At 37.7% G+C, this 56,128-nt stretch carries 67 protein-coding genes, 1 tRNA gene and 3 pseudogenes (1 of these 71 only partly in view); 9 read left to right on the forward strand and 62 right to left on the reverse strand.

What is annotated here, in order from left to right; genetic code table 11:
- From pepF to FOL01_RS06810, 7 genes are all read right to left on the reverse strand, one after another.
- Nucleotides 1–123, reverse strand: partial view of an oligoendopeptidase F gene (pepF, locus tag FOL01_RS06780; protein ID WP_075269923.1) — the 5' end (the start) only. 1,692 nt of this gene lie to the left of the window's left edge; only the first 123 of its 1,815 coding nucleotides appear in the window; it begins with the start codon at nt 121–123; its stop codon lies beyond the left edge, outside the window.
- A 102-nt stretch (nt 124–225) separates the two neighbouring features.
- Nucleotides 226–1,245: a competence protein CoiA gene (locus FOL01_RS06785; protein WP_075269924.1), complete on the reverse strand. Its 1,020-nt coding sequence runs from the start codon at nt 1,243–1,245 to the stop codon at nt 226–228.
- Between the two features lie 88 nt (nt 1,246–1,333).
- Complete coding sequence (locus FOL01_RS06790; RefSeq protein WP_075269925.1) at nt 1,334–2,104, reverse strand: adaptor protein MecA; 771 nt, start codon at nt 2,102–2,104, stop codon at nt 1,334–1,336.
- Nucleotides 2,105–2,262: 158 nt separating this feature from the next.
- The gene (spx, locus tag FOL01_RS06795) at nt 2,263–2,661 is read right to left on the reverse strand and encodes a transcriptional regulator Spx (RefSeq protein ID WP_075269926.1); all 399 of its coding nucleotides are present in this window, start codon (nt 2,659–2,661) and stop codon (nt 2,263–2,265) included.
- 147 nt (nt 2,662–2,808) lie between these two features.
- Nucleotides 2,809–3,918 carry a toxic anion resistance protein gene (locus FOL01_RS06800; protein ID WP_075269927.1) on the reverse strand — a complete coding sequence of 370 codons (1,110 nt, stop codon included), beginning with the start codon at nt 3,916–3,918 and terminating at the stop codon, nt 2,809–2,811.
- Nucleotides 3,911–4,687 (reverse strand): 5-bromo-4-chloroindolyl phosphate hydrolysis family protein, encoded by a 777-nt coding sequence (locus FOL01_RS06805; protein WP_083603455.1) that lies wholly within the window; start codon nt 4,685–4,687, stop codon nt 3,911–3,913. The genes FOL01_RS06800 and FOL01_RS06805 overlap by 8 nt, the downstream gene beginning before the upstream one ends.
- Before the next feature lie 81 nt (nt 4,688–4,768).
- Complete coding sequence (locus FOL01_RS06810) at nt 4,769–5,239, reverse strand: phosphate-starvation-inducible PsiE family protein (protein WP_075269929.1); 471 nt, start codon at nt 5,237–5,239, stop codon at nt 4,769–4,771.
- Between the two features lie 844 nt (nt 5,240–6,083).
- Between FOL01_RS06810 and FOL01_RS06815 the strand changes: the two genes are divergently transcribed.
- Nucleotides 6,084–7,880: a putative glycosyltransferase family protein gene (locus FOL01_RS06815; protein ID WP_075269930.1), complete on the forward strand. Its 1,797-nt coding sequence runs from the start codon at nt 6,084–6,086 to the stop codon at nt 7,878–7,880.
- 140 nt (nt 7,881–8,020) lie between these two features.
- Here FOL01_RS06815 and FOL01_RS11365 read toward each other — a convergent pair whose 3' ends face one another.
- The 13 genes and pseudogenes from FOL01_RS11365 to FOL01_RS06880 form a co-directional block, all read right to left on the reverse strand.
- A complete protein-coding gene (locus FOL01_RS11365; RefSeq protein ID WP_075269931.1) occupies nt 8,021–9,130 on the reverse strand; it encodes a GH25 family lysozyme in 1,110 nt (369 codons plus the stop codon).
- 58 nt (nt 9,131–9,188) lie between these two features.
- Nucleotides 9,189–9,437: pseudogene (locus FOL01_RS06825) on the reverse strand (phage holin); the annotation flags it as partial.
- Nucleotides 9,438–9,453: 16 nt separating this feature from the next.
- Nucleotides 9,454–9,687: a hypothetical protein gene (locus FOL01_RS06830; protein WP_140837506.1), complete on the reverse strand. Its 234-nt coding sequence runs from the start codon at nt 9,685–9,687 to the stop codon at nt 9,454–9,456.
- 12 nt (nt 9,688–9,699) lie between these two features.
- The gene (locus FOL01_RS06835) at nt 9,700–9,999 is read right to left on the reverse strand and encodes a hypothetical protein (RefSeq protein ID WP_075269932.1); all 300 of its coding nucleotides are present in this window, start codon (nt 9,997–9,999) and stop codon (nt 9,700–9,702) included.
- 11 nt (nt 10,000–10,010) lie between these two features.
- A complete protein-coding gene (locus FOL01_RS11495; RefSeq protein ID WP_083603457.1) occupies nt 10,011–11,570 on the reverse strand; it encodes a collagen-like protein in 1,560 nt (519 codons plus the stop codon).
- 12 nt (nt 11,571–11,582) lie between these two features.
- Nucleotides 11,583–13,367, reverse strand: coding sequence for a glycerophosphodiester phosphodiesterase family protein (locus tag FOL01_RS06845; RefSeq protein ID WP_075269933.1), 1,785 nt, complete (start codon nt 13,365–13,367; stop codon nt 11,583–11,585).
- A 1-nt stretch (nt 13,368) separates the two neighbouring features.
- On the reverse strand, nt 13,369–13,752 hold the full coding sequence (locus FOL01_RS06850; protein ID WP_075269934.1) for a hypothetical protein: 384 nt from the start codon (nt 13,750–13,752) through the stop codon (nt 13,369–13,371).
- 3 nt (nt 13,753–13,755) lie between these two features.
- Nucleotides 13,756–14,598: a GH25 family lysozyme gene (locus FOL01_RS06855; RefSeq protein WP_075269935.1), complete on the reverse strand. Its 843-nt coding sequence runs from the start codon at nt 14,596–14,598 to the stop codon at nt 13,756–13,758.
- Nucleotides 14,595–15,722, reverse strand: coding sequence for a phage tail protein (locus FOL01_RS06860; RefSeq protein WP_075269936.1), 1,128 nt, complete (start codon nt 15,720–15,722; stop codon nt 14,595–14,597). The genes FOL01_RS06855 and FOL01_RS06860 overlap by 4 nt, the downstream gene beginning before the upstream one ends.
- On the reverse strand, nt 15,722–16,558 hold the full coding sequence (locus FOL01_RS06865; protein WP_075269937.1) for a phage tail domain-containing protein: 837 nt from the start codon (nt 16,556–16,558) through the stop codon (nt 15,722–15,724). The genes FOL01_RS06860 and FOL01_RS06865 overlap by 1 nt, the downstream gene beginning before the upstream one ends.
- Nucleotides 16,548–21,131, reverse strand: coding sequence for an aggregation-promoting factor C-terminal-like domain-containing protein (locus FOL01_RS06870; RefSeq protein ID WP_075269938.1), 4,584 nt, complete (start codon nt 21,129–21,131; stop codon nt 16,548–16,550). The genes FOL01_RS06865 and FOL01_RS06870 overlap by 11 nt, the downstream gene beginning before the upstream one ends.
- Before the next feature lie 23 nt (nt 21,132–21,154).
- Nucleotides 21,155–21,778, reverse strand: coding sequence for a Gp15 family bacteriophage protein (locus tag FOL01_RS06875; RefSeq protein WP_075269939.1), 624 nt, complete (start codon nt 21,776–21,778; stop codon nt 21,155–21,157).
- Entirely contained in the window at nt 21,778–21,975 is a 198-nt protein-coding gene (locus tag FOL01_RS06880) for a hypothetical protein (protein ID WP_075269940.1), read from the reverse strand. The genes FOL01_RS06875 and FOL01_RS06880 overlap by 1 nt, the downstream gene beginning before the upstream one ends.
- Before the next feature lie 95 nt (nt 21,976–22,070).
- On the opposite strand from FOL01_RS06880, the gene FOL01_RS06890 reads away from it, so the two are divergent.
- Nucleotides 22,071–23,140 (forward strand): IS3-like element IS1163 family transposase gene (locus FOL01_RS06890; protein ID WP_100078221.1). Its coding sequence is split into 2 segments (ribosomal slippage): nt 22,071–22,299 and nt 22,299–23,140, totalling 1,071 coding nucleotides; the frame shifts between segments, so codons are not numbered across the junction.
- On the opposite strand, the gene FOL01_RS06895 is transcribed toward FOL01_RS06890, so the two are convergent.
- The 26 genes and pseudogenes from FOL01_RS06895 to FOL01_RS07015 form a co-directional block, all read right to left on the reverse strand.
- Nucleotides 23,124–23,963, reverse strand: coding sequence for a N4-gp56 family major capsid protein (locus FOL01_RS06895; RefSeq protein ID WP_075269941.1), 840 nt, complete (start codon nt 23,961–23,963; stop codon nt 23,124–23,126). The two genes, FOL01_RS06890 and FOL01_RS06895, sit on opposite strands and share 17 nt — an antisense overlap.
- On the reverse strand, nt 23,963–24,583 hold the full coding sequence (locus FOL01_RS06900; RefSeq protein WP_075269942.1) for a phage scaffolding protein: 621 nt from the start codon (nt 24,581–24,583) through the stop codon (nt 23,963–23,965). The genes FOL01_RS06895 and FOL01_RS06900 overlap by 1 nt, the downstream gene beginning before the upstream one ends.
- A 161-nt stretch (nt 24,584–24,744) precedes the next feature.
- Nucleotides 24,745–25,947, reverse strand: a complete 1,203-nt coding sequence (locus FOL01_RS06905; protein ID WP_075269943.1) for a phage minor capsid protein — start codon at nt 25,945–25,947, stop codon at nt 24,745–24,747.
- Nucleotides 25,947–27,455 (reverse strand): annotated as a pseudogene (locus FOL01_RS11375) (phage portal protein). The gene FOL01_RS06905 and the pseudogene FOL01_RS11375 overlap by 1 nt, the downstream one beginning before the upstream one ends.
- A 10-nt stretch (nt 27,456–27,465) precedes the next feature.
- Entirely contained in the window at nt 27,466–28,770 is a 1,305-nt protein-coding gene (locus tag FOL01_RS06915) for a PBSX family phage terminase large subunit (protein ID WP_286010508.1), read from the reverse strand.
- A complete protein-coding gene (locus tag FOL01_RS06920; RefSeq protein ID WP_075269945.1) occupies nt 28,760–29,272 on the reverse strand; it encodes a terminase small subunit in 513 nt (170 codons plus the stop codon). Before FOL01_RS06920 ends, FOL01_RS06915 begins: the two co-directional genes overlap by 11 nt.
- Before the next feature lie 495 nt (nt 29,273–29,767).
- Nucleotides 29,768–30,010, reverse strand: a complete 243-nt coding sequence (locus tag FOL01_RS06925) for a GlsB/YeaQ/YmgE family stress response membrane protein (RefSeq protein WP_286010489.1) — start codon at nt 30,008–30,010, stop codon at nt 29,768–29,770.
- A gap of 660 nt (nt 30,011–30,670) precedes the next feature.
- Nucleotides 30,671–31,120 (reverse strand): DUF722 domain-containing protein, encoded by a 450-nt coding sequence (locus FOL01_RS06930; protein WP_075269947.1) that lies wholly within the window; start codon nt 31,118–31,120, stop codon nt 30,671–30,673.
- A gap of 280 nt (nt 31,121–31,400) precedes the next feature.
- The gene (locus FOL01_RS06935) at nt 31,401–31,955 is read right to left on the reverse strand and encodes a hypothetical protein (protein ID WP_075269948.1); all 555 of its coding nucleotides are present in this window, start codon (nt 31,953–31,955) and stop codon (nt 31,401–31,403) included.
- Nucleotides 31,956–32,040: 85 nt separating this feature from the next.
- Nucleotides 32,041–32,394: a hypothetical protein gene (locus tag FOL01_RS06940; RefSeq protein WP_075269949.1), complete on the reverse strand. Its 354-nt coding sequence runs from the start codon at nt 32,392–32,394 to the stop codon at nt 32,041–32,043.
- A 100-nt stretch (nt 32,395–32,494) separates the two neighbouring features.
- Nucleotides 32,495–32,704 carry a DUF3310 domain-containing protein gene (locus FOL01_RS06945; RefSeq protein ID WP_083603458.1) on the reverse strand — a complete coding sequence of 70 codons (210 nt, stop codon included), beginning with the start codon at nt 32,702–32,704 and terminating at the stop codon, nt 32,495–32,497.
- A gap of 90 nt (nt 32,705–32,794) precedes the next feature.
- Nucleotides 32,795–33,157: a YopX family phage-derived protein gene (locus tag FOL01_RS06950; protein ID WP_075269951.1), complete on the reverse strand. Its 363-nt coding sequence runs from the start codon at nt 33,155–33,157 to the stop codon at nt 32,795–32,797.
- Nucleotides 33,157–33,819, reverse strand: a complete 663-nt coding sequence (locus FOL01_RS06955; RefSeq protein WP_075269952.1) for a hypothetical protein — start codon at nt 33,817–33,819, stop codon at nt 33,157–33,159. Before FOL01_RS06955 ends, FOL01_RS06950 begins: the two co-directional genes overlap by 1 nt.
- A 12-nt stretch (nt 33,820–33,831) precedes the next feature.
- Nucleotides 33,832–34,176, reverse strand: coding sequence for a hypothetical protein (locus FOL01_RS06960; protein WP_156835003.1), 345 nt, complete (start codon nt 34,174–34,176; stop codon nt 33,832–33,834).
- A gap of 15 nt (nt 34,177–34,191) precedes the next feature.
- Nucleotides 34,192–34,491 carry a hypothetical protein gene (locus FOL01_RS06965; RefSeq protein WP_075269954.1) on the reverse strand — a complete coding sequence of 100 codons (300 nt, stop codon included), beginning with the start codon at nt 34,489–34,491 and terminating at the stop codon, nt 34,192–34,194.
- A complete protein-coding gene (locus FOL01_RS06970) occupies nt 34,484–34,930 on the reverse strand; it encodes a hypothetical protein (protein ID WP_083603459.1) in 447 nt (148 codons plus the stop codon). Before FOL01_RS06970 ends, FOL01_RS06965 begins: the two co-directional genes overlap by 8 nt.
- Nucleotides 34,930–35,091 (reverse strand): hypothetical protein, encoded by a 162-nt coding sequence (locus tag FOL01_RS11110; protein ID WP_156835004.1) that lies wholly within the window; start codon nt 35,089–35,091, stop codon nt 34,930–34,932. Before FOL01_RS11110 ends, FOL01_RS06970 begins: the two co-directional genes overlap by 1 nt.
- Nucleotides 35,091–35,816 (reverse strand): ATP-binding protein, encoded by a 726-nt coding sequence (locus FOL01_RS06975; protein WP_075269955.1) that lies wholly within the window; start codon nt 35,814–35,816, stop codon nt 35,091–35,093. The genes FOL01_RS11110 and FOL01_RS06975 overlap by 1 nt, the downstream gene beginning before the upstream one ends.
- Complete coding sequence (locus FOL01_RS06980; RefSeq protein ID WP_075269956.1) at nt 35,803–36,675, reverse strand: putative phage replisome organizer; 873 nt, start codon at nt 36,673–36,675, stop codon at nt 35,803–35,805. The genes FOL01_RS06975 and FOL01_RS06980 overlap by 14 nt, the downstream gene beginning before the upstream one ends.
- 10 nt (nt 36,676–36,685) lie before the next feature.
- Nucleotides 36,686–37,213: a single-stranded DNA-binding protein gene (ssb, locus tag FOL01_RS06985; protein ID WP_075269957.1), complete on the reverse strand. Its 528-nt coding sequence runs from the start codon at nt 37,211–37,213 to the stop codon at nt 36,686–36,688.
- The gene (locus FOL01_RS06990) at nt 37,176–37,886 is read right to left on the reverse strand and encodes a putative HNHc nuclease (RefSeq protein ID WP_075269958.1); all 711 of its coding nucleotides are present in this window, start codon (nt 37,884–37,886) and stop codon (nt 37,176–37,178) included. Before FOL01_RS06990 ends, ssb begins: the two co-directional genes overlap by 38 nt.
- Nucleotides 37,886–38,527, reverse strand: coding sequence for an ERF family protein (locus FOL01_RS06995; RefSeq protein WP_002828463.1), 642 nt, complete (start codon nt 38,525–38,527; stop codon nt 37,886–37,888). Before FOL01_RS06995 ends, FOL01_RS06990 begins: the two co-directional genes overlap by 1 nt.
- The gene (locus FOL01_RS07000; RefSeq protein ID WP_075269959.1) at nt 38,524–38,712 is read right to left on the reverse strand and encodes a hypothetical protein; all 189 of its coding nucleotides are present in this window, start codon (nt 38,710–38,712) and stop codon (nt 38,524–38,526) included. The genes FOL01_RS06995 and FOL01_RS07000 overlap by 4 nt, the downstream gene beginning before the upstream one ends.
- Nucleotides 38,713–38,761: 49 nt before the next feature.
- Entirely contained in the window at nt 38,762–38,998 is a 237-nt protein-coding gene (locus FOL01_RS07005; protein ID WP_075269960.1) for a hypothetical protein, read from the reverse strand.
- Nucleotides 38,988–39,221, reverse strand: coding sequence for a hypothetical protein (locus FOL01_RS07010; protein ID WP_075269961.1), 234 nt, complete (start codon nt 39,219–39,221; stop codon nt 38,988–38,990). The genes FOL01_RS07005 and FOL01_RS07010 overlap by 11 nt, the downstream gene beginning before the upstream one ends.
- A gap of 1 nt (nt 39,222) precedes the next feature.
- Nucleotides 39,223–39,417: a hypothetical protein gene (locus FOL01_RS07015; protein ID WP_002828472.1), complete on the reverse strand. Its 195-nt coding sequence runs from the start codon at nt 39,415–39,417 to the stop codon at nt 39,223–39,225.
- A 230-nt stretch (nt 39,418–39,647) separates the two neighbouring features.
- Here FOL01_RS07015 and FOL01_RS07020 point away from each other — a divergent pair, with 230 nt between their 5' ends.
- The gene (locus FOL01_RS07020; RefSeq protein ID WP_075269962.1) at nt 39,648–39,860 is read left to right on the forward strand and encodes a hypothetical protein; all 213 of its coding nucleotides are present in this window, start codon (nt 39,648–39,650) and stop codon (nt 39,858–39,860) included.
- On the opposite strand, the gene FOL01_RS11115 is transcribed toward FOL01_RS07020, so the two are convergent.
- The 3 genes and pseudogenes from FOL01_RS11115 to FOL01_RS07030 form a co-directional block, all read right to left on the reverse strand.
- Nucleotides 39,861–40,013, reverse strand: coding sequence for a hypothetical protein (locus FOL01_RS11115; protein WP_156835006.1), 153 nt, complete (start codon nt 40,011–40,013; stop codon nt 39,861–39,863). It abuts the gene before it with no gap.
- 2 nt (nt 40,014–40,015) lie between these two features.
- A pseudogene (locus tag FOL01_RS07025) lies at nt 40,016–40,813 on the reverse strand (phage antirepressor).
- Nucleotides 40,814–40,825: 12 nt separating this feature from the next.
- Complete coding sequence (locus FOL01_RS07030; protein ID WP_075269963.1) at nt 40,826–41,044, reverse strand: MarR family transcriptional regulator; 219 nt, start codon at nt 41,042–41,044, stop codon at nt 40,826–40,828.
- 279 nt (nt 41,045–41,323) lie between these two features.
- On the opposite strand from FOL01_RS07030, the gene FOL01_RS07035 reads away from it, so the two are divergent.
- From FOL01_RS07035 to FOL01_RS07050, 4 genes are all read left to right on the forward strand, one after another.
- Nucleotides 41,324–41,674, forward strand: coding sequence for a helix-turn-helix domain-containing protein (locus FOL01_RS07035; RefSeq protein ID WP_075269964.1), 351 nt, complete (start codon nt 41,324–41,326; stop codon nt 41,672–41,674).
- A 73-nt stretch (nt 41,675–41,747) separates the two neighbouring features.
- Nucleotides 41,748–42,239 carry a DUF2798 domain-containing protein gene (locus tag FOL01_RS11380; RefSeq protein WP_075269965.1) on the forward strand — a complete coding sequence of 164 codons (492 nt, stop codon included), beginning with the start codon at nt 41,748–41,750 and terminating at the stop codon, nt 42,237–42,239.
- A 77-nt stretch (nt 42,240–42,316) separates the two neighbouring features.
- Nucleotides 42,317–42,973, forward strand: a complete 657-nt coding sequence (locus FOL01_RS07045; RefSeq protein ID WP_075269966.1) for an Ltp family lipoprotein — start codon at nt 42,317–42,319, stop codon at nt 42,971–42,973.
- A 169-nt stretch (nt 42,974–43,142) separates the two neighbouring features.
- Nucleotides 43,143–44,219, forward strand: a complete 1,077-nt coding sequence (locus tag FOL01_RS07050; RefSeq protein WP_075269967.1) for a site-specific integrase — start codon at nt 43,143–43,145, stop codon at nt 44,217–44,219.
- Between the two features lie 152 nt (nt 44,220–44,371).
- Here FOL01_RS07050 and FOL01_RS07055 read toward each other — a convergent pair.
- The 5 genes from FOL01_RS07055 to FOL01_RS07075 form a co-directional block, all read right to left on the reverse strand.
- A tRNA-Leu gene (locus tag FOL01_RS07055) sits at nt 44,372–44,455 on the reverse strand.
- A 58-nt stretch (nt 44,456–44,513) separates the two neighbouring features.
- Nucleotides 44,514–45,020: an antibiotic biosynthesis monooxygenase family protein gene (locus FOL01_RS07060; protein WP_075269968.1), complete on the reverse strand. Its 507-nt coding sequence runs from the start codon at nt 45,018–45,020 to the stop codon at nt 44,514–44,516.
- Between the two features lie 92 nt (nt 45,021–45,112).
- Entirely contained in the window at nt 45,113–45,841 is a 729-nt protein-coding gene (locus tag FOL01_RS07065; protein WP_083603461.1) for a CPBP family intramembrane glutamic endopeptidase, read from the reverse strand.
- Complete coding sequence (locus FOL01_RS07070) at nt 45,828–46,034, reverse strand: hypothetical protein (RefSeq protein WP_075269970.1); 207 nt, start codon at nt 46,032–46,034, stop codon at nt 45,828–45,830. The genes FOL01_RS07065 and FOL01_RS07070 overlap by 14 nt, the downstream gene beginning before the upstream one ends.
- Before the next feature lies 1 nt (nt 46,035).
- Nucleotides 46,036–46,875 carry a Cof-type HAD-IIB family hydrolase gene (locus FOL01_RS07075; protein WP_075269971.1) on the reverse strand — a complete coding sequence of 280 codons (840 nt, stop codon included), beginning with the start codon at nt 46,873–46,875 and terminating at the stop codon, nt 46,036–46,038.
- A 179-nt stretch (nt 46,876–47,054) separates the two neighbouring features.
- Between FOL01_RS07075 and mscL the strand changes: the two genes are divergently transcribed.
- Together mscL and FOL01_RS07085 are read left to right on the forward strand one after the other, a co-directional pair.
- On the forward strand, nt 47,055–47,435 hold the full coding sequence (gene mscL, locus FOL01_RS07080) for a large conductance mechanosensitive channel protein MscL (RefSeq protein ID WP_075269972.1): 381 nt from the start codon (nt 47,055–47,057) through the stop codon (nt 47,433–47,435).
- A gap of 192 nt (nt 47,436–47,627) precedes the next feature.
- A complete protein-coding gene (locus tag FOL01_RS07085) occupies nt 47,628–48,266 on the forward strand; it encodes a deoxynucleoside kinase (protein ID WP_075269973.1) in 639 nt (212 codons plus the stop codon).
- A gap of 104 nt (nt 48,267–48,370) precedes the next feature.
- Here FOL01_RS07085 and FOL01_RS07090 read toward each other — a convergent pair whose 3' ends face one another.
- From FOL01_RS07090 to rimM, 8 genes are all read right to left on the reverse strand, one after another.
- Complete coding sequence (locus FOL01_RS07090; protein WP_075269974.1) at nt 48,371–49,819, reverse strand: C40 family peptidase; 1,449 nt, start codon at nt 49,817–49,819, stop codon at nt 48,371–48,373.
- A gap of 227 nt (nt 49,820–50,046) precedes the next feature.
- A complete protein-coding gene (glpK, locus tag FOL01_RS07095) occupies nt 50,047–51,552 on the reverse strand; it encodes a glycerol kinase GlpK (protein ID WP_075269975.1) in 1,506 nt (501 codons plus the stop codon).
- A 110-nt stretch (nt 51,553–51,662) separates the two neighbouring features.
- The gene (locus FOL01_RS07100) at nt 51,663–51,848 is read right to left on the reverse strand and encodes a 2-hydroxymuconate tautomerase (RefSeq protein ID WP_075269976.1); all 186 of its coding nucleotides are present in this window, start codon (nt 51,846–51,848) and stop codon (nt 51,663–51,665) included.
- Nucleotides 51,848–52,825, reverse strand: coding sequence for a YitT family protein (locus FOL01_RS07105; RefSeq protein WP_075270631.1), 978 nt, complete (start codon nt 52,823–52,825; stop codon nt 51,848–51,850). The genes FOL01_RS07100 and FOL01_RS07105 overlap by 1 nt, the downstream gene beginning before the upstream one ends.
- Before the next feature lie 166 nt (nt 52,826–52,991).
- Nucleotides 52,992–54,281, reverse strand: coding sequence for a dicarboxylate/amino acid:cation symporter (locus tag FOL01_RS07110; protein WP_075269977.1), 1,290 nt, complete (start codon nt 54,279–54,281; stop codon nt 52,992–52,994).
- 84 nt (nt 54,282–54,365) lie between these two features.
- On the reverse strand, nt 54,366–54,722 hold the full coding sequence (gene rplS, locus FOL01_RS07115) for a 50S ribosomal protein L19 (RefSeq protein ID WP_075269978.1): 357 nt from the start codon (nt 54,720–54,722) through the stop codon (nt 54,366–54,368).
- Between the two features lie 120 nt (nt 54,723–54,842).
- The gene (trmD, locus tag FOL01_RS07120) at nt 54,843–55,580 is read right to left on the reverse strand and encodes a tRNA (guanosine(37)-N1)-methyltransferase TrmD (protein ID WP_075269979.1); all 738 of its coding nucleotides are present in this window, start codon (nt 55,578–55,580) and stop codon (nt 54,843–54,845) included.
- Nucleotide 55,581: 1 nt separating this feature from the next.
- Nucleotides 55,582–56,088 carry a ribosome maturation factor RimM gene (gene rimM, locus FOL01_RS07125; RefSeq protein ID WP_075269980.1) on the reverse strand — a complete coding sequence of 169 codons (507 nt, stop codon included), beginning with the start codon at nt 56,086–56,088 and terminating at the stop codon, nt 55,582–55,584.
- Nucleotides 56,089–56,128 lie beyond the last annotated feature (40 nt).

Here is a 56,128-nt window from a genome sequence, read left to right on the forward strand (position 1 = left end):
ATCAAGACGCTCCGCTACTTCATTATAAGTATCTTGCCAGTCTTCATCGCTTTGGAAAATCGTACTCAGATCCCATGTCGCAGACTCTGGTAAATCTTCACGTAAAGGTAATTCTTTAGCCATTGTTTTCCCTCATTTCAGTCTAATATAACCTTCATTCTACCATAGTTTACCTATCTCTTCAGGGTGAGTTCTAACGTTCAATATACTTTTCTCTTCAATTTTTTATCTATTTTCCTGAAATGCCTTTAATTTATCATGGTAATTATCAAACCAACTGACGGGACCTGCCAACTGAAATCGATCATTTATAAATTTAATTTTTTTCAACTTAATGGCATCGTTTAAGAAGCAATCAAGCCATAGCTTTTGTACATCTGCCAATTTTAAACAACCGAATTCGTGCCACTCTTGTGCAAATAATTGTTGATACATCTCATCTATGGCAATTGGTTTATGCTCTAATAACATAATGATTCGTACAGTTACCTGCCATTGCGGTATCTTAAGCCCCCCTGGTAATGAATAAGCTGGATGGCAAATCCAAGGTATACCGACAACGTTCCTATTCCGTGCATAGAGTTGTTTTTGTATTGTGCAAACTTGTGGTCTGGCCTGTATGATTGCTTGTTGTATTTTAAACAGTTGCTGTACTTGATTATCAACTTTTTTATGCTGGTTAACAGGTTTTCTATGATCAATTTGCCACCATGCCTTGTAATAAATCCCCTCCTGAGCATGCCAGAAAAATATTTTTAATTCTTTACAATGTAAAGTGGCAAATTTCGCCATTGTTGATGACTGTATTCGCTTTTTCTGATAAGGTTCTCCCAAAATCCAAATAACTTGCATCTGTAACTGCCGATAGCCAGCCATACGCTCCCGAATACGTTCAATTGTAATTGGCGCACATTGAAACTCAATGACGGTCCAAGTAGTCCCTTTTCTTACCATTAGGTCAGGGCGTTGTCTGATTTCACTGAGCCACGGCTCCAATTTAACCTCATCGTATTTATCATTAAAATATTGAAACAAGGCCAATTTCCCCTGAAGATGCGTAGCCGATTCACCTTCAGTACTCACACGACATTTCCCAAATTGCTGATGAGCGTAATGAGCTATTTTTATGTTTCCTTTTTTTAAACGTACCGGTTCACCACAACCTGGACATTCGTATTTATCTATTACATTGGCTGAATTAGCATCAATGTATGCCATTGTAGTTGTGTTCTTTGCAATAAACATTCACCAACCTCCTTAATAATAGACGCGCCTTGGTGTCTGCTTTACAAAAAAACTGAGACAGATTACTCTGTCCCAGTGCATTTATTTTTTAATTAAAGTAAGTTAGCACCTGCTCAAGTGCATCATTTGCAAAAATAACTTGACCATGTTCAATCAAAACTTCTGCCGATATTTCTGCTACCTTAGCAAATTCACGAGCAACAGCTGTTAAGTCTTTCATATCATAATTATCTTGCAGGGCTTGGCCATCGATTCCCAAGATATAATAAAACTTGCCATGGTACTTAATCAACTCTGTACTAAAAGCAAAATCCTGTTTCTGCATAATCAACGAAAACTGAATAATGTTTTCAAAGTCATCAAATTGCAGTACTAGTTCTTGGTCAGCCACATTATCTGAATCCAACAACTTGTCGACTAAATGGTTCTGCTTATCTGACGTCGTCACATCTTTTACCTCGGGTTGTTTAATAACGGGTTGTTCCGGCTTATTCTGAGTATCGGTACTATCACTATCTAGTAATTTGTCTAATAGATCATCAGAAACGTCATCATTAGCCTCACCAGCATCCCGCTTACCTAATACAGAATTTAGCATTCCCTCCATCATTGACTTATCATCGATATTCTTAGAAATAAATAGTTCTAACCCATTTCGATTTGGTAATACTTGGAAGGTGACTGCTTCATTATCTTCGAAATCGCCATCGACATCGACCTCTTCTAGAATATTATAGAAGAACTCTTCAATTTCATCTTGGTTGCCCAGCAAATCAACAATTGAAATACTACGCTCCGCTAAATCGTCATTTGTGACAACAACGCGAATGGTATCATCATTTATTCGTTCCATTTCCATAATGGGCACCCCTTTCTTCTCACTCAATCATGAGAAATCGTTTCAATAATACATTATAACAAATTCTTAGTTTGTTAGTCGAATACATTATACAAAAAAGTTGATGTCACAACAGAACATCAACTTCATAATAAACTATTTTCATAAAAAGACAGCTACTATAGGTCAACCATAGTAGTAACCCGTGCTAACTCTGCCTGACGCATTTCATGAGGCAAGAATCGACGAATTTCATCTTCATTATAACCGACCTGCATACGTTTCTCGTCCATTATTAATGGACGCTTCAACAATGCTGGCTGACTATGTAGTAAATCAATCAATGAACTTAATGACATATCATCTAATTTAATGTCTAGTTCTGTAAACAATTTTGACCTTGTTGAGATGATTTCTTCAGTACCATCCTCAGTCATACGCAAAATGTTCTTAATCTCTTCTCGAGTCAATGGTTCTTTAAATATATTTCGTTCTTGATAAGAAATCTCATTCTCCTCGAGCCATGCACGCGCTTTTCGGCATGAGGTACAACTTGGTGATGTATATAACGTTACCATAATGGGCCTCCTCTCGGCACTACAATGATACGACTATTCATACTACTGTTCCTTATAGTGTCCATTATAACGGTATCGTCCCAAACATGTAACCCTTTTTTGTCAAATAATTGTAATAAATTAAAAAAATCTCATTTAGCCGGATGACTATTGTTTATTATTTTCTTCTGTTGCCATTGAAAGTAATTTCTTTTTAAGTTCTACTTCCATTTCCTTCATTTGTTGTTCGGCTACTATGCGTTTCTCCCGACCTTCCTCTTGAATGGTCATGGTTTCTTCAATTGTTTTAATCAATTGGTCTTGTGTATGTTGCAACGTTTCAATATCAACAACACCACGTTCGTTTTCCTTAGCCGTCTCAATCGTATTTTGCTGCAACATATCTGAATTTGACTTAAGTAATTCATTCGTTGTATCAGCTACGGCACGTTGCGCTGTCACAGCCTTCTTTTGTTTTAATAATGTTAACGCAATAGTAACCTGATTTTTCCAAAGCGGAATAGACGTATTGATCGACGTTTGGATTTTTTCCGCCAACACCTGGTTAGTCGTTTGAATCAATCTAATTTGAGGTGCCTGCTGCAGAGTCATTTGTCGTGTTAATTTTAAATCATGCACACGTTTTTCAAGTCGTTGTTGAAATTGCACTAAATCTTGCACTTTTTGCGCCAATAATTGATTATCTGATTCCTGGGCACGTTTTTGTGCGGTTGGTAATTCTCTTTTTTCAATATCCGTTAATTTCATCTCTGCACCAACAATATGGACATTGAGTTGCTGGAAAAAAGCCATGTTTTCACTATACAAATCATCTAACATACGATTATCAGACATTAACTCTGCTTGATCATGTTGTAACTGTCCAGCCACCTGATCAACTTGAGCACCAATTTTTTGATATTTTGCTGTTAATTCATAGATGGATTTTTGCATATTTTTAAATAGTCGTGCAAAAAAACCCTGCTTGACAGGTGCTAATTCAGATGGATTGGCTTGCGACAAATTGCTCATTAATTCTGAGAGTGTATCACCAATTGGTCCAACATCCTGTGATTGCACCTTGTCTAACACCCCCTGAGAAAAATCAGTTAAATTTTGTTGTGTATCAGCACCATACGAAATAATTGAATCCATATGTTCCACATCAAGCTGTTGTGCTAGCTTCAAGGCCTCTGACCTTTCCTGTGCCGTTAAATCACCGACACTATCATGTTCATCAGTTGCTACATCATTTTTTGATTGTTGTTCTTCAATCATGATTGCCTCCCAGAGTATCTTTCGTTGTGCTCATCCGATCATTTAAATTATTCACATCTTTACGAATCACCAAGCGATAATCGTCATGGACAGCAGTTGCTAATTGTTTAATCAATTGTCGTGCTTCTTTTAATTGCTTCTTATCATTATCACTAATAACCGCATGGTGTGCAATTTCTACATAACTTACCAACAATTGTTCTAAGTTAGGTAATCGTCGGTATGCAAAGTCATCCACTACCGTAAGTTGGGTAGGATTCGCTGCCAGTTCCGCTAGCGTCGCATTAATATATGTGATGACTTTTGTTTCTACGTTAATGCGCCTTAGTCCAACTGTTTCCGCCAACAAAACTTCAATATGCGCCGCCGATATTCGCAATCGTTTAAACGTTTCCTTAAAAAAACGCACATCCCGCCGTGTTAAATCATTCGTATTGATTTTTAATCGTGACTGATGTTTTATTCGTTTATTATTTGCATGTGGAATAACTAATAATTCACGTAATCCGATGACAGTTAACACCAATATTCCTTGCGTCATCAATCCTAATTGTGGCGTACCGATAATTAACAAAACAAAAACAATTGGTAAAACCCAGCGAAAAATTTGTTTGATTGATACACCTAATACAGTAATCCCACCAATAAAAAGCCAGGTTGCTGCATTTGTATAGTTACTAAATAACATACCAAGTATAAATAGCCCCCAGAAAAAGCCCCATCTTATTTTGTACCAATATTGTTTTGGTATATTGTTTAGATCAAACATTTCTGTGCCCCCAACCTATTTTTCACTTTAGTTAACATGCAACCGTCAAGTACGTCATCATACCATACTTTGTCACGTTGACTATTTTTTATTCTCTAGTTGTTGTTTATGATGTTCTTCAGCAAATATCGCTTCTTTCCTAGCCTCTTCTTGTTCTAAATCCGCTAAGTAACGTCGTGACCAGCGATAAATAACTAGAACAAGTATCATAATGGCAATTGAGGCCGATTGAATCAGTATCCCCATCGTATCATCGTGATAAACCAATAAATTACGTAACATTGCCGTTACACCAATATACATGAAATTTTGCAATGAAATATGGTTTTGTAAAAAGTACTCTTGCGTTAATACGACAAACTCAAAGAATAGAAAGGTTTCCAAAATTAACTGTGCAATACTATAGAAATTTTTTTGCAGATCAACTTGCCAAATCATTTGCAATAAGACCCACAAATCTTTCACAAAGAAACCAAACATAATGATTCCTAAGATAAGCATGCCTACGCCTAAAAAAATATTATATCCTTTTTCAAGGTGCTTATATCCCATGTGATGTCCTCCGTTTATTTACTATCTCCATATTACCAAACCAAGATATGAAGCGATAGTTTTTTAAATATATGTGCTTACAAGAGTAAATAAATCTATGAATCAAATAAAAAAATTCATGAGTGCTACAAAAGTGCTACAAGTGCAAAAGAAAAGCTCCAAGAAACCTATAAATAAAGGTTTCTTAGAGCCATTTATATGCCTCGACAGCATTCACTTTCCTATTATATAGGTGTTTACGAGGTGTGTGTAGCAAACTTGTAGCAAATATGCTGTTTCAAATAATGCAAAAAGCCCCACCAGATAGAGTGACCGCTCTACCCAGTGAGGCTTTTTAAAATGTTCTATCCTAGTTACAAAAAACTAATAAGATGAGATAAAACAAAATGAAAACTGTAGTAAGTAAACAAAATCTAGAAGAATCTAATCAAGATAGTTAGTAGTCAATGTTGCCTACCAAATATCTATACAAATATTTTAACACGATGCTTTAAATAACTCATAAAAAAGCCACCAGTCGCATAAACTGGTGGCTTAAAACCGTGGCAAAGAGCAAGCATACAATGGTAAGATATCACGGTTTTAATAGTTACGCGACTCGATCAACACATAACTAATGTAGAGCAGCTGGAGAATAGCTTCGATAGATATCACGCTCTACAAGGTGATTATAACACATAATATTGTTTGATAGCGTAACATAAATTATTAAACATGTCGTTACATAAAAAAATTGTCAACTCAATGATTGAAAAATCAATAAGGCAATAAACATATTTTTCCCCATAATACTACGATACATATGGTATATTATAATATATATCCATTATTATCGAGGTTTATCATGAAAAAAAATATTCAACCAATTATCATATTTTTTATTATTGCAATATTTATTTCTAGTCCTATTATTCTTAATAAAACACCTGTATTAGGTGTTGATGGTTACTTCCATTATGGCAGAATATACGAAGCTGCAATGCAAATTAAGCATGCAAATTTTTCGATTTTAAATCTATATTCATTTCAACAATCTGGACGTGTTGTAAATGCACTGTATAGCCCATTTTTAACTTATTTACTTGGAATATTACTATTGATTTCTGGTTCTTGGCTTAGATTTCAGGTAGTCTTAAATATTTTAGTACTTTTTATTGCTGGTATCTCTACTTACTATGTCTCTAAAAGGGTTCATTTAAGCGAGAAAGTTAGCATCGCTTTAGGAATTATTTATTTAACTTCTAACGCCGTTGCTTCTTTTCTAATCGTTACTGGTTGGCGTTCAATAGGGTTAGCTTTCTTGCCACTAATGATATTACCTATATTCGACATGCTGCAAGGCAATTTAAAATTAAAAAATTCACTTATATTAGCATTAGCCGTAAGTTTACAAGTTCAGGGTCACTTACTAAGCGCTGCATTTGCAATTCCTGTCCTGATTGCTCCATTTATTATCGGGTTCATTCAAACACATAATAAATGGTTAATGGTCAGATACCTGATTATGGCTATTATAACTTCAGTTATATTATGTTTAAATTCCATTTTGCCATATCTACAGTTATCAAAACATAACATTTTAGTACCACCTACTAAAATTGATGTTACTAATGCTATCTTCAATCCATTTAATGTGTTCACAAATAACGATATTCCTTTTTTTGGTAATCGTGTTTCTTTTACAGATAATATTTTGGCTATACTAGTTATTCTAGGTATTACAATTGTCATCTTATACTGGAAAAATGTATCTAACCTCAGCAAAGTGCTTACTCTCTCTGGGTTTACCTATTTTTTTCTAGGTAGCAACTTGATGCCATGGCCTACTATTCAACATCACGTTCCAGTTATCTTGAATTTCTTACAGTTCTCCTTCAGATTCACTGTACTGGGAGATGCTTTTGTATTGATTGGTGCTCCATTAGCAGTAAATGAATTGATTAAAAATCTTCCTGATACATTCAAAAGAACAACAGAATTGCTTCTTGTAATGTTATCCATTACTAGCGTTATAAATCTAGCAGTAAGTGTATCAGATAATGTTATTTCAAATTACAGAAAAACTACTACTGTCGCACAAAGTGCCGCAATCAATCCAAAAGATTTGAGGCTTAATCCAATGGATGGTCATCCAGTGAATACAACAACTGATCTAAGAGCAGCTTGGAGTAATCGAGACTTAAGTCAACTTATAAATACAGTAGATCGGACAACGCCAGATTACTTGCCTATTACCAAAATTAATAATAACGAAGACTACTATGGACTATATACCGAACATGTTTTAGAAAAACATAGTTCATTTAATAAAGATGTACGATCACATGGAATTTTACATATTTCTTGGATTCAAAATAAAACTCACCGAATTGAGGTACCTGACTTTATATATAAAAATACAAGCGCCTACCTTAATGGAAAAAAATTAAATGCTACGCATATTTCTAAGACACCAATTGGAACAATAAATCTTAACGGTATTAAAGGTAAGAATTCACTTACACTACAGTATAAAGCTAGTAATATATTTAACCTTATGATAATAGTGTCTGATTTGAGCTGGTTAATTTTAATTTGTTATTTTATATTTATGAATATGTTAGTAAGATCTGATAAAAAATTATCTCAATCAATATCATAGTAAACAAAAAAGCCCACCAGTCGCAATGACCAGTGGGCTTTTAACTTGATAACTGTTTGTTCAATGAAACTAATTATCGCTTTTTAATTTCAGGAGATAAGCTATCAAGTTAATTAAATTATAGTTTATTAATAGTCGCTTTACAAATATTTATTTAATAGCGAATTGGCATTGTACCAAATCATGCCATATCGTCCTTCAACAATACCAGCACCATTTGAGGCGTTATCGTATCGGTCAATCGTGCCATGATTGTAACCAGCCTTGAATTTCACCATGTCCCCAACACGAGTAGCACGGTAATTACCACGAGTCACATTATCCAGCACGGCAAGTGGAATACCATTGGCAGTCCATGAGGCGTCCTTACCACCAGCAAGGTCGTAATTGATTGCTTGCCACATGCCGTTGACGTAAGCAATCTTGTCAACACGGAATGACTTGTAAGCCGTGAAACGATTACCAGCGTTCTTGAATTGTCTGGTTGCTGATGTATCTGGCTTGTTTACCACTGGCTTTGATGGGGTCACATTCGGCACCACAGCGCTCTTATCAGTACCAGCAGTAAAGAAATTGTCGTACAAAATTGAAGCGTCAAAACGTCCGTATGAGCTGGCAAATGTTTGGTTTGACGTCCATTGCCAAGCATGTTCAGTGCTGTAATGCTTCATGGCTGATGTGGGCACGTATGGATATTGCGCCAACCATGCCTTCTCCCCAGCAGGACTGACACTTGATGAGTAACCACCAGTGTAAGTCGTTGAGCGGTAACCATACGCCCGCACACGGTTTTCAAACGCTGTCGCCACTGGTTGCATACGTGAGCCCATTGACAATTGGTATGAGTTCTCAATATCCACAGCCAACACAGCACCAACAGGTAAGCCATCGGCCCTTGCCATTCGAACCGCATAATCAGCTTCAGCAATTGCCCCAGCTACTGTTGTTGATGACAAGAAATGATACCCATTGATGTACAAGCCAGCTCGCTTTGCAGAAGCAATGTTGCCTGGTGCCGTGTAATCGTGAAAGCCTGTGCCTTCTGAAATCTTGGTGGTAATTGCCTTCACACCGTAATTATTACGCATGTACACGAACTCAGGTGCGGTCATTTGTCCGTTGTGGTTAGATACGTCAACCATATCCACACGAGGTGTATCGGCATGGGCAGTATCAGATGATACATAGCCAACACCTGCGAATGCTAAAAAAGCACCTGCCAGAACAAGTGCTTGCTTTAATTTATTCATAACATCTCCCTTATTTTAATTGTTCAGTCGTATCGGGTACTTGAGTGACTTTGACTGGATCTTCTAACTTAACAGTTGTTGGTGCTTCAACCACACCACCACCAGACAGCACACCTAATGCTCCCAAGATGGTCAGCACGGTATTAACTACCGCAATAATAGCAGTCCAGTCACCAGTAAATTTGATACCAAACACTGCAAATACTTGTTGAACAAGTACAATTAACAAAGAAACCAGACCTGCAATTACTTTTCCTGAGTAACTACCGTCTGGGTTTTTAAGTGCGTTATTTATTTTTTGTAACATGTGTCAACCTTTCTGATTAATCACCAAACTTGTTATGTTTCCACACTTCAAGTCTAAGTAAACGTTCGCCATGGTCTTGAGCCACTTTATTAGCGTCCTTCAATTGCTCTTTAATTTCTTGTAAATCTTCACGCAATTCGTTAATTGACGCAACAATTGTGTTCTTTAACACCCACCAAAGCCCACCCAACAGTGTCGCTCCCGCTCCAATTACTCCGAATGATATTTCCAATACTTTAAAGACGTCCATTAAAGTACCTCGTTAATTTGCAGGTGCTTCTGATTGAGCAGGTTCGTCATCTTGTACAGGTTCTGGTTCTGGATCTGGAACAACAACTTGTGATTCAGCAATCAATTTCTTTGCCTTAGTAATTGCCAAAGTTGCTAAGTCTTCAGTGGTCGTTTGAAATGAGATACCGTCCTCTTCTGCAGTTAATCGAATTTGTCCACCAAAATAATTATCTGGTTCGACAAAATTAACCACCAAGTCAATAAAGTCGATGACCAGCCCTTTGTCTGAGTTTTTAAGACTGGTATTTGTGATTGATGTTGTTATGTTCATTGCGTCCTCCTTTAATCAATTGGGTAAGAAACTTCAAATGAGGCCTTTGTGCCTGAGTCAGTACCTGGTGTGGTTGATGACGCACGCGATACCTCACCATTGTCAACAATTAAAAAGTTTCCTGATTTATTAGCTGAAAAATATGACTCCCAAATCCAGTGTGGAGGCCTGTAACCAGCCGGCAACGTTGCGAACACTTTACCAACATCGGCAATAACATCCAGCACTTGAATGTAAACAACACCATTCAGTAAGCGGTAACGAGCAACAGTTGCTTTCACACCACTGGCAAGAGACATATTTTTCCAACCAGAATCGGTCATCAAGGTACCACCAATCGTGGTATTACCAGAAAACGTCTTGTTACCCGCAACGGTTTCATTACCTGTATTGTGAACAACAGATGAGTCTTGTGCCAGTACTCCAGATGTATTAGGGATTACGTTAATCCATTTACTTGAAGAGACATCATATCTATCCCAATAACCATTGCCATTTAATCGCCAGATATTATCATAACTGATACCAGATTGTTGGTTAGTCATAAAGTAAATTCCACCATCAGAGGCAGCAATTAAGTGCTCTGAATTCATGGTTGTGAAAGGTAGAGCAGTAGAATCAGATGTTCCATTTTGTATTGCTATAAATAGATTATTAATAGACTCACCACCACCAATACCTGTCAAACCATTTCCAGTAATCGTAACACCAGAACCGTCTGATTTCCCCGTAAAGTAAGTTCCTAATGAATGAGGTTTATTATCACCATAGCTGTCATCAATTACCTCTAGAAAATTAGCATAACTATTATTAGTTGCTACATGCTTGTGTAACCAGTCTGCCTTCAAAATATGGCTGACATTTACATCAGTAAAACTTTTTGTTCCTGTTGCCGATTGGTCTCCTGTGGTATTAACGGTCATATTGTAGTCCACAACCCCATCTTTACCAGCAGGACCAGTAGGACCAGTATCCCCTTTATCACCCTTAGGGCCTGTTGCCCCCGTGGTACCTTTTGGACCCTGTGGGCCAGTTGCTCCAGTGTCCCCTTTATCACCTTTTGGTCCTTGGATACCTTGTTTTCCCTGTATTCCTTGCGGACCTTGTGGACCAGTATCACCCTTATCATCTTTTGCAATCGTGCTGGTGTAATCGGCAACTTTTTTATCAACTGCCTTTTTGACATCTGCCAAGACAGTGTCAAAGGTTATTTGCGGGACTAACGCACCTTCTGTGGCATGTAAGTTCTTATTGATAGTGAATGTGGCATACCCTTCCGTTGGAAATACTGAGACATCACCATCTTTATCTGTAACTTTAATTTCAAGGAAATACGTATCAGGAGTTAACTTTTGCAATTGGCTGTCCTTAAAGTCCAAGTCAATTTCAGTTCCATTACTTACCAAATCAATGTCAAATAAAAAGCCACCTGCGTTCGCAATGGTAGCTGTAATCTGTTTATTGGTTAAGTCTTGGGCAACACCGTAATCCCATGCCTGTAATTTCATGATGCCATTGGTGTCGGCAACTTTATTTTGGTTATCATTTAACCGTTTTAATAATTTCGACATGTGTCCTCCTTCTTAAACGTAATACACGACTTCACCAGATACCCAGTAAAATGGATCGGCATTGTTAATGCTATCCCAGTTAATTCCAACACTGACTGATGCCTGATTAACGTAATTAGAATTTTGGTGGTCGATGTCGAATGATCCCAGTGTAATGTTTGAGGCGGTACGTAACACAGCAGGTGACCATACCTCGGAATTAGGACTTGCCCAGTCTGGAAGTTTGGCAATGATTGTGTGATGAGTTCGGTCACCACCATAAATGCTGAAACGTACCAAGATTTTACCTGGTGCAATCTCAGTCACGTATGAGTACAGTGATGTTTGACCTGAGTTGTTCTTCCAGCCATTTTGTAATGTCAATTCGGCGTATCGTAACTCACCAGATAGGCTGTTGGTTGTAATGAAATCAACGCCCATGGCTAACAATGTATCACGCTTTGAGTCATCTGCTGTCGTCCATGCCCCAACTTTTAAGCCAGCATCATGTGCCAATTGGACGTTGCGAGCATTAAAGTTTGAATTGGTATAATCAGCATCAATTCCTGAATTAACGCCCAAGGCAACTGCTTTATCAATTAAGTCTTGTGTGAAATCACTGGTTAAGTAAGAAACTTCCACCAATGGTAAGCGCTTCTTAATTTCAACCAATGAGTTGTAATCGAATGAAATGAACATCATTTCCTTTTCAACGTTAAATTTCTTGATGATTGCCACCAAACTGTCATAAGAAGCTGAGGTGTAATTATCGGTGCGGTCCTTTTTAATTTCGATAACAGGGGTTAACCGCTTGTCCTTGGCAACTGTCAAAGCCTCTTCCAATGGTGGAATAACCAATTCAGATGCCGTATAACGAGAAGCGGAATTTCCCTTACTGATTGGGATATTGCGTAATTGATCGAAGGTATAACTTGAAATAGCACCAGTTTTTGCGGTCATTCGGTTAATGTCTCCATCGTGCATAACCACCCAGCGTCCATCAGATGTTTGGTGGATGTCAATCTCGTATCCAGAATGATTGCTGATTTTCTTCAAAGCAGGCAATGAGTTCTCAGGGGCAATTGCTTGCGCACCTCGATGAGCAAAGAAACGAGCTCCTCGCCTAAATGCTTCATGACCCAATGCATCTGCGTATGAGTGTCCTGCAAAGTTATCACTGTTGCTTGCCGTCTTAGCTTTATCAGCTGTACCGTGCAAATCTGCTGTGATGCCACCCTTAACGGTTAATGACTTGTTGAATGTGTTATCACTGTTCAATAAAGCCGCTTGTTTATTGTTTACAGCGTCCGTTAAGGATTGAATTTTACCTTCCAGCGTATTGTAATAGGCTGATAAGTCGTCAATTTTTTTATCAACGTCTGCAATCATATTATCCACACTTGATAAGTAATCTTGTGACGCATTGGCTGAGATAATAACGCCATTCTCAAAGACTGTAAATGTAATGGGAATTGACGTAATTTTAACGCCTTTATTATCAACCACGGCAATGTAGGCCTCTTGTACGTCACCAGAAGCTTGGTACACTTCTGCTGGAATAATCAAGCTAAACAACCCACCTTCATCGGATACACGTTCGTTGATACCGTGAATAACTTTAATCTTTCCAGCTGAGTCTTTGACTTCCAATTGCACATCTTGACCAGTTAAATCGTGTGGTAATTGTCCATCCTTCAAAGCGAAGTATATAATACGTCCATTATCTCCTTGACGTCCACTTAACTCATCAATCAGCGTTGCATCAGTTTTTGCTAACGTTGTATCAAGAATAACGAAACGTCCTTGTTTATCTGCCATGTTATTTAGCCTCCATTAATCCATTTAGTTTCATGATTACTTTTATAGATTCAAAATTATGCGTTAGTAAATCTAAAGTTTGATTATATACAGATATTAATTCATTTAAGTCACTCCCCTTGTTATCATAGAATACGGCACTAACATGAATATCGCCAAATGGGTTTAAATTATAATGTACCAAAATATCCACCAACCGATTATGTTCATTAATTAAACGAAGTAAGCTAGTGATCAAAAATGAATAAGTATCTTCATTAAAAATAGTGATAATGAACGGCCCAACATGAGCAGGCATATAGTCAATTAATAAATAATAATTTAGGTCACTGTAAATACTTTGTAAGTCATCATCGACTTGCTGTAGTTTTGTTGTATCAATCATGCACTACTCCTTCTTAACCACAGTTAATTTACCAGTATCATCAACAGTTAGATCAAATTCAGTGCCATTCGGGCTTTCCAACCTGATTAATTTAGCTTTGCCCGCAATGGCCTCCCAATGAGTATAAGCGTACGTTTTATTACCATTATCATCGGAGTATTGAAAAATTGGTGTCTCCATCACTGGATTTGTCGTTGTCGTTGTTGTTGTCGTTTCATGTACTTGCTTATCTGATTGCAACAGCTTGTGCCAACTATCTGCGTCACCATAAAACAAATCTAAATCCAAGTTGCCCACATAACCAGCCAAACGTCCATATCCTGTGTATTGGCGGATAACAGGTTTACCAAAACTGCCCCAAGCTGTGCCATCTTCCCAGGGTTCTGATTGATAGCCTATATGGGCAGCCGAAGCATATTGTGCGCCCCACAAGTCGTACTCTTTTGATACTGCTGACCAGTCGTATTGGTTAATCACACTCTTCGATGTGTAAAGCAAAGGACGTATCCCTGTTGCTTGGTAAACCGTGTCCAGAAATGCCTTGGCATAAGTTGGACCACCTACAATTGCTTCACCTTCAAAGTCCAGTGCCAATAAGGCTTTACCTATGTAACCTTTGATGTTACTCAAAAAGAACTTGGCTTCGGCAATTGCTCCAGCTCCTGTTGCATAATGATAAACACCCACCAACTTATTCAGTTTCATGGATTGTTGAATTTGTGCATCTGCGACTGGTGAGACATAATCGGTGCCTTCGGTGGTTTTTACGATAACAAAATCACTGTCAACTTTTGATAAGTCAATATCAGGTTGCCAATTTGAAATATCTATACCATTTAATGTCATTCTTTTACCACACCTATCTTCCACATTTTACGGTTATTATTACTGTCGATAATAGACGTCACATTTTCTTGAATTTTTGACAATGTTTTACCTAAGCTCTCATTACTATTGCGAGCTTTTTGCAAAGCAGCATAGTTGTGTGCATAGTCAAATAGCTTGTTACCAAAAGTCACTGTATCATTTTGCTTAGCATCTTGCGGATGGAATGTCTTACCAATAATGCGTACATCAACTTCTACACCTAAACGATCCTTAATGAGTCCGGAATTTCCAATAACAACCTGATTAATATCGGACAATTTGGCATGATGTTCAAATTCAGCACGTTCCATCGTATATTGAACGATTGGATAATCTTGTAATTGTGATTTAATATAAGTTAGCAACGAATTTTTATCCGTAAAGCGATCATCTTGGATGGTTGCTGCTTGTTTAACACCCCAAATTTCTTGCGCTGGACTATTATATTCAGCTGTTGCTGCATAAGTACCATCGTCATTTTGTTTGCCAATTCCTTTAATCTTGGTGCGAATATTACTATAATCTTCGGTCCATTGAATTTTGCTGGCATTATAGCCGTCAATAAAAATGAATTGATCAGCTTTACCAAGCATTTTATAGATGTGAATCGTCCAGTTATCAAGATAAAATTCAAAACCAAAATTATTTTTTAAATTATTCATTAACAAGGAGTCAGCATAATCTGCGCCAAAACCGTCACTAAATGAATAATTAGAGAACGAATCATGTATTACATAATTGAATGAAGTTCCGTCCGTAATTAATTTCATACACTGATCTAAACTCTGTGTATTAGTTAATTTATTTTCAACATACTTGTCATGTAAATCTGTGCCAACATGTACAGCTGATACTTGATAAGTACGGACATCACCAGACGAAATGGGATTAACATTACTAAGCCTAAACCACTGGCCCGTTTCAGGAACAAGTACTCTGGTTTGAGGTATCATAGCTTCCGCAGCTATTTTATTACGATCATCAGCGGTAAAGCTAAATGATAATGTGCTGAACTCGTTTAATGTCTCTGTAATAGACAATCCAGTGACAATAACAGGTACTTCGTCAAGATGAGTTGTGTATGCATAAATTACATTTGCCATTAATAATAAAACCTCGTTTCAAATGAAATTGTGAAGCCACTAGCTCCTAAAATTTCTATGTCATTGTAGCCTCGTGCAAAATCCAAAAAACTACGACTTGAATAATCATTCCCTAATCTTTGAATACCATTAACAATTGGCACCAGCCCAATCAACTGAAAACTATCACTACTTGCAATCGCTTTTTTGTAATAAAAAGATTGATTGGTCGTATTATTTTTAATAGTCAACCCTTGTGGTGCACTACCTTTAAATGTAATTGTTACTGGCCTTTCATCTGCTAATAATGGAATGACCGATGGGTTATAAATCTTAAAATGTGACGTTGAAAACTCATATTGATAATCATCAAATGGCACACCCAAACTAGCATCATAAATTTTGCCATTAATCGTTGCTGTTTTTAAGGTAGTTGCAATACTTTCAGCAAAACCTTCATAGCAAATCAGACTAATGGCAATATTTTTCGCTTTCCAGTAGTTACCTAATCTAGGATAAGCAAAGGCATCAGCGACAACCTTCCACCTCATAAATGGTGTGCGTAAATTAATCACATAAATAGGCTCATCGCTACTAAAAATTTTTAGTACTTTGAGCCTTTGCAATTCATAATCAAAATTATCATGTGCGAACACATCAAATGTGATGGGAATGGTTGTCTGCGTAACCTGTGTACCAGTTAAGGTAGCTCCATAATCACTAGTCTGCGCATAAGTATGTGCATATGCCGGTGATGGTGGATCAAAAGTAACAACACGAATGCCTTCTGCCCCTAAATCATAGACAGTTCCATCTAACTTTTGAATTAAAATGTCACTCTTGAATTTAGTAGCCATACATATTACCTGTTGTTTGTCCTTTCAATTGAATGTCTTGATTTTGCAATATCTTAATCTTTGGATAAGTTGCCCGAGCAACTTCACCACTATCTAACTGAACCACCATATGAACATCACCACTTAGATCAATGCCGCCATTTGTTTGACCACTATTTTGAGTATGTGATACATGTGGTAATTGCGTAATCATATTAGACTGCGAACCAGTCTTAGCGGTGTTAATTACCTGTGATAACTTTGCAGCAAAACTATTCGGTTGTTTGTCAGCAGTTTCTTTAATTGAACCTAGGATGGTTTCATCAGCGCTATGACGATTTGGATTAATTACCCACTCATCTTCGCCATCAACTTCACCAACTAGACCAACACCGTTTGTACGACCACCATTAGCATACCAGTGATGACTACGCCAGAAATTGTAAGCATGATCAATACCACCATAACGGTCGTTAATATAACTCTTCATCCACTTTAATTGTGTAATGGGATTAGACATATAATCTGATCCAAATGACGCCATTTTTGATGGTGGTAGTGCTTGACCTATACCATAGGCACTTGAACCTGGGTTCTTAGCTCTAGGATTCCAACCAGATTCATGATTGATAATGTAGTTCCACTTATCAAAGTCGCCATGAATACCTGCTTGTTTTAACCAATGCTTATGTGAACCACTTGGCGCTGCATTGCTTCCAGCTTGGTCGCCACCACCGTTAAATGAACCAAGTAAGTTGCTCATCATGTCTGATACCCAATCAAACATACCACCTACTTGAGATCTAATTAATTTTTGTAATGGTGAGTCCGACTTATTTGAATCTGATTTAGAACGTGCCGCACTACGCCCAAAGTCCAAGAATGTTGTTGCATCACCAAACTTTAGACCGCTAGATTTGTAGTACTTTCCATTACCAGCATAGTTATAACCTTCTTCGCTATAACGGCCGTTATTAACGCCTGTAACAACTGAAACGTGATTACCATACTTAGAACCATTAGAATAAACCGCAATATCACCAACACTAGGCGTACTCTTATGCTTAACATGAGCACTGGTCCAATTAGAACCATTACCTAAGCCTGTGAACAAACTTGGTTTTACACCAACATTTGCCAAGCGACTGGCAACGAATGATACACATTCTCTAAAGAAGTAACCCCACGAATCACCACTTGGAGCACCTTCATCCTTGCTTTTATTCTTAAAACGGTAGTCATCACCTAAACCACCGCCGCCACTACCAGACATGGTATCTTTTAGCATGTTCCACAATTCATGCCACCAATTGTTTTGCTGTCCCTTAACACCATTATTACCACCGACAGCAGATCCTAATGAACTAATTGCTGAACCAGCTAAGTTACCAATTCCTTTGGTCATGGGACTAAATATTTTATCTTCAATGTACTTTACTGGGTGCATCGCAATTCCCAAAAAGTCCTTGGCTTTACCTGTTGCAGATGAAATAGCATCTCCAATGTCACCAGCTACGTCACCAAAGAAATGCTTAACGTCACCGAACCAATCATTTGTTCCATTTGCAAACATGTGACCGGCTAACATGGCCTGAGTAACACCGGCTGGCACAACAGTCTCGCCACCTTCAAAATTAACTAGTCGATTACGACCAGATAAGATTGTTCCGTTACCTTGATTGTCAATAATCAATTCTTGACCTGTTGGACTATCAAAACCGTCATTAACCATTGCCAAACCACTTGGCGCACCAGTCGTACCAGTAGCCAACTTCTTTAATGGTTTAATTGTTTGCTTTTTTCCACCAAAATCATGGATAACCCCATTAATACCGCCAACACCAGTATTAATAAAGCCAATGATACCGTTCATGCCATCTTTAGCTAAACCTTTAATATCTTTCCAAATATCACTAAAGAAATCTCGAATACCAGTCCACATGTTGGTCCATGTCTTAGAAATACCATCACCAAAATTACTTAATCCACCACTAAGCCAGTCCCAAGCCTTTGATGCTGTATTCTTGATACCATGCTTGCCATTCCAGATATCATCAAAGAAGTCTGCAATAGCCCCCCAAACCTTGTTCCAGGTTTTTGAAATACCACTCAACACTTTATCCATAACACTACTAATTGCATTAATAGCATCGTTGAACAATCGCTTAATACCATGTTTACCATTCCAAATATCGTCAAAAATGTCTGAAATTTTGTTCCATGTCTTTGACCATGTTTTTGAAATATCTTTTAGAACATCACCTAACACATCTGAAATCGCATTGATAGCGTCACTAAATAGCCGTTTGATGCCATGCTTTCCATTCCAAAGTTCATCAAAGAAATCGGCAATAGCATCCCAAACTTTAGTCCACGTTTTTTGAACGGGCTGCCATACTTTTCTTAAAAAATCTGTTAAACCGTTCCAAATTTTTTTAACATCTTTAACTAAACTATTAAAAATTTTCTTTAAAGGTTTAACTAGTGGCTTGGTAATTGCTATATCAATACCAATTGGTAGTGCTAAAGCGTAAAGCATTACTTTACCAAACCCAATAGCAATTTTCTTGACAGCTTTAATGAATTTGTCCCAACCTTTTTGGAAACCTTTAACAAGGCCACTAAACCAATCACCTATGGCATCAGCACCATTACCGATTGATTTACCAATACCTTTAAACCACTTACCAATATTTTTAACAAATTTATGGATGTTCTTACCGCCATTACTAAATGACTTACCGACACCCTTAAAGAAATCACCTATGGCATCAAAAGCATTGCCGAACCATTTACCAACACCTTTCGCAAAATCAACGGCTGCATCAACCAAACCATTCACAAAATTGCGGAATTTTTTACTATGCTTATATAGTTCAACTAATCCAACAGCTAGTCCAACAAGCGCAACGACAAGGATAGAAATCCAATTAGCCTTAGCCACAGCATTAAATATTGCTTGTGCTGCAGCTGCTAACTTCAAATTTTTAGTAACTAACATTAAGCCACCGACAAAGTCACTAATTTTCTTAACTGCAAATGCTGCAACCAATGCAGCTCCCAAAGACTTAATAGCACCCTTGTGATCAGCAATCGTCTTTAATACATGATTAACCGTCTTTAATGGGTCGTGTGCTTTCTTACTGTTCTTATTAATTAAACCAAACATATCAGCGATGGTTGTAAGTGTTGACTTAGCAGCATCCCACGCACCACCAATTAAATCAGCAGCAATATCTTTTACACTACCAAATATGCCAGATATATCCTTAGAATGGGCTGTAATATAACTGATTAAGCCATTAAGTTTATTCACCATCGGCTTGGTATCAAAATTATCAATTGATTTAGATATATTAGAAACCATCTTAATTCCGACTTTGCTAGAACTATCAAAAGCACTTTGCAATTTATTAGTTAAGCCTTCACGCAAACCATCAACGGCTTGTCCAACTGTCTTATAATTGGTTGCCATTTTTGTGAAGTTATCACTCGTTCCAGCCTTAGTAATTCCATCAAATAAATCTTGAGTAGCAACTTGACCATTTTGAACTTTTTGAGTTAGTTCACCTACAGACATACCCATAGATTTAGCAACAGCTGACATTCCAGCAGGTGATTGTTCAAGAATTAACTTAAAGTCTTCCCATGCGACCTTTGGCTTAGATACCATTTGAGTAGCTTGTTGGCTCAGTGTTTTCATTGCTTGCTTCGGATCTTCCGATGCAGCAGCTAGACCACCAAAACCTTTAACTAGTTCAGTAGTATTTTTAGTACCAACTGCAGCTAGTTGTGCATAAGTAGAAGCCATATCAGAAGCTGAATAAATAGATTTCTGTGCAAAATCTTGTAGTTCTTTCTTAACGTTTCTGATTTCTTTATCTGACTTACCAAATTCATGCATATTACCCCTAAAGGTTTGCCAAGCCTTGCTTGACTCATCTAAGTCCGAAATGATAGACTCAAAACCACCTGTTAGAGCAGTAACACCTTTGAAGACTACATTACCAGCAAATGTACCTAACATAACGTCTTTCAAATTAGAAAACTTATGTTTGGTTTTCTCAGCCTCTGACTGCAACTTTTGCAATTCAGGACTAGCATTATTATTTAACTGTAGTTGCGTGATGTACTTACTAGGTATCTTACGCAGTAATTGCTCAAAATTAATTACTTCACCTTTTTCAGCTCGTGTTTTTAAATCAGTGACTGTTTTCTTCGGTAATTTTTTGAGTAGTTTATCAAAGTTATCAATACCTGCATTTTTGGCTTGCGTTTCTAATGAGACAACCTTTTTCTTTGGCATATTTTGAATATACTTTTCAAAGTCGATTGCCTCTCCTTTTTCTGCTTTGGCGAGTAATTCAGTTCGCTTTTCTTCCGGCAATTCATTCAGCAAGCCTTTAAAATCAGCAATGCCTTCCTTGTTAGCCTTTGCCTCCAACTTTGCAATCAATGGTTCATCACCAAACGACTTTTTGAATGTCTCGTGGCCTTCTTTTCCCTGTTGTTCAGCCTTCGATTTGAATTCTGACCAAGTTTTATCTGTTTGGTCATTAAGAATTAAATCAATATTAACTGCACCATCTGCCATTTATATTCCTCCTTTCCTTAAAACTAATCACTGTTCGCAAATAAACCATCAAAAATATTAGATGCATTCCCACTAAAGGTGTCATCTGCCTTGTTTTTATCTAATTTATAGTACATTTGCGCTTCAGCTATCAGGCCTGCTTGTTGTGCATTGTCCTTGTAATTTGATAGATCATCATTACGAATCTGTCGAATACGATTGATGGGTGTTTTTTCACCAAGATTGTCAAACAACGCTTTAAAAGTATCCCAATGCATACGATCTATTTCATTATTCAAATCAATATGGTAATCACTCATAAATGAAGCATAGATAGCTGCAGCATCTTGTTCAAAATCATAGTCAGCTATATTTTGAATTGGTTCATTTTCTGTATCTGATACATCGCCATCTTCAAAGTTGCCATAAGGTGTTTCATTAATATAAGTAAATAAATTAGAAACGATACTTCCTTTAGTTGCTAAATCATTTGTCTGTAAATCAACTGAAAATAGATTAAAACATTGATTTATCTTATCAACATCACTTAATGTTTCATCGTCTAGCACACCAAACGCCTTGATCACTCGATTAAAAGCTAAATTGACATGATAGATATGTCCAGCTAAATCAATAGTTTGTTCAGGTCGTTTAGTGAATGAAAACATTAACCATTATCCTTTCCACGACGTTGCTTACGGTTTGACCCATACTTTTGCTTAAGTTCATCATCTTGACCAGCTTCAAAAATAGCTTGTGCGATCTTAGTAATAGTGACAGTACGGTTATCAGCATAATGTACAATTTCATCAGCTTCTTTCTGACCTAATGCAGCAACTAAATAATCTTTTGAAATAGACAACATTTCAGCATACCCATCATTGCTCCTATCCTAGTATTTGGTACATAAATTTCTGAACAGTTGTGCCATAATTAATAAAACAAGATAGGAGCATTCCAATGAAACGATATCAAGATGATTTTAAAGCCAGCATTGTGAAGATGCATCGTGAAGAGAAAAGATCTATTCGCTCGCTTTCCGAGGAATACGGTGTTTCTCCAGCCGCAATTCATAACTGGGTTAAAGGCGCTAAATCAGTTGAGCTAGAAGACGGTACTGAAGTAACGTCCAAAGAATTCAAACAACTTCAAAAGGAAAATCAGCGATTAAAGGAGGAACTTGAAATTTTAAAAGTTGCGGCGGTGTTACTGGGAAAGCATTAGGACGAATTAATTGCCTTGTCTTCATAGAAGATCAGTTATTGCGACACCGCTTATCAATTATTCTTTCGGCACTGAAATTACCGCGCAGCACCTATTACCATTGGAAAAGATATCAACCTAGTCAACACGAACGTGTTGATAATCAGCTCAAAGAAAAAATTAAATTAATTTGGGAAAATAATTATCGTGCCTATGGTTATCCACGAATAACGATGGTGCTTCGCAAGTCAGGCATCTGTGTTGGGTCAAAACGAATTTTACGATTAATGAGAGAAATGGAAATTCACTCTTTAATGAATCGGCGATTTAAAAAACCTGGCACTCATGTGGATCATTCACAACGCCCCAATTTAATCAAGCACCAGCCCAATGCAAGGATATGGCGTGCTGACATTACTTATTTGGAATTACGTCCAGGAACCTGGGTTTATCTCAGTTCTATTTACGAACCAAAGGTTCATCAAGTTCTTGCTTTCAAGATTGGTCGTCAGATGGAGGCGACGTTAGTTGTAGAAACGATTAATCAGGCGCTTGAATGTCATCAAAAGCCACAATATTTTCACTCTGACATGGGTTCACAGTACACCAGCAACGAAGTTGAAACTTTACTTGAACGGCACCAGATTAGCCACTCATACTCAAAACAAGGTTATCCTTATGATAATGGGCCAATTGAAGCTTTTCACTCATTGTTGAAGAGAGAGTTTGCCTTTCAAACAACTTTTTCCAATTTTGAGGACTTGGTAATCCGAACCTCAAATTACATCAGTTGGTTTAATTCCGACAGAATTAGAACGAGTGTTTAGAAAAAGATGTGCCATTTATTGACATAGGAGCATTAGCAATTGCTACACCATAATGTTGGTCAGCATTAAACTTTGTTAGCTTATGGTCAATATCTCGTGCTGATTCAGCCATCAAGTCACGCTTTAGATAAATCTTCAAAGCTCCTGGTTTAGCGGCAACAAATTGCCCTTTAGCTAATTTCTTAGAACGTACAATCTCCCATCCAAGTAACTCACCAAACGCTCCATTAACCAAGATGTTATCACCTAGTTCTGAAGAACGAGTCCAGTTATTGGTAGCTGCTTTACGTAAGTCAGCAGCATCCTTATATGACAAGAACAAAACACCTGTTTGGTCTGTTGTTTGTCCCTCAATAGCATCAGGAGCATCCACAAATGTTGCTTCAATCTTATCAATCAAATCTAAATCAATCGAAGCACCGACAAGCGTTAATGGTGCCGTTAAAGCAGTAGCTAAAACATCATTGTCAATCTTTGAAGCGATTGACATACGAATTTGGCGTTGTGCTTCACCAACTGGATCACCATATCCAGATAGAACAGCTTCATCAGTTAGTTCAACACCTTTTGCTGCTTTCTTAATACCAATCTTACGAGAGGTTGTTTCTAGCAAGTCGTAATCAATTGCAGCTCCTTCAGCTACATCTACCGCATCACCAATATACTTGTATGATGGTACAGTCACTTCATCTCCTGGGCGACCTTGTAACGTTGTATCAAGTTGCGCAATACCTGTAAACTTCAATGCTTGGGGTAGTTGCGCTTGAATCATAGCTCCCATTACCTCGGGATCAATCATATTTTTTAGTTGTGTAACTGGCATTATTTGTCTCCTCCTACTAATGCTTGATATTGTGATGGACTATCAGCTTTTAATGCTGATAGTTCTTGGTATGAATAGTCAGCTAAGGCTTTAGTCCCATTTCCACCATTCGGATTTGGATTACCTGCTGGTGTAATGTTTGGCTTGCCTGCGCCACTATCCTTTGTTTCTGCAAATAAGAAATCATTGTCCTTTTTAACTGCTTCAAGTTGTTCAGATAGTCCAATAAGCTTGCCGTTATCATCAAAGTTGACCTTTTCAGTGTCTAACAATGCCTTAACAGCCTTTTCATTCTTGGCTCCTGCCTGACTTAATGCTGCTGAAATTTCGTAATCCTTCTTAGTTGCTTGTAATTGCTTTTCAGCATTGGCTTTTGATTCATCAAACTGCTTTTGTAAGTCCTTGAGCTGGTTTTGTAGATCACTTCCCTTTTCTGCTTTCTTTTGCGCTTCTTTGAGCTGACCATTGACTTCATCAAGTTGTGTCTTAAGTGAGTCACGTTCCTGCTCAGCAATTGCTTTAGCTTGCTTCAATGGGTTGATTTCATTACCAAACTCAGCCATGACTGAACGAATTTGATCATCGTTTAAACCAATACCTTGTAGTGTTTCGGTCTTCATACGTCCTCCTAAGCTGTTGATTAGCGAGCCAGCTCTCGCACAGATTTATTGCATGAAAAAAGAACAGTTTAATGACATATTCAGGTCAATATTCTGTATCAAATTCAATTGTTGGTGGATTGTCTTATCCCTAATCGTCAGCGATTAATACCTTTTTATCATTATTTTTTTGTTTTACTTTGCATGTTTAGCTTGTAAATATCGACTAATTTCTTATTCTTGTATATTTTCTCTCGTGAATAATCACGATGTAAGAAATCATTATTATCAATTAACTTACGCAATCCTAACCTACGATTAGACAATAGCGATTGATACCGCTGTATAAGTTTATCGTCACCTAATTGTGTAGCTGCTTCTAACTTGTACTTTGCCTCTCTAATACCACGCTCAAACGACCGTTGACTAGCCTGTTTTTCACCGTTAGCAATCGCTTGCTTGGGTTCAGGAATATCAACGCCAGGTAGTCTATTCACACCAATAATGAATGGTGTCAAGGTATGATGACAATTGATTCCTAAGGTTCCGCCAGGTTCACCATAGCCATGATCATAAATTGAGGCAACGTAACCAATATCTTTATCATGACTATGAAAGCCATCAACTTGCTTAGTGACTATATGCCCTTGAATTGGTGCACAGGCAGGACGTGAAGCAGCATGCGAACTCATTAGAAAAGTATTAACGCCTAATCTATCAGCTGCACTAGTACGCATTTCATTGTAAACACGGTAAGTAGTTGATTGCATCACTGTATCTGCATATCGTTCAATGGACCATGTATGGCCACCTTTATCAACGAATCCTGATGGAATACCTTTGTCTATCCATTTCATGACTGTATCAGAAACAGCCTTATCAGGCGATTTAAGCCCTGTTGTAACCTCCGCAACTGATTGTTCAATAATCTTTTGGTAAACTCGCATGGTTGCATTATCGGACATATTAGTGGTTAATAACGTTTGATTAACTAAGTTATCAATATCCAAGAATGTTTGTTGTGCATAATTAGCTAATGTTTCTTGAACACTATTATAACTGGGTGTCTTTGTATTTAAGTCATCTGCGATTTGTTCAGCGGTATTTTGATAGACTTTTAGCCCTTCGTTTTGGATAATCTCATCAATCAGTTTACGAGCAACACCAGTCTGTTTAGCAACATATGCAATATTTTCTTCATTAAGCATATGCATATCATTCAGCTTTTCAAGTTGCCATAAATAGGGATTATCTTTTAAATCAGCAACTCCACGCTTTTTAATTCGTCTAATCATACGAATAAATAACTTTTGTGCCATATTGCTGTATATATCACCAACAACCGAAGCGCCTAACAACATTTGGTCATCGTTTACTTTAGCCATTATTCATCACCAACTACATTATCGTACATTGATTGATCCAAAGCGCTTGGAACTGGCTCAGATTCATCAGCAATTTCTTGTAATATCTCCATTGCTTCATCTTCTGGGACATCAAGGACTTTCATAATGGCACGTTTCTTTGAAATTAATCCAGCTGTTACGGCTTGCGTATAGTAAGCTAATTGCACGTTTTTATCAGTAAACACACCATCATCAAAATTAAATTGAATGTCACCAATTCTTGGAATATCCCCATGATAAAAGCCCTCTGCACTAGCTAATTCTAAGACAGTTACCACTAACTCTTGCAATGCCCGTTCAACATTGTTCAAATGTGAATTACGTGTTTGATAAGTCATAGAGTTTTCAGAAACAACTTCTGTGGCTGTTTTTAACCCATTAGCTGCATCAAATGAGAATGTACCAGCCGACAATCCGGTTTGCATTTCTAATGTTTTAATAAATTGATTAATGGATTGAATAAATTGATCCGCCCGAATTTCCGTTGATAAGTCGGTAATTTTACTATCATCCATATCACCATTTAAACCAACATAGACATTCTGATCAGTATCAAAAAATTGTACAAACTCGCCACGTTCATTAGTCATCTGTGTTAGATTTTCCGGTACCATGACACGTCTCTGACCCATTTTAACTTCTCAATGGAACTGGTCATATGCATCATTGATTTGGCGTAACGTACTGCGAGCGTTGTCAAAGATTGATAACCCTAACGGTGAAGTAATGTCTCGATTATTAAATCCAAATGGTTTTAAATAAACGAATAATGGACGGGTAAAGTTATCAAGTTCTGAATGGTCTGCTAAGTTGGCATATATTTCATTGGCTGATAATGTTTGTCGTACACCAACAGCATTATCGTCCATTGAGCGATACAGTTCATTATCGATAACATATTTAGTGCCATTCCATGAATGAAACTCTAATAACGTCCAGTAAACAGTATTCTGACCTTCAACTGTGGTTGTTTTCGTTGCAATCGCTGCTTCTGATATATCATTAGCATTTGATTGCAGTGGAAAGAACACAGGCGCTTGCACATAGGCAATCTTAATTTCGTCACCATCTACATAAGGTCGCATTGCTAAACCGCCCAATGCTAGTCCAGACTCCAAATAGCGTTCAAAGTTCTTAATGAAATCATTCTTGGAAAACACGTCATGAACATATTCATCAGCTGACTTATTATCAGCAATCGTAAATGTCATCTGCTCATTAACCAACAACGATGCCATTCGCCTAACCAATACTTGAGCCATGTTTAAGGACGTATATGGACGATGTCTGATCTCCCCATATGTGTTGCGGTAAGTCACGTCTTTGAATTTACCCTCAAAGTATTTTAAGTTCTCACGAATGCGGTCATATTCCGCCTCCGACACGCCAATTCTTGGGTGGTCAGTGATGTTAGTTAATGTATTTATAACGCCCATCTTAGCGCCTCCTCTGCGAAAAAAATTTAAAACGGAATCAACTAATTTCATGGTTCACTCCTTATATTTTTAGTCCTAATAGTCGTGCATTATCTAGTACGAAATACTTAAATGCATCAACCGTGTGGTCATCTACTTTAATTACCCTTGGATCGTCTGTTTCAACTGTCTTTTCATCCCAACGATAATTACGGTGTTGTTCAATGAATACTTTGTTAGATTGATTGTCTAGATAATAAAAACGACCACTTGCTAATAATGAGTAGACACTATCAATCATTGTTGTATTTTTCTTCTTAGCCACTGGATGCCAACCAATACGATAATCTCTGAAATACTGATTACGTAATGCTGCCTCAGCACTATCAATAGTACGTTTAACGATTGGTAATTTACCCCACGGTTTATCAGATTGATTTTTAATAAAATCATGTATCTTAATTGATAAATCACTGGGTGCCAACTTAATTGACTGGCCAGCTGGTGAATAATAATACGTATCTAATAAGATGACTTTTTTCTTAGCTGTCACACCGAATAGCACTACTGTTGTCGCTGAATTAGCATGTCCAGCATCTAACGCATAGGCAACTTGCGTTATTGGATCATCATTTGGTATTTCTTGTAATGGATGAAACATATCCATATTGTAGACGTTAGTTCCTAATCCAACAGCTTCACCTAAAAATTGCCAACGATAATAGTCTGGATCACTAACTTTTGATTGTTCAATTTCTTTTACATACTGGTCTGATAGAAACTTCATCTGATCATCCAGGTATGTTGAATGGTCAACTAGCCAACCATCTATTGTCTTGCGTTCCTCAGCCCATTGATTTACCCAATCATACGGATTTCTAGGTGGATTATACGAATAAAAGGTAACAACCTGCTTGTCGTTGGGTAATTTAGCACGAGTATAGGTTAGGCGGACTGTATCCACCTCTTCCCAGCTGTCGAATTCAGCTAACTCTTCAAACCACAATGAGCTAACATATCCCTTAGCTATTTTCTGTGATTTCTGTTTCATAGGATCATCAACCCCAAAGAAATAAAAGCCACTGCCTGTTACCCTATCAACAATCTTTAATGGTGAACGCATATATCGAAAACGTTTTTCAAATCCTAGCGTAAAGATGGCCCATTTAATTTGCTCATACACTGAACCAGCTAATGTATTACCAACTTTACGAAACACAGCAACATTTGCCATTTTATCTGCTAAAAAATCAGTCACGATTTTAATGGAGATGGCAGATGATTTAGTTGAAGCTCGACCACCTTTCAATACGAAATTTGAATACTCAGGACGAAAGAACAAATAATCAAAATGTGGATTACTTAAATTAGCAACATTAATCTTCATTATCATGTCCTTCCTTTTGCCTTTCCGCAAATACTAAGTGAATCTCATCATAGGCACTAGAATCTTCTATATACTCCTTAGCCTTAGCTTCTGCGATATCAGCTTCAGCAGTCAGCTTGCGCAATTGTTGTTCCATTACCTTGTCATTATCCGGACAACGTTTCAATATCTCTTTGGCTGCGCTTATCCGTGTTTTAACATCAGGTTCTTTTTTAACCTCTTCAGCGCCCATTGGCGTACCTATAACGACCGTTTCTTTAACATCACCTCTAACTACACTAGTTAGGAATTCAACGGCTTCCTTAGCGGTCATAATACGATTATCTTCGATCACTTTCATGCGTTCATCTATGTAATCTTTTATGACAAGTTTTGACAAGTTTTCAGGACCAATTCGATTAGCTGTTCTCTTGCTATAGCCTGCTTTAATCGCTGCCTGTGTCGCATTACCGGACTTGATGTATTCATCTGCAAACCGCTTTTGTTTCTCCGTCAGTTTCATTACATATCACCACCTCGCTTTTTCTTTTGCTCTTCTTCCTTGCGTTTCTTTATCTCTTTGTCAATTGAACCAATAATGTGGTTCTCCATTTGCCTGTACCATTCGTTACTAATCTTTGTTCAACCACCATAGCAACGTGAATATTGCAGCAAGAGCAATGATCCATGACAATATCGTACCAAGCACTACCGCCAACACTATTTTAATAAGCAAGCTAACCATTGCTACGCCCCTTTCATTGCAAAATAAAAAGGCAACAATCTTTTGATTGTCACCTTACATGCAGCTTACTTTTTATTCAATTTCTGCTTGATGTCGTCCATCACTTCTTCAACAACTTCTTTTGCATCAGAAAGTTTGTCCTTAGCTTTTTCAGATACTTCTTTAGCCTTTTCTTCTAGTGCCATAGCAATGCCCCCCTTGGTTAAAATTTTCGTAGCAACGTTACTAGATTATTGTAGGCATATGCATACTATTAATCAATAAATAGGTACTTTACTTTGAACGATATCCGAAAATTGCTGAAACAACCAATACAAGAATAACTGCACCGATGATAGATGGGATTAGTGCCATACCTGCCAGTGAAGGACCCCAAGTCCCAAGAAGACCTTGACCAATCCAAGCACCTAACAAGCCAGCTACGATATTAGCAATCCACCCCATCGCAGCCCCACGATTTGTAATCGCACCGGCAACTGCACCGATAATGGCTCCCACAATTAATGACCAAATCATAATAATTCCTCCATAATGAACATAATAAAATGAAGATTCAAGATAAATCTACGAAATTGATTATACCATATATATTTCACCTGTATACTTGTCCACTTTTGAAAAGTAAAAAGGCTACCCGATTGGATAACCTTTTATAATTATGTATCTGATGAGTATCGAACTCATTTCTTACTAAATCAGAATCTTTCACCTCACAGAATGGAGATAAATAATTTATTGCATTACCTAATATGCTACAAATACACGCCTATTCATTCAATCTAATTAATACATAGAAGAACCAACTTATAATGATTGAACATCATTAACGGTCTCTCTAAACGAATAAGTTCAATAGAATTAACTATACCATTATTATTCCCATTATGCAAAGTATTTTATAATAGATAAACTATGCAAGTGGTTAGGATTTGCACCTAACAATCTGATATTTTTCAGAGTTTCTAACCGAGTATTATTAGTAACACTCGGACTTTACCTATTCCGCCACACTTGCTATGAATATTAACCGCCAAATAGCTGCAACCACAAAGACACTAAATGCTACGGACGTTAATATTTACGTGTAACAGGAATGAGCAATCACAAAATTAAGAAATAAGAGGAATTCATATAACTATTTTTCATCTGTTCCACAATACATATTATGCGCTGTTTTTAGGCTTGTAACCGCCGTTTTCCCGCCATAATACTGACACCGTTTTCAACTGTTGAATATAAATGACCTGCAATACCGCTTTTGAAATCATCACGCCACCTTAAACAAGTCCGTTCCCCGATATGTTCATTCAGTGATATTTCAACCCAACTTTGCCCTTTGCCATAGTAGGCTTTCAACACTCGTTGTTGTTTTGCAATGGTAATGACGTAAAACGAGTCTATGATGTCTTTTTGCAATATCCATTGTTGCAGTTGCGTGTCTCTTTGCTCACGTATCATACGCAACTCTACTGGGTTGTTATAATCGTTTTGCTTACGTCCACCACCAATATTTTCGTCAGGTGTACGATCGCTATTAAATTGCAATTCCATTTTGCGCAAACGGATATTAGTTGCTAGTCTACCTGTAAAATAATCACTCAATAACTTATCTAACCTATCCGCCATTTGCACACCTCCCTAATGATATACGTCTATTGTTATTATACCATTTATAGTATTATAAGTTGTTTCAAAAATGTTAAAAACCGCTACATATCAGCATGTAACGGCATTTTATACACGAAAAAGTCGCCACATTTCTGCAACAACCTTCTTTATTATTTATTATCAATATTTTCTTTATTTGATTTGCCCTTGCTATAACCTAACTGATATAAAGAAACGCCTACAGCTATAAAACTCAATGATAGTGAAATCCAAGTGATCATGTTCATCTATTATCCTCCTAATTACTGAAATCTACTTTTGCATAATTTATGTTGTATAAATCTTTATGTTGTTTTAGTCCTTGCTCATCTTGGTTTAAAACATGTTTTAAATTCTTCATCGTTGCATCGAACTGTGGACGAGTCGATATATCTAAGTCCAATTCATCTTCATCACCAGCTACCTTAGTTCGATCTTTACGCATATTATTAGTTGCATCTTCAGACAGCTTAACAACAGTATTCAAGTCCTGACGATAGACTTGATAATTAATTGCGTCTATTTTTGGCAAAGTCGTCGGATCCACATCTTTAATAGTCTCTAAATTTTGTTTTAAACTATCTAATTGAATATTCAGTTCGCCATATCTCATATCAGCATCGCCTGATAACACCTTATAGTCTAATAATTTTAAATCATATTTTGCAAGCTCAGCAGAATTAATTAGTACTTGATGTGTATTACTACTATATCTTTTGCTCTCACTAAATTGGTAAACTGCTGAAACGCCTGCTAGTGCTAATGACAAGAACGATACTAACAATGGTATCCATAACCTAAACTTTTCACCCATATTTTCAGTTCCTTAATTTAATATATAACTATTATATCAACTTCTGATAGTGATCACGTTCCTCAACCAAATCTTGATATTCCATTTATTCCACCACCTTAATTGTTTCAGGGTGCAACCATGCTTGCATTAACTCATCCTCCCGTTCCGTTGCAATGAAATCACTGAAAGCCGGTACCTGACCTAATCCTTGCTTATACATGAACGTGCTAAACCCTGCATTAACTTCTTTGAATGACATCATTTGCTTCATTTGTATTTCAGTCATCTCAATCGTTGGTGCATAAGCTTCTTTTAAATGATAAATAAGTAATTCAATATCGCTTTGTTCCAAATGTCCCTTAACATGCATATAATCATCTAATTGTGGACCAAACCATGCATTAGCTCCCCTTTTACCTAGAGCTTTTGCTTTTTCTAATACATTATAAAATGTCATTACCATTCCTCCCGATCACTCAACGTCTTAACTTTCATAATCTGATACGCCTTGCCGTGATAAGCGCTTAACAGTTTCTCTAAATCGTTTCCGCTTGCCGTTACCAACGCTTTACCGTTAATATCTCTCGCAAGCGTGTTAAAAACGACATATTTTGGTGTTTCATAATTTTTGTGCATTTTTCTTTGTCCTCAATTAACATGTCAATATATTCACGTGCCTTTTTTAAATCTTCTAAGCCATTCTTTTTGTCAGCTCGTGCCACGTATTTAATCACGTTAGCAACTTTCCATGCAGACCGCCCTAGCATGTCCCCTACGATACTATTGATGTGGTCTTTAACTTCTTGTACCGTCACTCAATAAATAGTGCTTAGGGTGCTTTACAGCGTCATATATCATTACTCTTCCACCTCCAACAACTCTGGGTTCTCGTGGATATTACCGATTACAGTCATTTCATTGTCAAAATTTAAACTACCAAGTAACTCATCCGACATTATTTCTGAAGTATCATGGGCGTAATAACAACCATATTTGAATAAGACAGTGAAATTAATAAATTTTGAAGCCTTATGCTGTAAAATATCCCCTTCATAAATTTGAACGCCGTTTTTGTCTTTGAGTCCCGTGTACTGTTCAAGCACTGTACTGTCGTCATTGATCAAATTATCGGGTACTAAGGATACAAGCGCTAGATTTCTACCTTCATGCCAAAATTTATTGGTTTCGTTGTCCCACACCCTGAACTTAATCTCTCGCATTACTCTTCCACCTCAATAACTTCCTGATGCGCATTAGCCCAACTCTCGGCTTCTTCTTTGGTATCGAATTTGGTGGCAAGACGTAATTCAAACGTGGACGTCACTTCTAACACCCCACGTAAATTCAAAAGTTTCCAATAGTGCTTGTCACCGTCATCATTAACTTCTTTGCTCCGTACAATCCACTTCTTAGACTTCTCAACTTCAAACACGTCTTCGCCATTCATCCAACGAATGATTGCAATTAGGCGGTTGTTATTTTCGGTATCAGCGCCATTGACACCCCACCATGTTTCTATATGCATTGGCAATGTCTCAATATCATGAATATCCACAAAGCAATTTGATGCACGACTTAATGCACGTGTTGCCGTCCACTCTTCCAACTCATTCATAAACTCTTGTGACACAATATATTTCTCACTCATCTGCTCTTCCTTCCGCCCGTCATATACGATTATCCTGTCGACATCTAGGTCACCTAATTTGTCCCAAGAAATATATTTATCTCCGTTGCAATAAATAACATACGGAAATGCACGAAATGGGATAAAGTTAGTAGCATTTTCCCCGTTTCTCCACAATGCCCCTTTCTCTTCCAAATTTTCCAACACTTCACGCTCTTGTTTTTCATTCGCCACGATATATGCTTTATCTGTCATTAGTAGCCCCTATCAATCATCTTTCTTGCTTTTAATTTCATTCAATGCTGCAACGATGTATTCAACTTTGTCGGTAGTATCTACAGATATACCGTCGATAAAAATATTTTGATCTCCAATCCATTTAATTTGATTTAGATCATATGTGTTTGTTGGTCGGTAGTAAGTAACCAATGCGCCGTATCCATTTTCAAAACGATATTTTCGCTGTTCAATGTTTTCAGGTACTAAATATTTATCAAACTTACTATATTCGTCAGGACTGACTTGCCCTGGTCTAGGTATTGTTGTTGGTTTGATTCCTGGCGCTGATCTAAAATTTCCAAACATCTTCACACGGGCTCGCAGTCTTTCCACCCTTGGCTGTTTGTTCTAGTTGTTAGCGTGTACCACTTTACGCAGCTTCATCAGTTGCCTGTCGTCTTCTGGTATCTCATCAGTAAGCTTGCCATATCGGATTTCTAGCTCATGGACTAATGTCATCATTCTGTCGACATTAATTCTGCCAGGCTTTACACGTGGGTTTTCACGGTAATATCTACCCTTAAAATTCTTACCAGCTATCGTGAACTCTCTCAGATGCAACTTTTTAGCAATCTCTGCTACTGTATAGTCGTCTTCCCACATTTCAACGAATAGTTGGTACTTATATTCATGGTTGTTTTTAATCATGTGATTGGCTCCAATCTATTTCAACCCTTGGATTATCTTTATCAATACCTCTAAAATCGTCATACGTCGCCACCACGAAGTTTAAATTGTCGTTTGTCATAAATACCTGTCCACGAACTGAACTTGCCTGAAAGGCGTCAAAAATGAACTTATGCGTAAACGTCCAGTTGTCTAAGTCCGTGCGTCTGTCTGGCAAGTACCAGTCAAACTTAAATTTATTATTTGCTCCAATCGGAGCTAGTCCATCGACCATTGCTTGGTCAACTAGTGGCATGATTTTCGCTTGAATTTGATGCTTGCGTTTGTTGGCAATCATTCTTCCAGCACGCATACCATGGATCATAATCCAATTATTTAAGGTCATTTTGACTAACCGCATCTGGCCTTGCTTTTTCATTGGCAAAATAAATGCAGTTAGTGGAATGATTAACTTTGCCATTAAGCTACCCGCACAATCTTAAAATCACTGGGCTTCATGCCATAAACACTTGCTAGATATTCTTGTTGGTATGCCACCTGTTTCAAAGGAAATGCACCCCAATATCTATCTTCATTCAAAACATGGGCGTGTAGTTCATATTTTGGTTTTTCGTCCACCATTACACCTCCCTAACATCTGCCATATCGGTCATATCAATGACATGGTTTGGGTTGCTAGGAATTAACCTAGACAACGTTGCCATATCGTATTTTTTTGTTAAAGCTAACTCATTATCATTAGATGTGATAATCGTTGTTTTACCTTTTCTAGCGTCTGCTAGTCTAAATAACATGCCAGCCATTTTTTCTTTGGCTTCCCTTTGCGTATCTTTACCAAAATCATCAAGGATCAGTACGTCAACTTCTCGCATGTATTTCTCGACAACTGCTAGCTGTTGTTGCAATTTTTCATCATGAAATGATTGATACGTCATGTCCCGCCATTCAATCACTGATACAAACATATTCGTACACTTATCACTTAATCCGTCCATAATCGCCAAAGCTAATGAAGTTTTACCTGTGCCTGCTTCACCATTCAAAAATACATTAAATGGTTCTACTGCCAGTTGACGCATAATGCGATAAGCTTGATTACCAACTTCTTTTGCTCGTTGTTCATTAGCTTGTTTTTCGGGCAACCAGTCACTAAATTTAAATGACCGTGCCTTTTCCTCACCCCATAGACTTGCTTTAATATATTTTGTACGGTCTTGTTTCTCCCATTGTTGCGTAAACATAGCAGCTTCCTGTTTTTCTTTTTCTACTCGTTGTTCAGGCGTTAAATGAATAGGTTCAAGACCACGTTTTTTTAATTGGCGCACCCAATTTTCAGCTAGTGGCATGTTGCTCACGCTTTCTTTGGCGGTCAGCTAACCATTTAGCTTGCTCAGGGGTTAAATCACTTTCGGCTTGTCGATTAGACTGGTTGTCCTGCCAATTTTTTTCGTCTTTCTCATATTGTTCCAACGTCAGAATGTTTTTAGACAATTTATTATTTAAAATACCGTTGATATAACTAACGCTGTTTTTACCTGCTGCACTTGCTACTTCAATAGCTTTTAGTAAAATTTCTATTTCCATGCCATCTTGTTCATGAAATGCAATCAAATTATCAAAAGCGACTGAATTAGGACTGATAAAAATGCCGTTATCCTGTAATGAATTTAAAAGTTGCGTTTTGGCAGGAGTGACGACAGACGACTGCTTGTTATTTGTCTCTTGTTCTCTCTCTGTCTCTATATCTAACTCTTTATCTATCTCTTTCTCTACGTGACCCAACCGTGACCTAGGTGTGACAATGTCACGCTCGTTAGTTTTTGAACTAACTAATTGACGTTCTCTTTCACGTTGTCTGCGCTTTCGTTCAGTAGATGAGCTTTCAGATCCGACCATATTTTTCATAGATACTAATTCAACTTCATCTGTACCACTATCAACAAGAAGCCCTTTGTTATGCAGATAATTTACAGTCACTTGAACATTTTCATACTCTTCATCAATATCTAATGCAATTTCTTCAATGAAATTACTCGAAACATCTTCAAAGTATAATTTGCCATCAGTTTGTAAACTTTTGAGCAACATCTTTAAATAAATCACTGTGTAAGTGTCGCCTCCTGCAATTCTGCGCAAGGCTTTTATTTCTTTTCTGCTAAAAAAATTTTCTGGAAGCTTTAACCAAAAATATCGTTTATCACTCATTTTCAACCTCCTAGAACGGCAATTGGTCTTCAAAGTTATTGCCGTTGCCATACCCCTGTGATCCACCAAAATTATTTTGCTGTGGTTGTTGGCGTTGTTGATTGAAGTTTCCTTGCGGTGCTTGCTGTTGGTTGAAATTGTTTTGTCGCTGTGGCTGTTGATTAAAGTTATTTTGCTGTGGTTGACTAACCCCGCCTTGCTTACGTTGGTCAGTCACTTCCTTGCTTTCTAATAGCGAGAAGTTATTAACGACAACTTCGGTAACAAATACTTTTTGCCCTTGTTGGTTATCATAACTACGTGTTTGTAGTCGTCCTTCCAGTCCAATCAATGAACCTTTAGCGGTCATTTTAGCTAAATTTTCAGCCGCCTTACGCCAAATAACAAAGTTAATAAAGTCGCTACCTCGTTCACCATTACCGTCAGTAAATGAACGTTCAACTGCTACTGTTGCACTGGCTACGGCTGTACCTGACGTGGTATATTTCAACTCCATATCTTTAGTTAGTCTGCCAGTTAGTGTGACGTTGTTTATCATCGATTTCCTCCATTCGTTTGTAGGTCATAATGCCTATCTGATTTAATGTTTGTGGATCTAATAAAATTCCCTTAACGTGGTATTTTTCTTTGAATGTTGGCCAACCTAGTTTGTGGGCCTCTTGATGATGTTCACGACATAAAGCAATGAGATGCTTTTGCCGATGGTCAACTAAGTTACGGTCATTACCTATTCCTACACCATCTACGTGATGAATATCAGCGTGCTTACCACAAATAACACATGACCGATATTTCAACGATTGGTACATATACATATCCAAATCATCTTGATAAGTAAGTCCGCTATGTGACATTGGTATGTGGTTTCTTATCGCATAATCAAGTAAGAATGTGATAAATTCTCTTGCAGTTGTCATATCAGCATTTACAAAACTGAAATATGGTGTACCAGTTTCAGCAGTGAAATAGTATTTCAACCATTCCTTACACTCCTCTGGTACATAACCTGACCATCTAGCAATTTCGCCAATAATCGCATAAGCCTTTTTGCGTTGAACGTTGCTCAAATGTCGTTCATCTTGTACATTAACCACAACCTGTGGTTGGTCTTCGGTAGTAAACAGGGACAAGCTTGCCAGCTCTTCACGGCTTTCAAGCGTGACCGCTATTTGATTACCTTTAATCGCTGTAATTCGTCCCCAAAGTTCCATTACTTAATACCTGCGTCATTGATTGCGAATATTGCAGCACCAGCTAATACAGAAGCCTGTGCTGCTGTTAATTTATCCAAATCAGAATTATTATTATGTTTTTCTGTCATATTTGATGTGGCAAAAATTTGTGGTAATTTTTCCTTTGGTACTTCTTTCAATTTTTCCTTAAGCTTGGCAATAATTGCCTTGCGCATATTTTCTTGATTAATTTGTTCCTGCTTCAAAGCTGTGATTGCCTGTCCGTCGTCATCATCATCAGCCACTACTCCGAATGCGGCTGACAAGCTTCCACGTTTAGCATAAGTCAGGTTTGCTAGCGTTTGTGCTGGCGTAGATCCTTGCTCATACGTAACACCATCAATATGGAGCGTTTCTCCTGATGAGTGAATAATATTTGTAATAACCTGATGTGTAATTTTCCCATTTGCTGTTAACTCAGTACTAGTCGACTGATTATAGGTAAGTGGCACCTCCGCAGCTTTAATCGCTGACCTTACTGCACGGTCAATGTCATCAAGCCCTGCGTATGGTCCAAAGTGACCTTGCTTTGTTTTAGCGGGTTGAACCAAGCTCAACTGCATTTTTACTAAATCTTCATTTAATTCTGGTGTTGGTTGCCATTCTATTGATTTGTTCATTGTCGTTCCTCCGTATCAACTCGAATGCTGTTATCTTTGATGTAGCGTTCAAATTCCTCAGGTTTCAAATACCGTCCTGATTCAATTTCTCTCACATCAAGTTCGCCTAACTCGATCTCTTCGCCGTATATGGTGTATCCCCAGGGCAATTCGTCTTCTGGTGGGGCTATTAAATCATTTGGCATGTTGTACTCCTTGTGTTAAATTAGAAGGGTAATAGTAATTACCTTTTATTTACCTGAACGTCTGATCACTGCAATGGTTAGACGTTTTTTTATGTTCTTCCTGCCAACGCCCTTCACATTTCTTTGAATACATTCTGTCGTGTGATAGGTGCAACTTTTTAGCAATCACTTCTAAGTAATGACTGCGGTTGCTGTTTTTTATGTTTGGATATTTGTTGCGCATCTCAGCAAATTGTTGATAACGTTTCTCATATTCATCAGTTAACTCTTGATGTCTATTTGCCATTCACTACCTTCTTTACCTTGATACCGTCAGCTTTTGTCTTTCCATCAACTAGGCAAATAATTACCCAGCAGATGATGCGCAAAATGCCTTGTAAAATATCGAGTAGTTGCGATCTGTGCGTATAAATCAAATAGATCACGCACATTACACCAATCGTTGGCAAAATCGCTGCTAATGTTGCCATGCCTAGTAACTGAATGAACATTGCTATTTCTGCTAACATGTTATCCTCCCCATTCCTTTAATCGTTTTAAGCTATACCTGTTAGGCATTCGTTCAATATTCATTGCTGTAAATTCTTTGTCGTATCGAACTTTTTCATCGAAATAACTACGTGATACTGACAACAAACCAGCTGCTTCATCTGCCGTGACAAGTATCTTGTCTTTGATTTCAAATTTTGGAACTGGCTTTGCCATAATCAACCTCCTTTCTTTGTTGCTATAATTTAATTTGTGAGTGTCGCAATTCTTCCCTACATTGATGAAAGGAAAAGTAATGGATGTATAATAAATTTCTTTCTCTTCTGAAAGATAACGTGGTTTTATCTATCACTATGTCATCTGGCGTATTTTGCCTACTTTCGTTATTTTGTTATACTGTTCATAACAACATTAATGTTTTGTTATCTTGAAAGGAGCAATTATTTATGGGAATCACACCAAACAAGGAATTAGAGCTTCATGATCTTCGCCACCAATTAGGTACAGCACTGCGCAATACTGTTAAACATGTAGGCGGTCAAGCCAGCATTCGACTAGCTGACTATCCATCTTTAACTGCTGATGAAATAGTTTCTGAAGTTAAAAATAGTGGCCATACTGTTAAAAATATTGACAATACTTATTTAACTTTTAATTAATCATCTATTGAGAAAGTAACTTTTAGATATTTTTTCGATAGTTTCACTAACCTGTTCGCACTGCTTTGCTAGTGTTTCGGACAGGTTTTTTAGTTCAACTAAACCAGATGCATTTATTTGTGCAAGAACCATGTAATTTTCTGTTTGTGTCATGATTAAATCTCCTGTTCAATTGTTGGTAAAATGTCATCTACTTTTAGCAAGTTGTAAATGAATACACGTCCCTTTTGCGTCCATTTAGTATTCATTTTTACATCGCTGCTGCCATCTCTCTTAGTGATGTCAACCGTTGTGCTGAACGTATATCCTTTGTCTTGATACTTTGAATAAAGCACCCATTGACCACCAATTTTGTATTGCACGCCCAAGCTATGTAGCTTGTCATTCATTTGCTTTGCTGACCAACCATAGTCCTTTGCAATTTGTGTAATGGTTACCAGTGACTTTGATTGCATGATTTTGTCATAGTAATCAGCCTTAGGACGTGACTCTGAAACCTGTTGTGTGAGCAGTACATTCTTCTCTCGCTCATTTTTCAATTCCGTTGCTACCTTGATTAGTGTGTCAGGGCTTAATAAGATTTCTTCAATCTTTTCATTTGTTAGATAAGCACCATGCTTGCGAATGCTTGGCAACACTTCATGAGTTGTTCAATCTCTAAACTCACCAGCAACCCGTTTCATTTCAGAATTTCGTGATTGACGTGCTGCATCAAAAATCAAATCATACAAACCAGCTTCATTAATAACTGTCATTTGTTGTGTTCCAGAGGGGGTCGTAACTTGCGACCCCCTTCTATCTTTGCTATTAACATGTTTTTTTAAAGCGTCATTTGTATTGGAATAGCCCAAAATATTTGCAACATCTTTTCCTACGAACCAAGGTTCTTTATCAATTTCTACCGTTCGAACATTCATTTGTTCAAAATTGAATACTTGTACTTCATTTGCCATGTTTAAGCCTCCTTATGCTTCTTGTAATTGTTGTTGCTTGAATTTAATGTATTCGAGAGCTTTGTTCCAACGTTCTTCATCAAGCGGTGTTGCAGTCTTGCCTTCGCCCTGTATCATTTTTTTAACCAGACCACTCATTTGGCTTCTGCTAATTCCTAAGAACTCGCCCAGAACCGTTTGTGTTAGATGCGCTTTTGCAAGTTCCGCTTGCCAGTCCCAAGTATTTGCCATTTGCTCACCTCCTTTCTTTTTTATAAACAATGTTTATAAACATTGTTGACTTTGCCCCAATAGGGTACTACAATTACACACATAAAGAAGCGTTATAAAACGCCTAGTAATCCATTAAAAAATATTGTCTGTCAGCATTGTTTATTTATGGATTTGTGTTTTTGTACGCTGTTTAATAACTTGGTACATGAATTATTATGCCACCATAGGGTACGAATTGCAATAGTTTTGTGCCTCTTTATTATACTTTTTAGTATAGTAGAATGGAGAAACGTTGATATGACGCTATTTGAACGTATAAAAAAAGCTGCAAAAGAACGTGGTATTTCATTAACTGCGTTAAGTGTAAAATCCGGTTTGGGTGAAAAAACTATATATAAGTGGAAGGAGAAAGAACCTTCTGCAAACAGAATTAAAGCTGTTGCTGACGTCCTAGGCGTATCAGTCGACTACTTATTAGGTAACACAGATGATATGCACGCTAATAAAAAAGATGAAAGCACTGTTGATTTAATCGCTGCCCATTGGGGTATCGACCTAGACAACCTTTCTAAAGAAGAAAAAGCTATTGTCATGGCTCGTGCTCGTGATTACGTCAAGGGCCTTGTTGACGCTTTTGAAAGTAAATAAAAAAGCCACCCTTTGAGGTGGCATACATATACGTGCAACAACTGATCCACGTTAAAAGCTGTAGGAGAAGTAAATGGAGTCTATCAAATTTTTATTAAAAAGAACGCTACACCATCCCAATACTATGCCTTGGGCCTTCATCAGTACTAAGGTTGCAATAATGGCTAGTTATAACACAATCATTCGATATGGTTTTTCAGAAAAAATGCTTGAAAAAGTTTTCATCATTTACCCTTTGATCGTAATATTTATATATTGTTTGCGTACATACATTACCTTACCAATTGTTCTGAAGATACATAGCTACTTTCCAACTATATTAACTAATAATATTCCAAGACATATTAGTGTGCCTGTGCTCGTCATTACATTCAACGTTTCAATTATGATGGTTTTATTTACTGAAATGAATCGTCAACTATATCCACAATTTTTATCTGGCTATTTAGGCAATTGGGTGAAAACTTTTTTTGTCGCCATTCCCGTATTTTTCTTTGTCATTCGTCCTACTCTAGTTAACATATTCAAAAAATTAAAACAATCGTACCCTCTGTCATTGAAATAACAAAAGCCACCCTGCTGGTGGCATACATATACGTGCAGAAAGGATTCACGTTAAAAGCTGTTTAAGGAGTGGGCAAAATGGCTCGGGAAAAGAAACAAAAGAAACCATTTTTCAAAAGAATTTGGGTATGGGTAGTTATCATTATCATTGCTATTGCAGCATTTGGTTCATTGGGTGGAAACAAAAGCACAACGGCAAACAAAGAAGATACATCTAGTTCTTCTAATACAAGCAGTAAAAAATCAAGTAGCACGACAACAGTTGATACCAAAGGTGCTACAAAAAGCCAATTAGGTGCATTGCTAAAAGCTAAATCATACTCATCAATGATGCATATGTCTAAGCAAGGTATTTTTGCTCAATTAACAGCATCAGCTGGTGATCAATACAGTGATGAAGACGCACAATATGCAGTAGACCACTTGAAAGCTGACTATAATGCCAACGCTTTAAAGACAGCCAAGGCTTATTCAGACCAACAAAGCATGTCTAAAGAAGGCATTCGTCAACAACTAATCGCTACTGCTGGTGATAAGTTTACAGAATCTGAAGCGCAATACGCCGTTGATAATCTTAAAGCAGATTACAACAAAAACGCTCTGAATACTGCAAGAGACTACAAAAATCAACAAGGAATTTCTTCAGATGCAATTAGAGAGCAACTAACTTCATCATACGGTGAGCAATTCACGGCACAAGAAGCTGATTACGCAATTCAACATCTAGGAAATTAAAACAATAAAAAACACGTACACTCCCATCGCCAAACAGTAGTGTACGTGCATTCCCATATTAACAAAGCGAAGTTTCCTGCGCTTTTATTTAACGTATCTAGTATATCAGACCTGGATATGTCGGTAAACTATCTATATTTTTTACATGAAAGGTTAGGTTTAAACTAATATGGCAAGCATTTATAAACGTGGCAAAAGTTATACCGCCAGCGTTTCTGTTAAAGATGGACCAAAGTACCGTAAGAAATCTAAATCTGGTTTCAGAACTAAATCTGCTGCAAAAGCATGGGCCGTTGAAATGGAAAATTACAAAGCTAAGGGTTTTGTTTCTTTTGATGAAAGCCAACCGTTATCAGAATATTTTCATGACTGGTACACTACCTATAAATTAGATATGTCTCGTGCCACACAAATGTGGTATCACACAACTGAATTGTATATCGAAGAACATATGCAAAACGTTACGCTTGGTTCACTAAACCGCCCTACTTTTCAGCGATTTTTGAATACACTAGCTAAAAAATATTCAGATGAGACTGTTAATAAAGTACGTAATATCATGCACCAGGCTATTAAATCAGCCATATATGACGACATCATCTTTAAGGATCCGATTGATGGTATCTATGCCAAAGGTAAGCAAGGTAAATCTAGCGACCTTAAATATCTTGAAGAGCCACAGATGAAAGCATTAGTTGATTACATTCAATCTATTAACTTAACGGACCGAACCGATTCAGACATGATGATATTACTAGCCTTGAATACCGGTGTCCGATATGAAGAAGCTGCAGCCTTAACTTGGCAAGATATGAATCAAGGTGTTATTTCCATTAACAAAGCCTGGGAACAAGTTGAGCGTGCTATAAAAGAACCAAAGACTAAGTCATCAGTTAGAAAAATTTCGGTGCCTGCAACATTGCTTGAACAATTTTATACGTGGAAACGCCCAGAAAGAGCCACAGACTTCGTTTTTGGCATGCCGAGACCAATTACAAGTGCAGCAGTTAATAAACGCTTAAAAGTCGATTTACAAGCAATTCAATCACCTAAAATAATTACCTTTCACGGACTGCGCCACACACATGCAAGTTGGCTATTATCTCATGGCGTGGATATTCAATACGTATCTGCCAGATTGGGACACAAATCAGTTGGTATGACCTTACGAGTTTACACTCACATGCTGGATAATTTGAAGCGAGAAGAAGATGAAAAGTCAGTTAATCTGTTGGAAAATTTGTAGCAAATTTGTAGCAAATTGTAGCAAAAATGGTGGTAAATCATGGTATCTCATGGTAAAAGTAGATTATTTTTAAACACAAAGAAACCCTGTCATATCAACGGTTTAAGCCGATATAACAGGGTTCTTAGCGGTTTATTGAATTTTAACCTGAGTGCCGTCGACAGGAATCGAACCTGCACGAGATAAATCTCACACCGACCTGAACGGTGCGCGTCTGCCAGTTCCGCCACGACGGCATACCCATTACATAACAATGATAACTATAACAGAAATCAATGTCATTGGGTAGTATTTTTATAGCTTTTGCTTTGCTAAGGCTGCAAAACTAAGCTGTTTTCTGTATAAATTATATTGGGAATGCTCATAGCGATGTAATGGAAAATCAGTTGATTCTTGCCAATCGGACCAATTTTCCTTTAGGCGCCATGTCGACAAAATAACAAGTTCATGTGCATTCGTTGTTTTTTGTAAAATATACGAACTAATAAAGCCAGGTGTTTCAATATCTTGCTTACTTGCTTTATACCGCCGAATAAAATTGTCTCGTTCTAAATCATTCAGTCTAATAAAAGTAAAATTCATCCAACCTCTTAGTTCATCAGTCTCCCCATGGCTAGCAAGAATCTCATACGTTACCGGCATAGCGAATACTGACTTTTTATCAGTTGTTTTTTCCAATAATTCATACTTTTGCCGATCGGACTCATCACTCATCAGTAGAAGTCCGCGTTCTAAATTATTATTTCGCACATTTTGTAAAACATCCTTTGATCCAAACGTCACATGTAAATACTCAGTCATTATGTTTCCCCCATTCACATCGTACTTCGCGATATATCTACATCAATCATAATCTAAATCGATTAAAAAATATAGTTATACGAATTATTTTATTATGAACCAAATGCCATCCCAATTAAGCTAAGAGCGGCAATCCCATTGTTCAACATGTGTGTAGCTATTGAATACTGAATTTGCTTGGTCTTCTTATAAACAACTGCCAATGATATACCCATTAACGAATATTGAATAAGAGCAAAAATTTGGAAATCTTGATAAACGTGGAAGTAGCCAAATAAAACACCCGAAATAATGACATTAAACCACCAAGGTCCGTCTTTAAAAAAGTAGTTCAAAATAATGCCACGAAAAATTAGTTCTTCGACCAACGGTGCAACAAAGACGGCCAGGACAACGACAAAAACAAGTGCCGCGCCCCCTTTTTTAGCCATTTCCTCTAGTGCGACTTGATTACTAGCGATCATCTTTTGATGAGAAAAAACATACTGTAAGGCGACTGTTACCATACCAGCCCCAAGAATCATGGCATAACCATAGCCAACCCAAGCTAGTTTGTCACCACGAAACGGGTGTAAGTTTGTCTTGGGAGCCTTTCTTTTGACTGCATAAGATAATATCCAGACTGTTATCGCTGTTAATATAGCGGCAACAATTAACATCACCGCAATACCAATGGGATGATTTTTATCAACACCCAACCAGTTTACGACTCCCACTCTACTGTAAGTACTACCTAACTGAATAACAAAATCTAAAATAACCCCAACAACTACCCAAATGATTCCAGTTATCAAGCTGCCGACTTGATTAATCTTTTTCATGTTCATCCTCCTGATTTTTTGGTTGCAGCGCTAATGATAACACTGTTATCAAAATCGTGAATAGGACAAACAATACAAACAAGGCGACACCAATCACCCATGTTGGCCAATTTGCTATTTTTGCAAACCAGACAAAACCAATAAAAACAATAACAACGATAAAACTCGCACCAATTTGAATTGCAAAACGCATACTAGTCTTCACCTACCAATACAAATTGATCTAATATTTCGGCAATCGCACCTTCATTATTCGTGCGTTGCGTTACAAAATCTGCTGCTGCTTTAACTGATGTAATCCCATTAGCCACACTAACACCTAATCCTACGGCGTTAATCATCTTTAAATCATTATTATTATCACCAGCAGCCATTATTTCAGAAGGCTTGATATCTAGTCTCTTACCTAATAATAATGAAGCACTCCCCTTATCAACGCCTTGCAAGTTAAACTCAACATAACGTCCTGATGAATACGTTGCTTCAACACTGTCACTGCCTACTGTCTCAAGAACAGCATCATGTATTTGTTTTTGAATGGTAGCATCCTCATTTTCAAAAATCACTTTCATAATTGGCTGTTCATGGTCTAAAAATGATAAATCGAGTTGATTGATTTCTTCATATGTCACGCCGCGAGTTGCCATATAATGTTTATCTGACTCGTTAAGATCATAAATGAATAATTTATCCACTGTGTAAATATGAACGTCAATTTGGTTGCTCAAATAGCCCGCAGCAACTATCTGCTTTGCTAGGGATACTGGCATATCTTGCGTGGCTATGACACGATTACCATGATTTTCAACAATCGCAGCGCCATTGTATGAGATAACATACTGGTCTGCTTGATCAAATAATCCTAACTCTTTTAACATATTTTGGACAGATTTAAATGATCGGCCGGTATTAGGAACAAACTTAAATCCTTTTGCCGTTGCTTGCTTAATTGCACGCATATTTTCTTTGTGAATCGTACCATCATCATTTAGAAATGTTTCGTCTAAATCGGATACCAACATTTTATAACTCATTGACTACTTCCTCTACGTCACATATTTTCTTTATTCTACCAGAAAAAATCCATTTACTTGTGGCGATCTTTAATATAAAAAGAAATAATTTAAAAAATTCTAGTATCTTTCACATATACTTTGACTTGCATAGTTCACTGTGCCATATTTAATGTTAGGTTAATAAAAGGAGACATTTTATGCGTAATTTTGTAAATGAATTTAAAGACTTTATCATGCGTGGTAACGTTTTGGACTTAGCCGTTGCCTTTATTATGGGTGCTGCTTTCCAAACAGTTGTGACATCAGTCGTTGATGACTTAGTTATGCCCTTAATTGGTATTATTACTGGTTCAATCTCATTTTCAACGATTGTTTGGCATGTCGGTTCAGCTAATATCAAGATTGGATCATTCATTGGTACATTGATTACATTCTTATTGACGAGTTTTGCCATCTTCTTGATTTTGAAGGCTATCCGCAAAGCGCAATCACTAGCTAAAAAAGATGAAGAGGAAGAAGAAACTGAATTGGTTGTTCTTCAAGAAATTCGTGACGCACTAGCAGAAAAGAAAGACTAATTTTTTATTTTCAAACAGGAACGCCCTTGATATATAGGCATTTGTCTATGCAAGGACGTTCTTTTTATTTTGTCAAGATGTTGAATTTATTTATTATATTGGCTAATATAGTTATCAGCTGATAAGCTCACTCATGTACTTTATAAGATGAGTATTTAGAGAAAATATAATCCTGAAGGAAGAAGGACTACCATGGTGATTATCACAGCTGGTATGATCGGTGTCGGGAAAACCACACTAACTGATTTGATTGCAAAACATCTTAATACACAGGCCTTTTTTGAGCCTGTAGGTGAAAATCCTGTTTTGCCTCTTTATTATGCAGATCCAAAACAATATGGATTTTTACTACAAATTTACTTTTTGAACAAGCGTTTCGCAATGATCAAGAAAGCTTTATCGGATGATAATAATGTCTTAGATCGTTCTATTTACGAAGATGCGCTATTCACCCAAGAAAATCATCGTGAAGGTAACATCTCTGATGCTGAGTTAAATGTTTATATGACATTACTTAAAAACATGATGGATGAAATCCAAACGATGAAAAAAGGTCGTCCAGACTTAATGGTATTTGCTGATGCCGACTTTGACACCATCCTTTACCGTATTAAAAAACGCGGTCGCGATTATGAGCAATTCGAAGACAATGCTGATTTACGACAGTACTACTTTAAAATGTGGTCAGCCTATCAGAAATGGTATGCAGATTATGATGCTTCACCAAAAATGAAAATTGATTTGCAAAAATATGATCTTGAAAATAAAGACAGTCAAAAAATTGTTTTACAACAAATTGACGACCGTCTAAAAGAATTAGAAACTGTTTAATTGATTACACAAAAGTAAGTGAAACCATAAATTTAAGGGACGTTAATCTACCAAGTTAAATTGGTCAGATTGACGTCCCTTTTAATCTCTAATATGCTTTTTACTTAATGAAAACTGTATGCCCCAACAAAATCAGGTAGAACATCTGTATCCGCTATGTTAGCAACTTGAACCTGTTGTCCAGGCTCAGAAGCAATAACATATTGCCCATCACCAACATAAATAGCGACTTGCCAAGTGGCACCATGACCACCCCAGAATAATAAATCACCTGGCTGTGCTTCAGACAAAATATCTGATTCACTTTGGACATCCTGTGTTGCAACATAGGCCTCTTCAGCGACCGTATATGCTGGAATCGAAACACCAGCCGTTCGATATGCTTTTGCTACTAATCCTGAACAATCTAATCCAGCAGCAGTCTTACCACCCCACACATAAGGAATATCTTGTGAGGCATATTTTAATGCTGCCGAAACAATATCATTTCTTTGGGTCTGTGTTAATGTGCCAGTTTCAGCATTCCGCGCACTCAGCGTCTGTACATTTGATGAACTAGCATCTTTAGTTACCGTATCTGCGCTACTTTGCTTAGTTGGTAAGGCATCTAGCACAACATCACCATTAGACATCACCTGGCTGCCACTTGTCGTTGTCTCATGACTTTGTTGATTCTCTATTGGTGCACTTTCCAAGGATTGTACATCAGCTTGCATATCTGATTGTAAGGTTGCCGATGTTGTAGTTGCAGTGAAATCACGCACAGATTGTGGTACTAATTCAGTATCAGTATAGGCTGACTGTTCCTGTGCATCGTCAACTACCGTTGTATCCGCTCCGTACGTTGCTGTATCTGCCGTTGCATCAGTTACATCATACTGTGTGTCATAATTAGCCGTTTGGGAAACCTCATCTGTGCCAGCAGTTGGCACAGAGATTGACTGCCCAATTTGTAACATGCTAGTATCAGCGTCTGGATTAGCCGCTTGTAGTTCAGCAATTGAAATTCCGGTAGCAGCTGCTACTTTTGCTAATGTATCACCATCTTTAATCGTATAAGCGCTCGTTGCATCCGACTGTGTACTATCACTATTTGCTTCAGAAACCACAGCATCTTCAGCTGGTGTCGTTGAAGCATCAGTTTCTGTTGTATCCGTTGTTGAATCATCATAATATGATGATGTTGTCTCATCAGCTTGACTAGAGGTAACTAGCGCTTCTGTCATTGCTTCAGATGCTACATTGTCCACATCATTTGTCGTTTTTTTATCAGCATGCTTGCTCGTATCCGTAAAGGTCGCAATTGCTGATTTTTTTGATCCCTTTTCTCGAAGAACATCTGACTTTGTTGTCACTTTACCATGATTCTGTCCAGATGCTACTTCTTGAATAAAGTTCGTCACACTCTGAAATTGCATCACATGTTCCGAATCAGGGGCTAAGTTCACAGCGCCCCTGACTGCAGCTTGTACATCCGGAACTTGTGTGGTTGCCACAACACCCAGTGCGCCAACAAGACCAGTTGTGATCACCTTTTTTGAAACCTGTACCATAGGCATAACTCCTCTCAAATCCTAATCGTTAAACCCAGGTTTAAATACACAGACACCAGCTTATATTTAAACTTTATTTAACATCTATATCATACCTTAATTTTCCTTAAATTTTTAGGGGAAACTTTGTTCGCCTTTGTTATAAGCAAAAAAGAGACATCAATTTAACCATCTTGGCACAATAAATCAATGTCTCTTAAACTTTTTGTATTTTCGTTTAACTCATATTAATCTATCGGAAAAAGACGTGTCGCTTCCACTGCACGTTGCCATCCCTTATAAGCATGTTGCACTTGATTTTGTCGTTCAGCAATAGGTTCTTTTAGCTGTAGATGGTTGGCAGCTGGTAAATTAGCTATATCTTCCCAAAAACCAACACCTAAACCAGCTAGATATGCTGCACCCAATGCAGTTGTCTCCAATTGCTCAGGTCGCTTAACCACTGTATTAATTAAGTCAGCTTGGAATTGGTGCAAGTAATCATTTGCAGCAGCCCCACCGTCAATAACCAAGTTTGTTATATCAATATTTGTATCGTCCTGCATAGCCTCTAATACATCTCGTGTTTGGTATGCAATTGATTCCAATGTGGCTCTCACAAGGTCTTCCTTAGTTGTCGCACGAGTTAGACCAAACATAGCTCCGCGTGCATTCTGATCCCAATAAGGTGCCCCTAAACCAGCAAAAGCAGGCACTAGGTAAATCGGATCAACGTGTTGTTCACGGGCAATTTCGGCCAATGCTGCAGTTTCTTTGGCACTCTTAACCAGTTGTAACCCATCACGTAACCACTGAATAGCCGCACCCGCTATAAAGACAGAGCCTTCTAGAGCATAAGTTACTTGCCCATTAATACTGTAGGCAATTGTCGATAGCAGTCCATTAGTTGACGTTGCAATTTCTTGGCCTGTATTCATCACAATAAATGAACCTGTGCCATATGTATTCTTAACATCCCCTTGCTGAAATGCTTGATGACCAATCAATGCCGACTGTTGATCACCTGCAATTCCCGCAATCGGTACTTGAATACCAAAGAAAGCATATTCGGCGGTATAACCAAATATTCCTGAGGAATCGCGAACTTCAGGCAACATCGTGACGGGAATATTGAATTTCTCGAGTAAATCTTGATCCCACTCTTTTAAATGTATGTTAAACAACATTGTACGCGATGCATTTGAATAGTCAGTCGCATGAACATGCCCATTAGTTAATTTGTATAACAACCATGAGTCAATTGTCCCAAATAACAACTCGCCTTTTTCAGCGCGTTCTCGTGCACCAGGTACATTATCTAACAGCCACATAATTTTTGTCGCTGAGAAATAGGCATCGACCCATAATCCTGTCTTCTGATAAATGTAGTCCGTCAATCCTTCAGCTTTTAACTCTTCAGCAATTTCAACACTTTGTTTTGATTGCCAAACAACTGCTGGCGCAATTGGTTCACCTGTTAAACGATCCCAAATAACCGTTGTTTCACGTTGATTGGTCAATCCAATACCCGCAATTTTATACGGCGGTATATTAGCTTTAATGACAACCTCAGCCATTACTTGGCGGGCATCTTCCCAAATACCATTCGCATCATGTTCTACCCAACCCGGATTATTAAAAATCTGGGGTAACTCTTTTTGCGCCGTGGCAACTACTTGCCCGTCGTTATCAAACAACATTGCTCGTGTACTTGTTGTACCTTGATCGAGCGCCAATATATATTGATCAGCCATCTATCTCTATAGCTCCTACTTTTATTTTTCAATAACCAATAATTGATTATGCCCCTCATGACAAAAAAAAGATGAAACACATAACGTGCTTCATCTTCCATTGTACGAAATTATTTCTCAGAACGCAAAACGCCACCATCCATGAAACGATCGGGTTGCATCTCGTTAACAACCACTTTAACATTTTCACGAGGCACACCAATGTGTTTCTCAAGAGCTGTTGTGACATCCGTCATCATCGCTTTTAACTGCTCATCACTACGTCCTGCAACCAAATCAATATGAACTAATGGCATTATATACGTCCCTCATTATCTTTCTTATTGTCTACGTCAATTTTATCAGCTTCTTCACTGATATTCAACGCATCCGTAATCTGTGCCTTAGCAGCCGTGCGCTCATGCCTAATTTGCGACTGTAGGTCTTCATTCCAGAAATTATTAGAAACTTCAACAGTACTAACAATATTCACAAATGCATCGACATCCACAGATTTAATCAAATTTTGCATTTCTGTCAGCTCATAACGTGATAGAACCATCATTAGTGTTGTATTAGGTTCTTGCGTAAATGCACCACGTGAAGGCATCACCGTAATACCACGAACTAATGCTTCCTGTAAGGCTTTGATGACCTCATCCGGATGGCTGGTAACGATAAACGCTGTTAACTTTTGATGACGTGTATGAATAGCATCTACGGCAACAGATGTGGCATAAATACCTATAATCGTATACATCGCATTTTGCCAACCAATAAAGGCACCAGCAACGATGACAATGAAACCATTAATAAACATATTAATCGAGCCAATTGATTTCCCAGTTGTCTTTTGGACAATCATGGCGACAATATCCATACCACCGGTAGAAAAGCCCATTTTAAATGTTAAACCAATTGAAATACCTAATAATAGGCCACCAAACAAACCTGCCAAAATTGGTTCTTGGGACACCAAAGAAGATTTAGGTAATACAATTTGCATAAACGAAGCAGCAAAATTATTTAAAAATGATAAAATTGTAAACTTTCGTCCTGCAAAGATCCAGCCAGCAATCGCTAGCGGGATATTTGACCCCATAATAATTGCCCCAACTTCAATATGTATCCCAACTACTGAATCAAAAAACAAACTAATTAATTGTGCCACACCATTGAAACCACCTGAAAAGATGTTGTTTGGGATGAAAAAACTATTCATTGAGATGGCTACAAGAACGGCTGCTAAAACAAATACAATCGTCTTCATACCATACTCACGTACACGTACCATTGTCACAACATCTGCCTCCTATCTTAAACAAAAATCATCTATCCATTATCACACAAAAAAAGGCATTATTCCATACACAAAGCCCATTTATCGCAGTTTTTTAACTTATAAACAAAACAACAGCTAGATATAACCGATTTGGCTATATCTAGCTGTTGCTACTTAGTTAATCATTAAAACTTGCTAAATACTTCATATTTTTCTCTTCATCAAAGTCCTTTTCAGACTTACCGATGACAATTGATGCCGTTGAATTTCCAACAACATTAACTGCCGTACGTCCCATATCGATCAAACGATCAACACCGGCAATAAAGGCTAATCCTGAAGGCGGTACACCGATTGATGATACCGTGGCCAAAAGTACCACGAACGATGCCCCTGGCACACCAGCCATTCCTTTTGAGGTAATCATTAGGACAACCAATAAGGTCAACTGTTGGACCAATGATAAATGAATATTATAGGCCTGTGCCATAAATAGCGCACCAATTGCTTGGTATATAGCGGAACCATCAAGATTAAATGTATAACCTGTTGGCACAACAAAGGAAACAATTCCTTGACTGACTCCGAACTTTTCCATCTTTGACACAATTCTTGGTAATGTTGCTTCTGAAGATGCGGTTGTAAAGGCTAAGATAATTTCATCACGCAATACCTTAAATAAGGTAAATACACGAACATTATAAATTTTCAACACAATACCCAAAATAACAACCATAAAGAAAATCATTGTCAGGTAAGAAACAAATATAAAGTATCCTAGTGACTCCAATGACTTTAGTCCCATCTGAGCAACTGTCGCACCAATCAAGGCACCAACACCAATAGGTGCTAACTGCATGACCCAATTTGTAACTTTAAACATGACCTCTGCCACTGCATCAAAAAGATCAATAATAACTTGCCCTTTTTGCCCAATTGCTGCAGTTCCTAGACCAAAGAACACCGAGAATAAGATAACTTGTAGCATGTTACTCTCTGATAATGATGCAAAGAAATTAGTTGGTACGATATCCATTATCGTTGCCCAAATACCACCATCACTGGCTGATTTTGCCGTCGACAAGTAATTACTAATATTGGTTGCTTGCAAGTTGTGCACGTTGACATTGGCACCTGGTTCGAAAACATTTCCTGCAATCATTCCTAATATAATTGCAATCGTTGATAGTACTTCAAAGTAAATCAACGTCTTCAATCCGACGCGACCTAATTTACGGATATCACCCATCTTTGCAATACCAACTGTTAAACTAGAAATCACGATTGGCAACACAATCATTTGAATTAGCCCAATAAACATTGTTCCAATATTTTGCATTGCCGTGATAGCCGTCTTATTCTTAAAGAAGATGACCCCCAGAATAATACCTACAATTAAGCCAATAACAATTCGCCAACCTAAACCAATACTACGTTTTTCTCTCTTAGTTTTTCTACCAACACTCACAAACTTAACCCCTCTAACGTATCATCTTATCTGCAAAAAAAACCAACCCACAGAGGTTGGCTTTTTACTAATAGTTTACCCTTATTAGTTGCGGCGTGCTTCTGGAATACGAGCAGCCTTTCCGTGCAATGCACGCAAGTAATACAACTTGGCACGACGTACACGTCCATGACGAATTACTTCAATTTTTTCAACACGTGGTGAGTGCAATGGGAATGTACGTTCCACACCAACACCACTTGAAATCTTACGAACAGTGTAAGTAGCTTGGATACCAGTACCCTTACGCTTGATAACAACACCCTCAAAAATTTGGATACGTTCGCGTGAACCTTCGACGATACGTGCGTGAACACGAACTGAATCTCCGGCACGGAACTCTGGGATATCTGTACGTAATTGGTCAGCAACCAACTTCTCTAACAAAGCGTTTTGACGCATAATTAAATCTCCTCTTCGACAATCATTGCACCACTCGGCCAGCGGATTATCGGGTTTTATTTTGTGCTATAAGCACTGATTAAAATAATACCACATTAATAATCTGTTAACAAGCCATGACTAGTTGATTTGTTCTTCTTGTTTGATTTCTTTTAGCAATTTTTGATCCGCTGGCGTTAATTCATAATCAGCCAGTAAGTCTGGTCGTCGTTGATAGGTACGACGTAACGCCTCTTTATGCTTCCATTTTGCAATATTGGCATGGTGACCAGATAGTAGCACATCTGGCACTTTCAAGCCTCTAAAATCAGCTGGCCGTGTGTATTGTGGATATTCAAGTAAGCCAGTTGAAAATGATTCATCGACAGCAGAACGTTCATCCCCAAGAGCCTCATCTAATAGACGTACCGTTGCGTCAACCACAGTCATCGCCCCTAGTTCACCACCAGTTAATACAAAATCTCCCAAAGAAATTTCATCATCAACTAACGTCCGGATACGTTCATCATAACCTTCATAATGACCTGCGATAATCGTTAGATGATCTTCTTGAGCTAGTTCCTCGGCAATGGATTGATTGAAAGTCTTACCAGCTGGATCCATCAAAATCACTCGACCACGATTGCCAGCTTCCTTTTCCACGGCATCCATTGCATCAAATAATGGCTGTGGCATTAATAACATGCCTTGCCCACCACCATAAATTTCATCATCAACCTTGTTGTGCTTATTTTCTGTATAATCTCTAAAATCAGTCACATTAAAATCAACCAAGCCCCGTTCAACTGTTTTACCAATAATAGATTCTCGCATTGGCGCAAACATATTTGGGAATAGGCTTAATATATCAATTCGCATTTTAAATTTCCTCTAACAAATTTACTTTGGCAGAACCATCATCTAGATCAATGTCAGTAACAACATCCGCAATAAATGGCAAGAATAGGTCTTCTTTACCTCGTGCACGAACAACCCAGACATCATTTGCTGGTAATGGCATGATTTCACTCACCTGACCAAGGTTTTCATTTGTTGCATTATCAATAACATTCAAGCCAATAATTTCATGATAATAATATTCATTATCAGGCAAGCCCTGTTGCAACTCGTCAGTCACAAAAACCTCGCACTCTTTGTATTGCTCAACGTCATTAATATTTGCCATATCAACGAAACTAACCAGCATAAATTGTTTATGCTGACGTGCTGTCGCAATTTGTACTGTTACATTACCTTGTTGTGCTTGAATAACCAAACTTTGGTTCTTTTTAAAGCGTTCTGCAGGAAAATCTGTCGTTGGCACAATGCGTACTTCACCACGAATACCGTGCGTATTAACAATTTTACCTACTTTATAAAGTGCCATGTTTTCTTCCTTTTCAATAGTCATATTAATTGTAGTATAC

It is taken from the genome of Weissella thailandensis (assembly GCF_001932615.1).
Lineage (GTDB): Bacteria > Bacillota > Bacilli > Lactobacillales > Lactobacillaceae > Weissella > Weissella thailandensis.

Bases quoted from the DNA above. Each gene is read 5' to 3' on its own strand.
- FOL01_RS11380 (WP_075269965.1), top strand. From the start codon at position 41,748: ATGGAGTCTATCAAATTTTTATTAAAAAGAACGCTACACCATCCCAAT.
- spx (WP_075269926.1), bottom strand. From the start codon at position 2,661: ATGGTAACGTTATATACATCACCAAGTTGTACCTCATGCCGAAAAGCG.
- FOL01_RS06880 (WP_075269940.1), bottom strand. From the start codon at position 21,975: ATGTTGTCTATTTCAAAAGATTATTTAGTTGCTGCATTAGGTCAGAAA.
- FOL01_RS11115 (WP_156835006.1), bottom strand. From the start codon at position 40,013: ATGACACAAACAGAAAATTACATGGTTCTTGCACAAATAAATGCATCT.
- FOL01_RS06930 (WP_075269947.1), bottom strand. From the start codon at position 31,120: ATGGCGGATAGGTTAGATAAGTTATTGAGTGATTATTTTACAGGTAGA.
- FOL01_RS06955 (WP_075269952.1), bottom strand. From the start codon at position 33,819: ATGACAGATAAAGCATATATCGTGGCGAATGAAAAACAAGAGCGTGAA.
- rplS (WP_075269978.1), bottom strand. From the start codon at position 54,722: ATGCGTCAAAACGCTTTGTTAGAGAAGTTGGTTGCTGACCAATTACGT.
- FOL01_RS07060 (WP_075269968.1), bottom strand. From the start codon at position 45,020: ATGACTGAGTATTTACATGTGACGTTTGGATCAAAGGATGTTTTACAA.
- trmD (WP_075269979.1), bottom strand. From the start codon at position 55,580: ATGCGAATTGATATATTAAGCCTATTCCCAAATATGTTTGCGCCAATG.
- FOL01_RS06950 (WP_075269951.1), bottom strand. From the start codon at position 33,157: ATGCGAGAGATTAAGTTCAGGGTGTGGGACAACGAAACCAATAAATTT.
- FOL01_RS06830 (WP_140837506.1), bottom strand. From the start codon at position 9,687: ATGGACGTCTTTAAAGTATTGGAAATATCATTCGGAGTAATTGGAGCG.
- FOL01_RS07010 (WP_075269961.1), bottom strand. From the start codon at position 39,221: ATGTTAGCAGAAATAGCAATGTTCATTCAGTTACTAGGCATGGCAACA.
- FOL01_RS06980 (WP_075269956.1), bottom strand. From the start codon at position 36,675: ATGAGTGATAAACGATATTTTTGGTTAAAGCTTCCAGAAAATTTTTTT.
- FOL01_RS07015 (WP_002828472.1), bottom strand. From the start codon at position 39,417: ATGGCAAAGCCAGTTCCAAAATTTGAAATCAAAGACAAGATACTTGTC.
- FOL01_RS06810 (WP_075269929.1), bottom strand. From the start codon at position 5,239: ATGGGATATAAGCACCTTGAAAAAGGATATAATATTTTTTTAGGCGTA.
- FOL01_RS06995 (WP_002828463.1), bottom strand. From the start codon at position 38,527: ATGAACAAATCAATAGAATGGCAACCAACACCAGAATTAAATGAAGAT.
- FOL01_RS06815 (WP_075269930.1), top strand. From the start codon at position 6,084: ATGAAAAAAAATATTCAACCAATTATCATATTTTTTATTATTGCAATA.
- FOL01_RS07065 (WP_083603461.1), bottom strand. From the start codon at position 45,841: ATGAAAAAGATTAATCAAGTCGGCAGCTTGATAACTGGAATCATTTGG.
- FOL01_RS06785 (WP_075269924.1), bottom strand. From the start codon at position 1,245: ATGTTTATTGCAAAGAACACAACTACAATGGCATACATTGATGCTAAT.
- FOL01_RS07105 (WP_075270631.1), bottom strand. From the start codon at position 52,825: ATGGTACGTGTACGTGAGTATGGTATGAAGACGATTGTATTTGTTTTA.
- FOL01_RS06850 (WP_075269934.1), bottom strand. From the start codon at position 13,752: ATGATTGATACAACAAAACTACAGCAAGTCGATGATGACTTACAAAGT.
- FOL01_RS06895 (WP_075269941.1), bottom strand. From the start codon at position 23,963: ATGCCAGTTACACAACTAAAAAATATGATTGATCCCGAGGTAATGGGA.
- FOL01_RS06865 (WP_075269937.1), bottom strand. From the start codon at position 16,558: ATGGCTACTAAATTCAAGAGTGACATTTTAATTCAAAAGTTAGATGGA.
- FOL01_RS06935 (WP_075269948.1), bottom strand. From the start codon at position 31,955: ATGGGTGAAAAGTTTAGGTTATGGATACCATTGTTAGTATCGTTCTTG.
- FOL01_RS07050 (WP_075269967.1), top strand. From the start codon at position 43,143: ATGGCAAGCATTTATAAACGTGGCAAAAGTTATACCGCCAGCGTTTCT.
- FOL01_RS06990 (WP_075269958.1), bottom strand. From the start codon at position 37,886: ATGGAACTTTGGGGACGAATTACAGCGATTAAAGGTAATCAAATAGCG.
- FOL01_RS06905 (WP_075269943.1), bottom strand. From the start codon at position 25,947: ATGGCTAAAGTAAACGATGACCAAATGTTGTTAGGCGCTTCGGTTGTT.
- FOL01_RS06975 (WP_075269955.1), bottom strand. From the start codon at position 35,816: ATGCCACTAGCTGAAAATTGGGTGCGCCAATTAAAAAAACGTGGTCTT.
- FOL01_RS06855 (WP_075269935.1), bottom strand. From the start codon at position 14,598: ATGACATTAAATGGTATAGATATTTCAAATTGGCAACCTGATATTGAC.
- mscL (WP_075269972.1), top strand. From the start codon at position 47,055: ATGCGTAATTTTGTAAATGAATTTAAAGACTTTATCATGCGTGGTAAC.
- FOL01_RS07070 (WP_075269970.1), bottom strand. From the start codon at position 46,034: ATGCGTTTTGCAATTCAAATTGGTGCGAGTTTTATCGTTGTTATTGTT.
- FOL01_RS07100 (WP_075269976.1), bottom strand. From the start codon at position 51,848: ATGCCATTAGTTCATATTGATTTGGTTGCAGGACGTAGTGATGAGCAG.
- rimM (WP_075269980.1), bottom strand. From the start codon at position 56,088: ATGGCACTTTATAAAGTAGGTAAAATTGTTAATACGCACGGTATTCGT.
- FOL01_RS07075 (WP_075269971.1), bottom strand. From the start codon at position 46,875: ATGAGTTATAAAATGTTGGTATCCGATTTAGACGAAACATTTCTAAAT.
- FOL01_RS07005 (WP_075269960.1), bottom strand. From the start codon at position 38,998: ATGGCAAATAGACATCAAGAGTTAACTGATGAATATGAGAAACGTTAT.
- FOL01_RS11495 (WP_083603457.1), bottom strand. From the start codon at position 11,570: ATGTCGAAATTATTAAAACGGTTAAATGATAACCAAAATAAAGTTGCC.
- FOL01_RS07090 (WP_075269974.1), bottom strand. From the start codon at position 49,819: ATGGTACAGGTTTCAAAAAAGGTGATCACAACTGGTCTTGTTGGCGCA.
- FOL01_RS06790 (WP_075269925.1), bottom strand. From the start codon at position 2,104: ATGGAAATGGAACGAATAAATGATGATACCATTCGCGTTGTTGTCACA.
- FOL01_RS06860 (WP_075269936.1), bottom strand. From the start codon at position 15,722: ATGGCAAATGTAATTTATGCATACACAACTCATCTTGACGAAGTACCT.
- FOL01_RS06845 (WP_075269933.1), bottom strand. From the start codon at position 13,367: ATGGCAGATAAACAAGGACGTTTCGTTATTCTTGATACAACGTTAGCA.
- FOL01_RS11365 (WP_075269931.1), bottom strand. From the start codon at position 9,130: ATGAATAAATTAAAGCAAGCACTTGTTCTGGCAGGTGCTTTTTTAGCA.
- FOL01_RS06800 (WP_075269927.1), bottom strand. From the start codon at position 3,918: ATGATTGAAGAACAACAATCAAAAAATGATGTAGCAACTGATGAACAT.
- FOL01_RS06920 (WP_075269945.1), bottom strand. From the start codon at position 29,272: ATGAAACTGACGGAGAAACAAAAGCGGTTTGCAGATGAATACATCAAG.
- FOL01_RS06940 (WP_075269949.1), bottom strand. From the start codon at position 32,394: ATGACATTTTATAATGTATTAGAAAAAGCAAAAGCTCTAGGTAAAAGG.
- FOL01_RS06915 (WP_286010508.1), bottom strand. From the start codon at position 28,770: ATGAAGATTAATGTTGCTAATTTAAGTAATCCACATTTTGATTATTTG.
- FOL01_RS07030 (WP_075269963.1), bottom strand. From the start codon at position 41,044: ATGGCAAATACTTGGGACTGGCAAGCGGAACTTGCAAAAGCGCATCTA.
- FOL01_RS11110 (WP_156835004.1), bottom strand. From the start codon at position 35,091: ATGGTGGACGAAAAACCAAAATATGAACTACACGCCCATGTTTTGAAT.
- FOL01_RS06965 (WP_075269954.1), bottom strand. From the start codon at position 34,491: ATGATTAAAAACAACCATGAATATAAGTACCAACTATTCGTTGAAATG.
- FOL01_RS07020 (WP_075269962.1), top strand. From the start codon at position 39,648: ATGGGAATCACACCAAACAAGGAATTAGAGCTTCATGATCTTCGCCAC.
- FOL01_RS06835 (WP_075269932.1), bottom strand. From the start codon at position 9,999: ATGAACATAACAACATCAATCACAAATACCAGTCTTAAAAACTCAGAC.
- FOL01_RS06970 (WP_083603459.1), bottom strand. From the start codon at position 34,930: ATGGCAAAGTTAATCATTCCACTAACTGCATTTATTTTGCCAATGAAA.
- FOL01_RS06870 (WP_075269938.1), bottom strand. From the start codon at position 21,131: ATGGCAGATGGTGCAGTTAATATTGATTTAATTCTTAATGACCAAACA.
- FOL01_RS06875 (WP_075269939.1), bottom strand. From the start codon at position 21,778: ATGTTTTCATTCACTAAACGACCTGAACAAACTATTGATTTAGCTGGA.
- FOL01_RS06805 (WP_083603455.1), bottom strand. From the start codon at position 4,687: ATGTTTGATCTAAACAATATACCAAAACAATATTGGTACAAAATAAGA.
- FOL01_RS07045 (WP_075269966.1), top strand. From the start codon at position 42,317: ATGGCTCGGGAAAAGAAACAAAAGAAACCATTTTTCAAAAGAATTTGG.
- FOL01_RS06925 (WP_286010489.1), bottom strand. From the start codon at position 30,010: ATGATTTGGTCATTAATTGTGGGAGCCATTATCGGTGCAGTTGCCGGT.
- ssb (WP_075269957.1), bottom strand. From the start codon at position 37,213: ATGATAAACAACGTCACACTAACTGGCAGACTAACTAAAGATATGGAG.
- FOL01_RS07085 (WP_075269973.1), top strand. From the start codon at position 47,628: ATGGTGATTATCACAGCTGGTATGATCGGTGTCGGGAAAACCACACTA.
- glpK (WP_075269975.1), bottom strand. From the start codon at position 51,552: ATGGCTGATCAATATATATTGGCGCTCGATCAAGGTACAACAAGTACA.
- FOL01_RS07000 (WP_075269959.1), bottom strand. From the start codon at position 38,712: ATGCCAAATGATTTAATAGCCCCACCAGAAGACGAATTGCCCTGGGGA.
- FOL01_RS06900 (WP_075269942.1), bottom strand. From the start codon at position 24,583: ATGAAGACCGAAACACTACAAGGTATTGGTTTAAACGATGATCAAATT.
- FOL01_RS06945 (WP_083603458.1), bottom strand. From the start codon at position 32,704: ATGCTAGGGCGGTCTGCATGGAAAGTTGCTAACGTGATTAAATACGTG.
- FOL01_RS07035 (WP_075269964.1), top strand. From the start codon at position 41,324: ATGACGCTATTTGAACGTATAAAAAAAGCTGCAAAAGAACGTGGTATT.